At 64.1% G+C, this 57413-nt stretch carries 52 protein-coding genes (1 of these 52 running past the window's edge); 26 read left to right on the forward strand and 26 right to left on the reverse strand.

Annotated elements, in window-relative coordinates; translation table 11 throughout:
* The 5 genes from P9255_RS00005 to P9255_RS00025 form a co-directional block, all read right to left on the reverse strand.
* The coding region (locus tag P9255_RS00005) for an FdhF/YdeP family oxidoreductase (protein ID WP_309788999.1) at positions 1-1893 on the reverse strand (1893 nt) is incomplete at its 3' end.
* A 59-nt stretch (positions 1894-1952) separates the two neighbouring features.
* Positions 1953-4376, reverse strand: coding sequence for a glucose/quinate/shikimate family membrane-bound PQQ-dependent dehydrogenase (locus P9255_RS00010; RefSeq protein WP_309768808.1), 2424 nt, complete (start codon positions 4374-4376; stop codon positions 1953-1955).
* Positions 4377-4510: 134 nt separating this feature from the next.
* Positions 4511-6304 (reverse strand): HAD hydrolase family protein, encoded by a 1794-nt coding sequence (locus P9255_RS00015; protein ID WP_309768809.1) that lies wholly within the window; start codon positions 6302-6304, stop codon positions 4511-4513.
* Positions 6305-6328: 24 nt separating this feature from the next.
* Positions 6329-7402, reverse strand: a complete 1074-nt coding sequence (locus P9255_RS00020) for a glycosyltransferase family 4 protein (RefSeq protein WP_309768810.1) — start codon at positions 7400-7402, stop codon at positions 6329-6331.
* Between the two features lie 4 nt (positions 7403-7406).
* Positions 7407-8501, reverse strand: coding sequence for a glycosyltransferase family 4 protein (locus P9255_RS00025; protein WP_309768811.1), 1095 nt, complete (start codon positions 8499-8501; stop codon positions 7407-7409).
* Between the two features lie 152 nt (positions 8502-8653).
* On the opposite strand from P9255_RS00025, the gene P9255_RS00030 reads away from it, so the two are divergent.
* On the forward strand, positions 8654-9079 hold the full coding sequence (locus P9255_RS00030; protein ID WP_309768813.1) for a CBS domain-containing protein: 426 nt from the start codon (positions 8654-8656) through the stop codon (positions 9077-9079).
* A gap of 9 nt (positions 9080-9088) precedes the next feature.
* On the opposite strand, the gene P9255_RS00035 is transcribed toward P9255_RS00030, so the two are convergent.
* Positions 9089-9292, reverse strand: coding sequence for an MARCKS-like protein (locus tag P9255_RS00035; RefSeq protein WP_309768814.1), 204 nt, complete (start codon positions 9290-9292; stop codon positions 9089-9091).
* 120 nt (positions 9293-9412) lie between these two features.
* On the opposite strand from P9255_RS00035, the gene P9255_RS00040 reads away from it, so the two are divergent.
* Positions 9413-10372: an alpha/beta hydrolase gene (locus tag P9255_RS00040; RefSeq protein ID WP_309768815.1), complete on the forward strand. Its 960-nt coding sequence runs from the start codon at positions 9413-9415 to the stop codon at positions 10370-10372.
* A gap of 12 nt (positions 10373-10384) precedes the next feature.
* Here P9255_RS00040 and P9255_RS00045 read toward each other — a convergent pair whose 3' ends face one another.
* Positions 10385-11119 carry an LrgB family protein gene (locus P9255_RS00045; RefSeq protein ID WP_309789000.1) on the reverse strand — a complete coding sequence of 245 codons (735 nt, stop codon included), beginning with the start codon at positions 11117-11119 and terminating at the stop codon, positions 10385-10387.
* Entirely contained in the window at positions 11116-11472 is a 357-nt protein-coding gene (locus P9255_RS00050; RefSeq protein ID WP_309768942.1) for a CidA/LrgA family protein, read from the reverse strand. The genes P9255_RS00045 and P9255_RS00050 overlap by 4 nt, the downstream gene beginning before the upstream one ends.
* A gap of 150 nt (positions 11473-11622) precedes the next feature.
* On the opposite strand from P9255_RS00050, the gene P9255_RS00055 reads away from it, so the two are divergent.
* The gene (locus P9255_RS00055; protein ID WP_309768817.1) at positions 11623-12735 is read left to right on the forward strand and encodes a nucleoside hydrolase; all 1113 of its coding nucleotides are present in this window, start codon (positions 11623-11625) and stop codon (positions 12733-12735) included.
* A gap of 14 nt (positions 12736-12749) precedes the next feature.
* On the opposite strand, the gene P9255_RS00060 is transcribed toward P9255_RS00055, so the two are convergent.
* The gene (locus P9255_RS00060; RefSeq protein ID WP_309789001.1) at positions 12750-14003 is read right to left on the reverse strand and encodes a glycosyltransferase family 4 protein; all 1254 of its coding nucleotides are present in this window, start codon (positions 14001-14003) and stop codon (positions 12750-12752) included.
* Between the two features lie 925 nt (positions 14004-14928).
* Here P9255_RS00060 and tssE point away from each other — a divergent pair.
* From tssE to P9255_RS00105, 9 genes are all read left to right on the forward strand, one after another.
* Positions 14929-15405, forward strand: a complete 477-nt coding sequence (tssE, locus tag P9255_RS00065; protein WP_404980219.1) for a type VI secretion system baseplate subunit TssE — start codon at positions 14929-14931, stop codon at positions 15403-15405.
* Between the two features lie 30 nt (positions 15406-15435).
* The gene (gene tssF, locus P9255_RS00070; protein ID WP_309789002.1) at positions 15436-17328 is read left to right on the forward strand and encodes a type VI secretion system baseplate subunit TssF; all 1893 of its coding nucleotides are present in this window, start codon (positions 15436-15438) and stop codon (positions 17326-17328) included.
* Positions 17328-18422, forward strand: a complete 1095-nt coding sequence (gene tssG, locus P9255_RS00075) for a type VI secretion system baseplate subunit TssG (protein WP_309768821.1) — start codon at positions 17328-17330, stop codon at positions 18420-18422. Before tssF ends, tssG begins: the two co-directional genes overlap by 1 nt.
* 57 nt (positions 18423-18479) lie before the next feature.
* Positions 18480-18869 (forward strand): DUF3592 domain-containing protein, encoded by a 390-nt coding sequence (locus P9255_RS00080; RefSeq protein ID WP_309768822.1) that lies wholly within the window; start codon positions 18480-18482, stop codon positions 18867-18869.
* A 10-nt stretch (positions 18870-18879) separates the two neighbouring features.
* Positions 18880-19422, forward strand: a complete 543-nt coding sequence (locus P9255_RS00085; protein ID WP_309768823.1) for a hypothetical protein — start codon at positions 18880-18882, stop codon at positions 19420-19422.
* 97 nt (positions 19423-19519) lie between these two features.
* A complete protein-coding gene (locus tag P9255_RS00090; protein WP_309768824.1) occupies positions 19520-21784 on the forward strand; it encodes a type VI secretion system tip protein TssI/VgrG in 2265 nt (754 codons plus the stop codon).
* A 9-nt stretch (positions 21785-21793) separates the two neighbouring features.
* A complete protein-coding gene (locus tag P9255_RS00095; RefSeq protein ID WP_309789003.1) occupies positions 21794-23140 on the forward strand; it encodes a hypothetical protein in 1347 nt (448 codons plus the stop codon).
* Entirely contained in the window at positions 23140-27483 is a 4344-nt protein-coding gene (locus P9255_RS00100; protein WP_309789004.1) for a DUF6531 domain-containing protein, read from the forward strand. Before P9255_RS00095 ends, P9255_RS00100 begins: the two co-directional genes overlap by 1 nt.
* A gap of 13 nt (positions 27484-27496) precedes the next feature.
* The gene (locus tag P9255_RS00105) at positions 27497-27856 is read left to right on the forward strand and encodes an Imm44 family immunity protein (RefSeq protein WP_309768827.1); all 360 of its coding nucleotides are present in this window, start codon (positions 27497-27499) and stop codon (positions 27854-27856) included.
* Positions 27857-27887: 31 nt separating this feature from the next.
* On the opposite strand, the gene P9255_RS00110 is transcribed toward P9255_RS00105, so the two are convergent.
* Positions 27888-27998, reverse strand: coding sequence for a SymE family type I addiction module toxin (locus tag P9255_RS00110; protein WP_404980237.1), 111 nt, complete (start codon positions 27996-27998; stop codon positions 27888-27890).
* An 11-nt stretch (positions 27999-28009) separates the two neighbouring features.
* Between P9255_RS00110 and P9255_RS00115 the strand changes: the two genes are divergently transcribed.
* Positions 28010-28165: a hypothetical protein gene (locus tag P9255_RS00115; protein ID WP_309768951.1), complete on the forward strand. Its 156-nt coding sequence runs from the start codon at positions 28010-28012 to the stop codon at positions 28163-28165.
* Positions 28166-28184: 19 nt separating this feature from the next.
* On the opposite strand, the gene P9255_RS00120 is transcribed toward P9255_RS00115, so the two are convergent.
* The 6 genes from P9255_RS00120 to coxB are packed head-to-tail and all read right to left on the reverse strand — an operon-like array spanning position 28185 to position 34330.
* Positions 28185-29480 (reverse strand): cytochrome c, encoded by a 1296-nt coding sequence (locus tag P9255_RS00120; RefSeq protein WP_309768828.1) that lies wholly within the window; start codon positions 29478-29480, stop codon positions 28185-28187.
* 1 nt (position 29481) lies between these two features.
* Positions 29482-30432 (reverse strand): cytochrome c oxidase assembly protein, encoded by a 951-nt coding sequence (locus P9255_RS00125; RefSeq protein ID WP_404980220.1) that lies wholly within the window; start codon positions 30430-30432, stop codon positions 29482-29484.
* Positions 30411-30737 (reverse strand): hypothetical protein, encoded by a 327-nt coding sequence (locus tag P9255_RS00130; RefSeq protein ID WP_309768830.1) that lies wholly within the window; start codon positions 30735-30737, stop codon positions 30411-30413. The genes P9255_RS00125 and P9255_RS00130 overlap by 22 nt, the downstream gene beginning before the upstream one ends.
* Positions 30738-30750: 13 nt before the next feature.
* Positions 30751-31401 carry a cytochrome c oxidase subunit 3 gene (locus tag P9255_RS00135; protein ID WP_309768831.1) on the reverse strand — a complete coding sequence of 217 codons (651 nt, stop codon included), beginning with the start codon at positions 31399-31401 and terminating at the stop codon, positions 30751-30753.
* Complete coding sequence (gene ctaD, locus P9255_RS00140; RefSeq protein WP_309789005.1) at positions 31398-33362, reverse strand: cytochrome c oxidase subunit I; 1965 nt, start codon at positions 33360-33362, stop codon at positions 31398-31400. The genes P9255_RS00135 and ctaD overlap by 4 nt, the downstream gene beginning before the upstream one ends.
* Positions 33359-34330, reverse strand: a complete 972-nt coding sequence (coxB, locus tag P9255_RS00145; protein WP_309768833.1) for a cytochrome c oxidase subunit II — start codon at positions 34328-34330, stop codon at positions 33359-33361. The genes ctaD and coxB overlap by 4 nt, the downstream gene beginning before the upstream one ends.
* Before the next feature lie 169 nt (positions 34331-34499).
* On the opposite strand from coxB, the gene P9255_RS00150 reads away from it, so the two are divergent.
* The 4 genes from P9255_RS00150 to P9255_RS00165 all read left to right on the forward strand — a co-directional run bounded on the left by P9255_RS00150 (position 34500) and on the right by P9255_RS00165 (position 38915).
* Positions 34500-35000 (forward strand): CinA family protein, encoded by a 501-nt coding sequence (locus tag P9255_RS00150; protein WP_309768834.1) that lies wholly within the window; start codon positions 34500-34502, stop codon positions 34998-35000.
* A 35-nt stretch (positions 35001-35035) separates the two neighbouring features.
* Positions 35036-35881, forward strand: a complete 846-nt coding sequence (gene nadE, locus P9255_RS00155; RefSeq protein ID WP_309768835.1) for an ammonia-dependent NAD(+) synthetase — start codon at positions 35036-35038, stop codon at positions 35879-35881.
* 82 nt (positions 35882-35963) lie between these two features.
* Complete coding sequence (locus P9255_RS00160; protein WP_309768836.1) at positions 35964-36461, forward strand: ferritin-like domain-containing protein; 498 nt, start codon at positions 35964-35966, stop codon at positions 36459-36461.
* A gap of 135 nt (positions 36462-36596) precedes the next feature.
* Positions 36597-38915 (forward strand): FdhF/YdeP family oxidoreductase, encoded by a 2319-nt coding sequence (locus tag P9255_RS00165; RefSeq protein WP_309768837.1) that lies wholly within the window; start codon positions 36597-36599, stop codon positions 38913-38915.
* Between the two features lie 30 nt (positions 38916-38945).
* Here the strand turns inward: P9255_RS00165 and P9255_RS00170 are convergent, their stop codons facing one another.
* Both P9255_RS00170 and P9255_RS00175 read right to left on the reverse strand, forming a co-directional pair.
* The gene (locus tag P9255_RS00170) at positions 38946-39530 is read right to left on the reverse strand and encodes a hemerythrin domain-containing protein (protein WP_309768943.1); all 585 of its coding nucleotides are present in this window, start codon (positions 39528-39530) and stop codon (positions 38946-38948) included.
* 53 nt (positions 39531-39583) lie between these two features.
* Positions 39584-40210, reverse strand: a complete 627-nt coding sequence (locus P9255_RS00175) for a hypothetical protein (RefSeq protein WP_309768838.1) — start codon at positions 40208-40210, stop codon at positions 39584-39586.
* Positions 40211-40353: 143 nt separating this feature from the next.
* Here P9255_RS00175 and P9255_RS00180 point away from each other — a divergent pair, with 143 nt between their 5' ends.
* On the forward strand, positions 40354-41583 hold the full coding sequence (locus P9255_RS00180) for a phosphatidylserine decarboxylase family protein (RefSeq protein WP_309789006.1): 1230 nt from the start codon (positions 40354-40356) through the stop codon (positions 41581-41583).
* 55 nt (positions 41584-41638) lie between these two features.
* On the opposite strand, the gene P9255_RS00185 is transcribed toward P9255_RS00180, so the two are convergent.
* The 3 genes from P9255_RS00185 to P9255_RS00195 all read right to left on the reverse strand — a co-directional run bounded on the left by P9255_RS00185 (position 41639) and on the right by P9255_RS00195 (position 43640).
* Complete coding sequence (locus P9255_RS00185; protein WP_309789007.1) at positions 41639-41893, reverse strand: DUF378 domain-containing protein; 255 nt, start codon at positions 41891-41893, stop codon at positions 41639-41641.
* Positions 41894-41980: 87 nt separating this feature from the next.
* Complete coding sequence (locus P9255_RS00190; protein WP_309789008.1) at positions 41981-42862, reverse strand: manganese catalase family protein; 882 nt, start codon at positions 42860-42862, stop codon at positions 41981-41983.
* A gap of 271 nt (positions 42863-43133) precedes the next feature.
* Positions 43134-43640, reverse strand: a complete 507-nt coding sequence (locus P9255_RS00195) for a ferritin-like domain-containing protein (protein ID WP_309768841.1) — start codon at positions 43638-43640, stop codon at positions 43134-43136.
* A 154-nt stretch (positions 43641-43794) separates the two neighbouring features.
* On the opposite strand from P9255_RS00195, the gene P9255_RS00200 reads away from it, so the two are divergent.
* Entirely contained in the window at positions 43795-44256 is a 462-nt protein-coding gene (locus P9255_RS00200) for a hypothetical protein (RefSeq protein ID WP_309768842.1), read from the forward strand.
* 5 nt (positions 44257-44261) lie between these two features.
* Here the strand turns inward: P9255_RS00200 and glpD are convergent, their stop codons facing one another.
* Positions 44262-45788 (reverse strand): glycerol-3-phosphate dehydrogenase, encoded by a 1527-nt coding sequence (gene glpD, locus P9255_RS00205; protein ID WP_309789009.1) that lies wholly within the window; start codon positions 45786-45788, stop codon positions 44262-44264.
* Positions 45789-45935: 147 nt separating this feature from the next.
* Here glpD and P9255_RS00210 point away from each other — a divergent pair, with 147 nt between their 5' ends.
* The 4 genes from P9255_RS00210 to P9255_RS00225 all read left to right on the forward strand — a co-directional run bounded on the left by P9255_RS00210 (position 45936) and on the right by P9255_RS00225 (position 49661).
* Positions 45936-46910, forward strand: a complete 975-nt coding sequence (locus P9255_RS00210) for a sugar-binding domain-containing protein (RefSeq protein WP_309768844.1) — start codon at positions 45936-45938, stop codon at positions 46908-46910.
* Between the two features lie 69 nt (positions 46911-46979).
* A complete protein-coding gene (locus P9255_RS00215) occupies positions 46980-47393 on the forward strand; it encodes an NUDIX domain-containing protein (RefSeq protein WP_309768845.1) in 414 nt (137 codons plus the stop codon).
* Between the two features lie 74 nt (positions 47394-47467).
* Positions 47468-48493: an SDR family oxidoreductase gene (locus P9255_RS00220; protein ID WP_309768846.1), complete on the forward strand. Its 1026-nt coding sequence runs from the start codon at positions 47468-47470 to the stop codon at positions 48491-48493.
* Positions 48494-48629: 136 nt separating this feature from the next.
* Complete coding sequence (locus tag P9255_RS00225; protein ID WP_404980238.1) at positions 48630-49661, forward strand: SMP-30/gluconolactonase/LRE family protein; 1032 nt, start codon at positions 48630-48632, stop codon at positions 49659-49661.
* 3 nt (positions 49662-49664) lie between these two features.
* Here P9255_RS00225 and P9255_RS00230 read toward each other — a convergent pair whose 3' ends face one another.
* The gene (locus P9255_RS00230; protein ID WP_309789010.1) at positions 49665-51674 is read right to left on the reverse strand and encodes a protein-L-isoaspartate(D-aspartate) O-methyltransferase; all 2010 of its coding nucleotides are present in this window, start codon (positions 51672-51674) and stop codon (positions 49665-49667) included.
* 105 nt (positions 51675-51779) lie between these two features.
* Here P9255_RS00230 and P9255_RS00235 point away from each other — a divergent pair, with 105 nt between their 5' ends.
* The 3 genes from P9255_RS00235 (at position 51780) to P9255_RS00245 (ending at position 55578) form a co-directional block, all read left to right on the forward strand.
* Positions 51780-52487: an MgtC/SapB family protein gene (locus tag P9255_RS00235; protein WP_309768849.1), complete on the forward strand. Its 708-nt coding sequence runs from the start codon at positions 51780-51782 to the stop codon at positions 52485-52487.
* A gap of 69 nt (positions 52488-52556) precedes the next feature.
* Complete coding sequence (locus P9255_RS00240) at positions 52557-54260, forward strand: dihydroxyacetone kinase family protein (RefSeq protein ID WP_309768850.1); 1704 nt, start codon at positions 52557-52559, stop codon at positions 54258-54260.
* Between the two features lie 109 nt (positions 54261-54369).
* A complete protein-coding gene (locus P9255_RS00245) occupies positions 54370-55578 on the forward strand; it encodes a GGDEF domain-containing protein (protein ID WP_309789011.1) in 1209 nt (402 codons plus the stop codon).
* Here P9255_RS00245 and P9255_RS00250 read toward each other — a convergent pair.
* From P9255_RS00250 to P9255_RS00260, 3 genes are all read right to left on the reverse strand, one after another.
* Positions 55575-55826, reverse strand: coding sequence for a DUF2934 domain-containing protein (locus P9255_RS00250; protein ID WP_309768852.1), 252 nt, complete (start codon positions 55824-55826; stop codon positions 55575-55577). The genes P9255_RS00245 and P9255_RS00250 overlap by 4 nt on opposite strands.
* Positions 55827-55899: 73 nt before the next feature.
* A complete protein-coding gene (locus tag P9255_RS00255) occupies positions 55900-56391 on the reverse strand; it encodes a hypothetical protein (RefSeq protein WP_309768853.1) in 492 nt (163 codons plus the stop codon).
* On the reverse strand, positions 56388-57413 hold the 3' portion of the coding sequence (locus P9255_RS00260) for a cytochrome P450 (protein ID WP_309768854.1). It continues 222 nt past the right edge of the window; the window shows 1026 of its 1248 coding nt (coding positions 223-1248); its start codon lies beyond the right edge, outside the window; it ends in the stop codon at positions 56388-56390. Before P9255_RS00260 ends, P9255_RS00255 begins: the two co-directional genes overlap by 4 nt.

Raw genomic sequence — 57413 nt, forward strand, 5'->3', positions numbered from 1 at the left:
GTGCGCGATGAAGCGCGCGCGGCCGCCGGGCGTGTTCCATCGGCGCGCCGCGGCCGCGTTGAATAGCCGAAAGCCGCCGGGGTCCTGAATGCGGTCGTTGTAGCGGTCGAATTGCGGAAAGACTGCCTCGATCAGATCGCGGATACGGCTGTAATCGGCCACCCAGCCGTCCCAGTCGAGCGAGGCGTCGTCGAGCGTGGCCTTCGCCATCCGCGCGACGATGGCCGGCTCGGACAGCAGATGCCCGGACGCGGGCGGCAGCGATCCGCGCGACGCATGCACCATCGACATCGAATCTTCGACCGTCACCGTTTGCGGGCCGCTCGCCTGCACGTCGAGCTCGGTGCGTCCGAGGCACGGCAGGATGAACGTCTCCTTCGCCGTGAGCAGATGCGAGCGATTCAGCTTCGTTGCGATGTGCACCGCGAGATCGAGCTTGCGCATCGCATCGAAACATACCTGCGTGTCCGACATCGCCACGGGCAGATTGCCGCCGAGACAGATCAACGCTTTCGAGCGCCCGTCGCGCATTGCCTCGATCGCGGTGATCGCGCCGTGTCCATGCTCGCGCGGCGGGGCGAACTTGAATACGCGCTCGATCGAATCGAGCATGTCGTCGGGCGGCACTTCCGTGATGCCGACGGTGCGATCGCCCTGCACGTTGGAATGTCCGCGCAACGGGCAGATGCCCGCGCCGTCGCGGCCCATGTTCCCGCGCATCAAGAGCAGGTTGACGATCTGCTGAACGTTCGCCGTGCCGCTATGGTGCTGCGTGATGCCCATGCCATAGCACGCGATCACCGCCTTCGAACCGGCGTACAGCTTCCCGATACGCTCGATCTCCGCGCGCTCGATGCCCGCCGCACCGACGATGTCGCTCCACGCAGTCGCGTCGAGATCGGCGATGACTTCATCGAGCCCCTCCGTGTGTTCGTCGATGAACGCGCGATCGAGCACGCCTTCGCCGCCCTTCGAAAGGCTGTCGCGGTGCAGCGCGAGGACGGTCTTCATCATCCCCTTCATGAAGGCGACGTCGCCGCCGATCCTCACCTGGACGTAATCGGTGGCGATCGCCGTCGAGCGTCCCGTCACCATCTCGACCGGGTCTTGCGGCGATGCGAAGCGTTCGAGGCCGCGCTCCTTCAGCGGATTGAGCACGACGATTTTGGCGCCCCGCCGGGCCGCGCTGCGCAGTGTCGCGAGCATGCGCGGATGATTCGTGCCGGGGTTGTGGCCGATGCAGAAGATCGCATCGCAATGATCGAAGTCCGCGAGCGTCACCGTTCCCTTGCCGACGCCGATGGCCTCCGGCAAGCCGACGCTCGTCGGCTCGTGACACATGTTCGAGCAATCGGGGAAGTTGTTGGTGCCGAAGCGGCGCGCGAACAGTTGATACAGAAATGCCGCTTCATTCGATGCGCGCCCCGACGTATAGAACTCCGCCATGTGCGGATCGGGAAGGGCGCGCAGCGCCGCGCCGATGCGCTCGAATGCTTCGTCCCAGGAAACGGGCACGTAATGCCCGGTCTGCGCGTCGTAACGCATCGGATGCGTGAGGCGGCCTTCGTCCTCGAGCGCGTGATCGTTCCACGCCCACAGTTCGCTCACCTTATGGCGGGCGAAGAACTCGGGCGTGGTCCGCTTGGTCGTGGCCTCCCATGAGACCGCCTTTGCGCCGTTCTCGCAGAACTCGAACGACGACGTGCTGCGGGGGTCCGGCCACGCGCAGCCGGGACAATCGAAGCCGGCCGGCTGATTGACCTTGAGAAGCATCGTCGCTTCACGCGCCACGCCCATCTGATGCTTCAGTGCGCGGGCCACTGCCTGCAACGCGCCCCATCCCCCAGCCGGTCCGCCATACGGGCCGACGCCCGGCACTTCACGCTTGCTCATTGCTGCCCTCCGTTGTCCAGTCCACGGAGGGCAGCAATGCCTATGCCGTCGCGTCGCCCTCAGTGCTTGTCAGGCAATGCATAGGCGATCACATAATCTCCGAGCTTCGTCTTGAACGAGCCGTGCCCGCCCGCCGCGATCAGCACGTATTGCTTGCCGTTCGCCTCGTACGTCATCGGCGTGGCCTGTCCGCCTGCCGGCAGACGCGCCTCCCAGAGCTGCTTGCCGGTATCGGTGCTGAACGCGCGGATATAGTCGTCCGCCGTGGCGCCGATGAAGAACACGCGGCCCGCCGTCGTGATCGGGCCGCCCAGCATCGGCATGCCCATCTTGAACGGAATCGGAATCGGCGATGCATCGCGCGTCGTGCCGATGCGCTTCTTCCAGATCACCTTGTGCGTATCGAGATCGAGCGCGGACACATAGCCCCACGCGGGCTGCTTGCACGGCAGGTTCAACGGCGAGAGGAACGGATTCAGCGTGACGCCGAACGGGACGCCGTACTGCGGCTGAATGCCGACTTCCGTCCCGGTGCCGGCCCGACCTGCCTCGGGCGGATCGATCGGGTTGCCCGGCCCGCGCGGGATGAGCCGCGACACGAACGGCAGCGCGATAGGATTGGCAATCGCGATGCGCCGGTCCGTATCGACCGCAAGCCCGCCCCATTCGAACATGCCGAGGTTGCCCGGAAACACGAGCGTGCCCTGTTCCGACGGCGGCGTGAACGGCCCCTCGTAGCGCAGCCGATGAAAGATCACGCGGCACGCGAGCTGGTCGTACATCGTCGCGCCCCACATGTCGGCGCCCGTCAGGTTCTTTTGCGGCCGGTAGGTCAGTTCGGAGAACGGCTGGGTCGGCGAAAGACGATCCCCCTTCGCCGGCCCCTGCGGCACCGCCTGCTCGGGCGCGGGAACGATCGGCTTGCCGGTGCGGCGGTCGAGCACGAAGATGTTGCCCGTTTTCGCGGGCGCATAGATCGCCGGGACGATGTTGCCGCTCGCATCCTTGATATCCGAGATGGTCGGCTGCGCGGGCAGGTCCATGTCCCACAGATCGTGGTGCACGGTCTGATAGAACCAGGCGAGCTTGCCGGTCGTCGCGTTGAGCGCGAGCAGGCCGCTCGCGTAACGTTCCTGCTCCGGCGTGCGGTTGCCGCCCCAGATATCCGGCGTCGTTACGCCCATCGGCAGATAGACGAGATCCAGTTGCGCATCGTACGCGGCGGGCGCCCAGGAGTTCGGCGAGTTGCGCGTATAGCCGTGCTGGTCGTCGGGAATCGCGTTCGGATTGGCCGCGCCCGGATCGAAGGCCCACAGCAGCTTGCCGGTATCGACATCGAAGCCGCGAATCACGCCCGAAGGCTCGCGCGTGCCGTAGTTGTCCGTCACCGCACCGGCGATGACGATTACCTTCGACGTCACGATCGGCGGCGACGTCGGCTCGTACTGGCCCGGCGTCTTCACCGGCTGCAGATGCTGAAGGTCCAGCACGCCGTTCGTTGCGAAGCCGGCGCAGCGCTGCCCGGTGGCGGCATCGAGTTCGAAAAGGCGGCCATCGTTGACGGGCAGGATGATGCGGCGCGCGCACATCGGCAGCGAAGCGGCATTGTTGGCCTGGCGCGCCTGCGCGGCGGCGGGCGTCTCATAGTAGGACACGCCCCGGCAGGTCACGTGCTGAAAGCTCGGGTCCGGCTTCAGTTCCGGATTGAAGCGCCACTTCTCCTTGCCGGTCGCGCCGTCCAACGCGATGGCGTGCTGATGCGGCGTGCAAAAGAACAGCGTGCCGTCGACGGCGAGCGGCGTCACTTCGTCGGTGATTTCGACGGGATCGTTCGGGCCTTTCATGTCGCCGGTGCGAAAGCTCCATGCTTCCTTCAGATCGCCGACGTTCTTGTCGTTGATCTGCGCGAGCGGCGAATAGCGCGTGCCGCCCTGCGAGTTGCCATAGGCGAGCCAGTCGCCCGGCCGGCCGGCCGTGGCCTTCGCCGCAGGCGTGTCCGATCCCTGACGCGCGAACGAACCGTCGATCTCCTGCGGATCGTTGAGCGCCGCATACACGAGCGCGATGCCCGTCAGCACGAGCGCCACCGCCATCGCGATTCCGCCTCCGCGCACCGGCGTTGCATACAGGCGATAGGTGAACGGCAGCAGCAGCCACACGCCGACGATCACGAGCACGTCGAGACGCGGCGCGAGCGCCCAGAAATCGAAACCGGCTTCGATGACGGCCCATATCAGCGTGCCGAACAGCAGGAGCGCATAGACGAAGAGCGCCGCGGAATTGCGCCGCATGATGAGCCACGCGACCGCCAGCATGAGCAGGCCCGCGATGACGTAATAGGGCGATCCGCCGATCGTCACGAGCCATATGCCGACGCCCGCGAGATAAAGCCCGGATATCGCGAGGAAGACGATGGTGAGCCACTTGACGACGGGCGACGGCGAGCGGGCGGCAGGCCGCGCTGGCGGGGCATTGGTATTCATTCACACACCTCTGTTTGCGACTTGAGTGACGGACGATGCGGTCAGCACGACGCGTCGCATGCGTCTGATGCGCGTGCGACGCTGGCTGGCGATGCGATCAGCGACGCAAGAGATGCGCCGCTGCAGCAAGCGAGTCAAGCACTTGACGTGCCACTGCCGCTTTTCGCGCCCGGCGCGAGGATGTTCGGCAGAACCGGATTTTCAGGCTGCGTATAACGCGCTTCCACGGCCTTTCGGATTCCGTCGAGACTGTCGGCGGCCGAAAGCGCTTCGTCGGCTTCGATCCCGCGCGCTTCGTCGGCGAGCGTGGCATCGCCGATGACGTCGCGGAACCATGTCGAGTAATCGCCCCGTCGCAAGTGGAAGAGCCAGGTGTCCTCATCGACGCCTTCCGCGATTTCGAGGAACAGCACGAGGTTGTGCGCGCGCAGATTCAGCTTGTTGTCGGGACCGCGAAAATAGAAGCTGCGCTCGGGGATCAGCATGCCCTCCGCATACTTCCGCACGTGCCGCCGGCGGTGTGTCTTCGCCGGCTCCGCGCGCACCACGACCGGTGCGCCCCACGTCCCCTCGCGATCGCGACGCCAGACGAGCGCCTCCCCTGTCTCGATCTCTTCGGGAAGCTCGGCCGGTTCGTCGATGCCTGCGGCCTGCGCGAATTCCTGCAGCGTTTCCTGCGCGCCCGGACCCGCGCCGATGAACACCGTCACGCGATCGAGCAGCCGCGCCGAGAGCTGATTCGGATGCACGGTCGCGAACAAGGCGGGCGCGAGCTGGTCGGGCAGCGTTTCATCGGCGGCATTGATGCTCGCGGGAAAGAAGTGATGCGCCTCGTCGAAGATCATCCAGTGCGGACGGCCGGTGAGCGCGCGCGTCTTCTGCATGTGGGCGAGCACGGTCGCGCAATACGTCGGCCGCTCCGCGAACGAGACGCGCATCAGGTTGACGACGACCGACTGGCTCGGCTGGTGAATGAGCCGCGTGACGTCATCGGCTTTCGGGGCGGTCTCCGCGTCGCCGATGGGCAGCGCGCCTTCGAAGTTGTCGAAGTCGCCTTCGGGATCGAGCGCGCAGAACTGATAGCCCGATTCCGACAGCCGCTCCATCAGGCCGGTGATGAGCGTGGACTTGCCGCCGCCGGATTGCCCCGCGACCAGCGCGACCGTGTCCTGCGGCGGGAGCGTTGCGGTTTTGTCGCCGTCCGCGTCGTTTTCTTCGACGCGCTCGCCGAGCACCAGATGACGCCGCGTGAGATGCTCGCTCGCGCCGGCGAGATCGTCTTCGAGGATCGCTTCGATCAGCTCCGTCACGCCGGCGCCGCATTCGCGATCCAGCACGATATCGGCGTGCGCCTTCAGCGCATCGATCGCGTTGCCGACGGCCGCCGATATCTCGCACGCATCGAGCAGCGGGTGATCGTTTTGCGCGTCGCCGACGCCGACCGCATTGCGCGGCGACAGCGCCATCTTGTCGAGCGCCGCGAGCAGGCCGCTCGCCTTGCTGACCCCGGGTGCGAGGACCATCACCGCGTCGCCGTTATAGACGACGTGCAGATCGAGACCGAGATCGCGGATAGCGGCGTGCGCCTGTTCATCGTAAGGCTTCACGGTCGCGACGAGCGTCTGGCTCACGCCGAGATGACGCACGCCGCTTGCCTTCATCGCCTCGACGAATTCGGGCGGCGGCGGGGGCGCGAGCAAGGTGCGCTCGCGCGTCGCCGGCGAGTAGATCACGCCGCCGTTCTCGGCGACGATCAGCGAGAAGCGATCGACGCGATCGCACAGGGTAAGGAGATCGTCGAGTTCGCGTCCCGTCACGAGCACCATATGACGCCCCGACGCACGCAGCCGGTCAACGGCGTCCCATGTTGCATCGCTCACGCGGCCTTCTTCGGCGAGCGTGTTGTCGTAATCGCTGGCAAGCACCATGCATCGCATAGCGGTATCCCTCAGTTAAGCGTCCTCTTCGACGAGATGCGGCGGCATCGCGCATCGGGCGGCGCGCGCGTCGAGCAGGCGCCGATAAACATCGACGTAATCGCGCGCCATGCGTTCGGCCGTGAAGCGCCGCTCGAAACTTTCGCGGCAGCGGCGGCGATCGATTTGCGGCAGACGCGCCACGGCCTCGACCGCTTCGTCCTCGTCGCGCACGACGAAGCCGTTCACGCCATCCTCGATGATCTCCGGCACCGAGCCGCGCCCGAATGCGATCACCGGCGTGCCGCAGGCCAGCGCCTCGATCATCACGAGGCCGAACGGCTCCGGCCAGTCGATCGGAAACAGCAATCCGCGCGCATGGCCGATGAGATGGCTCTTCCCTGCATCGTCCTGCTCGCCGGCATATTCGATCAGCGGGGCCTGCACGAGCGGCGCGACGGCGCTTTCGAAGTACGGGCGATCGGCTTCGTCCACCTTCGCCGCGATGCGAAGCGGCACGTTCGCACGGCGCGCGATGCGGATTGCGGCATCCGGTCCCTTGGCCGGCGCGATCCGGCCGACGAACGCGAGGTGTTCGCCCGCGCGTTCGCGGAACGGGTAGAGCGTGCCGGGCAAGCCGTGATGCACCGTGCCCGCCCACGACAGCCACGGCAGCGGCGCGCGCTGCGCGTCGGAGATGGATACGAGCGGAACGTCCGCGAAGCGTCGATACATCGGCTCGAGGCCGGGCACGTCGAGCCGCCAGTGAAGCGTCGTGACATGCGCGCACTGCATGCGCCGCGCGAACGGAAAACTCTGGTAGTCCGTATGAAAATGCACGATGTCGAACTGCTTCGACGCAGCCACGACATCTTCGAGCATCGCGAAGTGGAAGGCTTGCGGGTCGGCTGTGTCTTCGACGAGCCTCACCGCGCAATCGCTGCCCGCAACGAGCTTCGCGCTCGTGCGGGAATCCGCGCTCGCGAACAGCGTGACATCGTGGCCCGCCTTTACGAGCTCTTCGCTGAGATAGGACACGATCCGTTCGATGCCGCCGTAACGCCGCGGCGGCACGCTCTCATACAACGTCGATACCTGGGCGATGCGCATGACGTTATGCCTGCAACGCGTCGGTGTCGAAATCGGCGGCATCGGCATTGGCGGCCGGCGCAGGCGCGCGCGAGTCCAGCAGATCGCGATAGACCGCGACATAGTCGCGCGCCATGCGATCGGCGGAAAAGCGCTGCTCGAAAGTCCTGCGGCATCGCGCCCGATCGATCTCTCCGAGATCGCGCACAGCGCACACGGCCTCTTCCACATCATCGACGATGAAGCCGCTCACGCCATGCTCGATCACTTCGGGCACCGCGCCGCGCCTGAACGCGATTACCGGCGTGCCGGATGCCATCGCTTCGATCATCACGAGGCCGAACGGCTCTTCCCAGTCGATCGGAAAAACGAGCGCACGTGCATGGGCGAACAACGCGCGCCGTGCTTCGCCGCCCACTTCGCCGAGATATTCGACGAAAGACTGCGAAGCCTCCAGCAGCGGACAAATCTCTTCCTTGAAATAGGCGCGCTCGCCCGGATGCACGGCTGCGGCAATCTTGAGCGGCATCCCCGCGCGGCGCGCAATCTCGATCGCGCGATCGATGCGCTTTTCCGGCATCACGCGTCCGACGAAGAGCAGATAGTCGCCGCCTTCCTGCGAATAGCGCATTTCATCGAGCGCGAGGCCGTGATGAACCGTCGCGCGCCAGTTGGCGTCGGGCATCCCGCTGCGCTGGCTCTCCGAAATGGCGACGAGCGGCGCATCGCGGAACGTATCGAAGAGCGGGCCGTGATCGGCGGGCAAGAGGCGGCCATGCATCGTCGTGATGGACGGACATGCGAAGAGGCGCTGCATCGGCAGATGCAAGGGCTCGGTGTGGAAGTGGATCACGTCGAACTGCGATGAACGTTTGATGACCGCATCCAGCTGGCGCAAGTGATGACTCGTCGTATCCCACACGCGTTCGTCGCGCCACAGCGCGGTGGGCGTGCCGCTGCGAAGGCGGGCGCGCGTGCGGGAATCGCCGGTGGCGAAGAGCGTGACGTCGTGCCCCGCCGCGACGAGTGCTTCGGTCAGGTAAGAGATGATGCGCTCGGTGGCGCCGTATGCGATAGGAGGGACGCTCTCGTAGAGCGGTGCGACCTGTGCGATTTTCATCGATGAGTTCCGGTGTCGGCCACGCGGATGCATGGTTGTTGTCGTTCGTTGCGCTCACTGAGCAATCTGCGGGCCGACGTTCGCCTGCGCGGTGAATCGACGGCATGCCGCATGCTTGACCGATGATCCGCCTCGATCTACCGGAGAACGCCATGACCAAGGTTGCCGAAGTAATGACACGCGGCGTGCAAACCATCGCGCCGACCGACACGATCCGCCGCGCGGCGGAGTTGATGGACGAGCTCAACGTCGGCGCGCTACCGGTATGCGACGGCGAGCGGCTCAAAGCGATGATCACCGACCGCGATATCGTGGTGCGCGCGGTGTCGGCGGGCAAGGACGCGTCATGCACGGTGCAGGAAGTCGCGAGCGAGCCGGTGGAGTGGTGCCGCGAGGATGATGAGATCGAATCCGCCATCCAGAGGATGGAGCAACTGCAGATCCGGCGCATGCCTGTCCTCGACAGCGAGCAGCATGTCGTCGGCATGCTCGCCCTCGGCGATATCGCGATCTACTCGGACGGCGAAGTGTCATCGACGATTCAGGCTATCTCCACGCCTTCCGTGCCCGACCGGTGATCGGATGCATCACACCGGATTGCCGTCTTCCGGCGTCTTCAGACGGTCGCGCTCGCTTTGCGTGCCGGGCGGCGTGCCGGGCTTGTCGTCCGGCGTCGCGTCGGGCGCGCGGTCTTCGTTGGGACCGCGTTGCGGCGCATCGGCCGGATTCGTCGGGATGTTCTCGGTATGGCCGGGTATCGGCTGGCTCTCGATGTGATCTTGCTGGCTCATCGCATGTCTCGCTGGTGGTGAAGAGGATTCCTCAGCCGAGCGAGCAAGCGACGTTCCGATGCGTGGCACGCACGATGCTTGCAATACGCTCCTTGTCCCGTTCGCCTCCTCATCATCGATATGCGTAAATCACGAACAAGCGCTTCTGCGTCGAACACACTTCTTGCCGGCGTCGCCGCCGTATCCGTCGGCATCGCCGCGTGGGCCGCATGGCGCGGGCGACGGGCCGAGCGCGAACATCCGCCCATCGGGCAATTCATCGATGTGGATGGCGTGCGCCTGCATTACATCGACGAAGGCGAAGGCCCCACGGTGCTGCTCGTGCACGGCAACCTCGTCACGCTGCAGGACTACATCGCGAGCGGGCTGGTCGCGCGTCTGTCGAAGCGTCATCGTGTGATTGCGTTCGATCGTCCGGGCTTCGGCTTCAGCACGCGCCCGCGCGATCGCGTGTGGACGCCGCAGGAGCAGGCGGCACTTTTTCAGCGCGCGCTCCGGCAGATGGGATTGACGCGCGCGGTCGTCGTCGGGCAATCGCTCGGCTGCCTCGTCGCGCTGGCAATGGCGATCGAGCCGCGCATCGAGATTCGCGGACTGACGCTCGTGTCGGGCTACTACTATCCGACCGCGCGATTCGACGTGCTCCTCACCGCGCCCGCCGCCGTTCCGGTGCTCGGCGATGTCATTCGCTATACCGTTTCGCCCGTGATGGGACGCCTGCTGCTCAACCAGAACGTGCGGGTCATGTTCGCGCCCTCGGATGTTCCGCCCGAGTTCGGCCATCAGGTGCAACGCCAGATCGTGCTGCGGCCGTGGCAATTACGGGCGATCGGCGAAGACGCGGCGTGCATGGTGCCGGCGGCGAACGAGTTGTCGAAGCACTATCGCGACATCGATATACCGGTGCGAATCTTCGCGGGCGAAGACGATGTCGTGGTGGATGCGCAATCGCATTCCGCACGTCTTGCGCGCGACATTGCGCAGAGCGTGCTGTCGGTGATCCGGCATAGCGGTCACATGGTTCATTACGATGACGCGGGACGCATCGGCGATGCCGTCGAAGCGATGGCAATCGAGTGATGCGCGGACGCTTCAGAGCCGTCGCGTGAGTATCGGCACGACGACCGGTACGAGTATCGACGTCAGTATGCCGTTGAGCCCCATGCCGAGGCCCGCGAACGCGCCCATTTGCTGACTGATCTGGAACGCGCGCGCCGTGCCGATTCCGTGGGACGCCACGCCGAGCGCAAAGCCGCGCGCTTCGGGCTCGGTCACGCGCAGCGTGTTGAGGATGACGCGTGCGAACGCAGCGCCGAAGATGCCGGTCGATATGACGAGCACCGCCGTCAACGATGGAATGCCGCCGATGGACGTGGCCACCGCCATCGCGATGGGCGTCGTCGCGGACTTCGGCGCGAGCGATGCGATGGTCTGCTTCGATGCCCCGAGCCACGATGCGACCGCGACAGCCGACACGATCGCCGTCATCGATCCCGCAACAAGCGCGACCGTCAACGGCGCGGCGAGCCTGCGCAGATTGCCGAGCTGACGATATAGCGGCAAGGCAAGCGCGACCGTTGCCGGCCCCAGCAGAAAGTGCACGAATTGCGCGCCTTCGAAATACGTCGGATACGGCGTGCGGCTGATCTGCAAGACGGCCACGAGAATGGCAACCGCGATGAGCACCGGATTCGCCAGCGGGTTGAAACGGCAACGCGCGTAGATCCACTGCGCGATCAGATACGCGAAGAGCGTGGTGGTCAATCCGAGCAGCGGCGATGCGGCGAGATAGACCCATATCGCATTGATCTGCGGGAACGCGATCATCGCGGCTTCTCTGCGCGATGACCACGCATCAGCGCGCGCATGACGAGCGCGGTCACGGCGATGCCGAGCGTGGTGCTGACGATGATCGCGAGCACGATCGCCAGTACGTTGCCGCTCAGCGCGCTCACGGACACCATGATGCCGACGCCTGCCGGGACGAACAGCAGCGAGAGATGACGAAGCAATTCGTTAGCGGTCGGCTCGATGGCGTCGGCGGCGCGCGGCCGCGCCATCAGGAACACGAGCAGCAGCAACATGCCGACGACCGGGCCCGGCACCGGAAGCCGGAAGACATACGAAAGCCCTTCGCCGAGACATTGAAAGAGCAGCAGCACGGCCAGTGAGAGAAGCATCGCGAATCCTGTGTTCATGGTCCCGAACCGCAAGCGCAAAGCAAGCGATAGTCCAGCCGACGAATGCACGGAATGCTCCTAGAATGAAGAAGCCGCTGACATCCGGCGGTCACTACTCGAACGATGAATCGAACGATTCAGGAGACAGCGATGACGCCTCGCAATGCAGCAGGACTCGTTACGGTAGCCGTCGTGTCCGGTCTGGTGACCGGATGTGGCGGCTCCGATCATCACGATGCTTACAACGATGCCCCGAAGGTCATTATCGATTCCGACTTCAACACGATGGGCGACGACGGTCAGCTCTTCGCGATGACGACGCAACTGATGGGGCAGGGCAAGATCAACCTGCTGGGCTTGTGCGTGGTGACCGGCAACGACTGGCTGCTGCAGGAACAGGCGGATGCGCTGAAAGCCGTCGAGCGCATGGGCGTGCAGGACAAGGTCGGCGTGTATGCGGGCGCGAATTATCCGCTGCAATACGATGTCGCGAGCATTCGTGCGCAGCAGGCCGCGAATCCGAACGGCTACTTCGGCGCGTGGATGCGGCCGGAGCCGACGCAGCCATCGCAACTGACCGCGCCGCCCGATGGCTTCGCGCAATCGACGACGCTGAAAGCGCAGGCCGCCGCGGACTTCATGATCGATACGATCAAGCGCTATCCGAATCAGGTGACCATCATCGAAGTCGGGCCACCGACGAATCTCGCAACGGCCGTGAGGCGAGCGCCGGAGATCGTGCCGCTCATCAAGGAGATCGTCTACATGGGCGGCGCGATGAACGTACCCGGCAATGCCAACGCAGTGGGTGAGCTCAACTGGTGGTTCGATCCGGTGGCGGTGCGTACGCTCTTGCAAACCACCATTCCGCAGCGGGTCATTCCGCTCGACGTCACCAATACCGTTCCCTTGACGCAAACCATCTACAACCAGATTGTCAATCCGCCGACGGGACAGACAGCGGTGACGCAGGCATATGCCATCGCGAACGCAGGCGCATTCGCCGCGAATACGAATATCTACGACACGTTGACCATCGGATACTTTCTCGATCCCACGTATGCGAAAGAGACGCAGAGCGCGTACCTCGACATCGACACGACGCCGGGCGAAGATCAGGGACATGTGCGCGTGTATCCCGACGCGCCGGCGGCTGGCGCGTCGCCGCAGAAGATCACTTACGTGACGCGCTATGACAACGACCGCTTTTTCGATTTCTACGTGGGCTTGCTGACGAGTCCGGTGCCGGTCAAGTTTCGCTGACGGTTGATTCCGGCTCAGTCCATTCTGGCTTTCGGCGTTATCGCGGGCGTGACGGGTTCGACGGTTCTTTTGATGGCGCCCCCGAGCGCGCTGCGATACACGTCGAGATAGGCGTTGACCATCGAGTCGGGACTGAAGGTATCGGCGTGCTTGCGCAGCCTGTCGTGCACGGACGGTTCCTTCAGCAACGCGATGGCCTCGCGGATCTTCTCGATGAGCGTGTGCGGACGCTCCATGTCGAAGACGAGATTCGAACGCGGCTCGATTACTTCGGGAATGCCGCCGCGATTCGCGCCGACGACCGGCAAGCCGTACGAATATGCTTCGACGATCACGCGGCCGAACGGCTCGTGCCAGATCGACGGCACGATCAGGATGTCGATGCTGCGAAGGAAGTCGTCGGGCTTCACGTGACCGAGATACTGCACGCGCGGATCGTCGTATTTCTGCTTGAGGCCCTCGATGTAGCCGGGGTCGCCCTTGCCGCCGAAGACGAGCGTCCAGTCGAGTGTGTTGTCGGCGGCGAGCTGCTCGAGCACGACCTCCGAGCCTTTGTCTCGCGCCACGCGGCCGAGCACGCCGAGACGCACCGGTCCGCCTTTATAGCGTTGCTTCGTGTGCGTGGCGGCGTCCTGGCTCGGAACGTAGCAGTTGTTGATGACGGCCGTGCGTGTGGCTTCAGGAAAATAGCCGCTGTTCAGATGCTTTTGCAGCACGAAGCGGCTGACGCCCACGGCGACCTGAACGCGGGACGATGCGGACTTTTTCGGCGCGGAATACAGCGCGCATGATCCGCATTGGCGCTTGCAGGGCTCGACGTCGGAGAACATCGTCGTGGCCGGACACATGAGGTAGTAGTCGCGTGCCGTGTGAACGATGGGAATGCCGGCGGCGCGGGCAGCGCGCCATACGTCGACGGACAGGCACGCGAGATTACTCGTATGAATGATGTCCGGCTTGTCGCGCGCGATGATGTCGCGCAGCTTGCGTGACATGACGACGTTGACGACATCGATGGCATGCCAGATGAATCGCGCGACGCGGGAGCGCTTCTTGGGCGCATGCGGCCAATACAGGTTGGCCGAGCGCAGACGATAAACCTTGACCCCGTTGAATTCGGTGACGCTGTCGCTGCGTGCTCCCGTTGCACAGGCGACGCTCACGTCCATGCCTGCCCTGACGAGCCCCTCGGCGAGCAGTTGCGTCGATACCTCAGCCCCGCCGATCTTGTCCGGGTAGTACAACGTGTTGACGATGAGTATTTTCACGGCGTTTGAAGTAGTGTCGTCGTCCTGCGATAAGGCACCCGCTCTGTCGGCCCGAAGACAGATCCCGAAAGGCAAGGGGTGCACCGCTGCAGCCTTCTCGGATTAGAAGCACAACGTGAAAACGTAGTTGCGGCATCGCTCCAGCCGGTAAGCAGGAGTTTAGGATAAGCCAAATTGCTTGAGAAGGCGCAAAGCGAAACGTAAGCAATTGCAATGCTAGCTCGTGTAGCGGTTTGATGCGAGTGAGTCTTTTGGTAACGCGATTTGTCTGCAAATATTGCCGGGGGTGGACGCGTGAGGTGAACAACTTACGCGCCATGCCATTGCTTGTGACAATGACCGTTGGAGTGCACGGGCGGCGGAGGGTTCCACTAGCGCTGCTGTCGCCGCGTCGATTAGTCAGTTGTATCGGCCATACGATCGAGACGTGAATTTTCTCCTGAGCAAGCGACTTCGCAGCCTGGTGTCAACTTGTGTCGCTGAAAGATCGAACGTGTTCCTGCGCCGAAACGAGGTAAGCATCATCTGTGAAAGACCATCACCGACTTCTAAACGCCGCTGACATTAAATATTACGACCTACTATCTATATGTAGGCTTTACATGTTTGCTTAAAAGCAATTATTCGGTTCTGGACAAACATTCAAGCGTCGTGCGTTAATCCTCGGACGATTCATTAGCTATCCGAGATACACCACGTATGACCCTATCCCGCATGCGATATTGTCCTGTCCCATGTCGTTCAGAACCTGTGCCGCGCCGAACCGAAGCGAATCGCGGGGAGACGCTGCGCGCGCCGCGCAATGACGGGTCAGGAGCTCCCGGCGAAACCGACCGTCCGCTACGGTGACACGATGACCAGCGCCGCTCAAGACAGCCGGGACGCGCGGGCAGGCAGTGCTTCGCGCCGTGGGAACACGCACCTCATGCCGGCGCTCATCGATCGGCTGCGCGACGATGCGCCGCATCGCCGGACCGAAGCGCCCGGCGAGTATGCCGTCACGCGTGCGCAGCTACGCGAGATCATCCAGCGCGACCTGTCGTATCTGTTGAACGCCACTAATCTCGGCAGTGAGATCGATGCAGGGCGATATCCGCTCGTGGCCGCATCTACCGTCAACTTCGGCGTGCCGCCGCTGGCCGGCGCGTTCATGGCTTCGCGCAAGTGGTCGGATATCGAGCAGACCATCAAGGATGCGATTTTTGCCTTCGAACCGCGCCTCGTGCCGAATTCGCTTCAGGTCGTTCCGTGCAGCGAGGGAGACCGGCACGGCCGTCATAACGAAGTGGCGTTCGAGATTCGCGGAATGATCGACGTGGAGCCGTATCCGCTGGAATTCTTGGTGCAGAGTTCGCTCGATCTCGAAAGCAGCCGCCTGCATGCGGACAGCCGGCGCGCGTGAGCCGGACATTCACGAAGCAAATGCACCGCAATGGACCCGCGACTACTCGATTACTACAACCAGGAACTCATCTACCTTCGTGAGAGCGCGGGCGAGTTCGCGGACGCGAATCCGAAGATCGCGCGCCGATTGGGAATCCACGCGGGGGAAACGAGCGACCCTTACGTCGAGCGGCTGATGCAGTCGTTCTGCTTCATGTCCGCGCGCATGCGATTGAAGCTCGACGCCGACTTCCCGCGCTTTACGCAGCGCCTGCTGGAAGTGACATACCCGAACTACGTCGCCCCGACGCCCTCGATGGCCGTCGTGGAGATGTATCCGGCGCACACGAAAGGCAATCTGAACGATGGCTTTCGCGTGCCGCGCGGCCTCACGATCAAGACGCACGCACCGGACGGCGAGCGCACGGCCTGCATGTTCACGACCAGCCAGGACGTCGTGCTCTATCCGCTGACCATCGTCAGCGCAAGGCTCACAGGCATCCCGCCCGATATTCCCGGACTCGAGCGCTATGTTCCCGCGCACGCGCAGGTTCGCGGCGCTCTGAGGCTGCGTATCCGCACCACGAACAAGGCGAAGATCGCCGCGCTCGAGAACCTCGACCGCCTGCCTGTGTACTTGTCAGGCGATGAAGAAGTCGCGTCCAACCTGTTCGAACTGCTGCACACCGCTGCATTGGCTTCCGTGGTCGGGGAGCCGGGCGCCTTCAGCGCGGCTGACCGCCCGTTCGCGGCAGTCGAATCGAAAGCGGTGGTTCACGAAGGTCTGGGCATCGACCAGGGGCTGCTGCCGCTCGTCTGGCCCAAGTTCCATGGACACAACCTGCTTCATGAATACTTCGCTTGTCCCAGCCGCTTCTACTTCTTCGCGCTGACCGGTCTTCGCGCGGGGCTGAAGAAGACGAAAGGAGAGGAACTCGAGATCGTCGTGCTGCTCGACCGTGCGCCGGATCGGCTCGCGAGTCTGGTCGATGCTTCGCGGTTCGCGCTTTTCTGTACGCCTGTCGTCAATCTGTTTCAGCAGAAGGTCGACCGCATCGAACTGGCCGATGCGACCACGGAATTTCATCTGGTGCCCAAGCGTCAGCATCCGATGGACTACGAAGTATTCGCCGTTCAGGCGCTGGAGGCGCAAGTCGAGAAGAACTCGGAAAAGTGCGAATTCCAGCCGCTCTATCAGACGCTCAACAACGACGAAGCGAGCCACGGCCGATACTTCACCGTGCGTCGTGAGCGACGCCTGTTGTCCGGTTCTTCGCGGCGCTACGGCACCCGCACGTCGTATGTCGGGACGGAGACGTTCGTCTCTCTCGTCGATGCAGACGAAGCGCCTTATCATGAAGGCATGCGCTATCTGTCGGCCTACGCATGGCTCACGAACCGCGACTTGCCGATTCTCGTGCCGCGTAACGGCGTGAACGATTTCCAGAAGGTGAAGAACGATCCGCCGATCGAGAGCATCGGCCTCATTCGACGGCCCAGCGCGCCGCGTCCGCCGTATGCGGAGGGTGCAGCGGCCTGGCGCCTGATCCGGCAACTGAACTTCAACTATCTGGCGCTCGAAGAACTCGATCATCGTCCGGATGGGCAGGGCCTGCGCGACATGCTGCGCCTCTTTCTCGGCAGCGACGACACCGGACTCGCGCAGCAAGTGGACAGCCTGGTTGCCGTGAAGACCAGCGCCGTCACGCGCAAGCTGCCGGGAGGAGGCCCGTTCGTGTTCGGACGCGGCATCGCGTGCGAGTTGACAGTCGATGAAGCAGGTTTCTCCGGCATGAGTCCGTACCTCTTCGGCCTGGTGATCGAACACTATCTCGCACGTCATGTCTCGATGCATTCGTTCACGCAGACCCAACTCAATTCGACTCAGCGTGGCCGCATCATGCGCTGGCCCGTGCGAATGGGCACACGTGGAGTGGCGTGATGGATGACCGATCATCTGGCGCATCGTCCCGCAATACGGGGTTATCGGATTCGCTAACGGAGCGGCTGCGGAACGAGCCATGGCTTTTTGGCTTCCTGTCGCTGATGCGCCGCGTCGGCGCCAACAAGCGCATCGATCCGATCGGGACCGCCGAGCGGCCGGGCGCAGAACCGTTCCGCCTCGGCCAGCGGCCCAGCCTGACGTTCTCGCCGCGGGAGATTGCCGATGTCGACGAACGCAACGGGCGCCTGCATGTGCATCTGTACGGACTCGGCGTGCTCGGTCCCAATGGCCCGTTGCCCATTCACATGACGGAGATCGCGAGAGAGCGCGAAGAGAGCCGGCACGACGCCACGCTAAGCCGCTTCCTCGACCTCTTTCATCACCGATATCTGGGCGTCCTGTATCGGGCGTGGGCGTCGGGACAAGCGGCGGCGGGTCTGGACCGCGCCGACGACGAGAGCTTTTCGTCGCATGCCGCGAGTCTCACCGGGCAGCATCCCGACGAGATAGCGCAACGCGCGTTGCCGGCTCATGCGCAACTGGCGGGGTCGCCGGGTGTCACGCGCGAAGCCCGCGATCCGGATGGCCTCTGCATGACGCTCGAGCATTACTTCGGCGTGCCGGTGAGCATCGACGAGTATGTGTTTCATTGGGTGAGTGTGCCGCGCGAAGAGCAGACGCACCTAGGCGAGCCCGGCGCGGCGTCGATTCTCGGAGATGGCGCGATGCTCGGCGAGCAGGCGCCGGACAGGCAGCATCGGTTTCGACTCATCATCGGGCCAGTCGATCTCGAGCAATATCTGCGGTTCACGCCGCGCGGCGCGGCGCTACCGGAACTTGTCGACTGGGTGCGTGCTTTCGTGGGGCGTGAGTTCCAGTGGGAATTGGAACTGCGGATCCGGGCCGACTGCGCGAGTCCCGCCGTCATTGGAGGACAGCAGCAGTTGGGGTGGTCCGGCTGGCTCGGTCAATCGCCCGATGGCAAGCCGATCACCGGCATGAGGTTCGATCCCGAGGAGTACATCAGGCGAGGCGACCTGAGGTCCGTCCCTGGTGCCGATCGTGCCGACTCGCTGCGAGGTCCGACATAGCGCGACACGTATTTTCGGAGTATTTGAATATCGAGGTCAGTATCATTAGGATAACGTATGTTCAAATCATTGAACGCAATCGCGATTGGTCTCGTGCTGCTTGTCATGGCGTCATTGAACGTCAACTCAACGAGACAGTTCTTGCAGAGCTCGGTCGTTGTGCCGGGACGAGTGGTCGCATTGAACGCCGGCGGGAGTCACCCTCAGGTCGAGTTCGTCACGTTGTCCGGTGAACGAGTCTCCTATCCTCAGGGCGGCCTGGTCTTCGGCATGAAAGTCGGGGAGGCAGTGCGCGTGCGGTATGCGCCGGCGGCGGTGCGTCACAGCGCGACGCTCGACGCGTTCGGGACGGTGTGGTACGCAGCGCTTCTTCTGGCAACGGTCGGACTGGGCTTCGTCGTGGCGGGGGTAGTGAGCGTGTTGCGGCGTGAGGCTAATAACAAGTGAATTCAGATTTATGTTCCTGCTAAGACCAAGCGAGTGGAGCTATAGCACCGGCGCGACCGGAGGTGTCTGCGCCGATGTGGTTGTCGCATCGGGCGGCTCCATCGTGCTCAGCGACCCGGACGCGAAAGACGAAGCGTTCTACTACGGCGGCATCGGCGCCGGCATGGGCGTCGGCATCAAGATTCCTCGTCTCAAGCTCCCGGGGCTTAACGGGAAGGAAGTAGGTGGCGCGGGCTCCGCGAAGTCGTTTCCCAGCGGGGGCGCCATCTTCATGACCGATGCCTTTCGAGGCAGCGAACTCTCACGCCGGGACATTCAAGGCGCCACCGTGTACGTGGACGCAGGAGGGGGTCTCCTGCTCGGTGCAGGTGGTTCGGTCATGTTTCTTGGCATCAACTCGGCCGAGTTGATTCTGGGGCTCTCCTCACCTGGCATGCTCTATCTGGCCGAGCGAGCCATTGCCCAAGCGCCTGCGTTGCTGGTCATGGGCGGCATTACCGCCGGACTTCAGGCGGGGCTGGGCGTCGGATTGCTTGCAGGCTACCTGCATTAGACACGCGCGTTCGATCTCCCGAGCGGCAGCCATCCACCGATGGACTCGCCCGCATAAATTCTGGAATCCGAAGCACGTAACTGGAGAATCTACTGAAGTGCTGACTTCTAAAACCCGTACTGTGACCATCAGCGGCGCCGCGCTTCCGACGGGCCCCGATGGCACACCCTCTCTCCTGCTCAGCGCCCTGCGCGGCGGGGAAACGCTGTCGAGCATCTACAAATACACGCTGGACTGCCGCACGCCGCTCGAATCCGCCATGCCTGAACGGGCGGCCGCGAATCTGGATCTCAAGTCGATGATCGGGAAGGAACTGACGATCACCATCGAACTGGAAGGCATGGGCAGCTTTCTGCCCGGGCTCGTTGGCATGGGCGGCGCGACCAACATCGGCGCGGGCACGCGCGAGATCAGCGGGATCGTCACGCAGGCGCATTACGCAGGCCAGGCCGACCGCCAGAGTCACTATCAGCTCGTACTCAAACCGTGGATCTCGCTCGCGGAGAAGCGTTCGGACTTCAAAATCTATCAGGGTAAGACGGTCGTTGAAATCGTCGAGGCGGTACTCGGCAATTACATGTACTCGTATGAGACGCGCCTGAGCGAAACGTATCCGGTGCTGGATTATCAGGTGCAGTACGGCGAAACGGATTTTCGCTTCATTCAGCGCCTGATGGCCGAGCACGGCATCTACTGGTTCTTCGAGCACAGCAAGGGTTTCCACCGGATGATCCTGGTCGATCAGCTCGGCGCACACAAGCCGGTGGAAAGCGCTGCGTATCAAACGCTATGGTATTTCCCGCCGGGTCATCGAGTGGATCGCGAGCACATCGATGCATTCAATCTCGATGGAAGTCTTCAGTCCGGCCGATGGACCACGAATGACTTCGACTTCAAGAAACCGAGTGCGGCGCTAATCGTTCAGAACGAGTTGCCGCAAGACACCGCGCACAACGACCTTGAGCGCTACGAGTGGCCTGGCGACTTCACCGATCCCTCGCAAGGCGAGCAGTTCGCCCGTTTGCGGATGGAGGAGGAGCGCGCGCAAGGCGAGCGGGCACATGGTTCGGGCAACGTGCGGGACATCGTATGCGGCACGACCTTCCGCCTCGAAGGCTTTCCGCATGAAGCGGCCAATCGCGAGTATCTGGTGATCGCATCGGCGATTGCGGCATCGGAAGCCAGCGAGGCGAGCGGCTCGGGCGAGTATCGCTTCGCGTCGTCGTTCGTCGTGCAGCCTGCGACCTCCGTGTTCCGTCCGCCGCGTGGGGATTATCCGAAGCCGCGCACGAGCGGTCCTCAGACCGCCATCGTCACCGGTCCGGCGGGCCAGGAAATCTGGACCGACCAGTACGGCCGCGTGAAGCTGAGCTTCCATTGGGATCGTTCGGGCGTGAAGGATCAGAGCTCGTCGTGCTGGGTGCGCGTGTCATATCCGTGGGCCGGCGGCGGGTACGGAGGCGTGAACATTCCGCGCGTGGGGAGCGAGGTGATCGTCGATTTCGAGAATGGCGATCCGGACCGTCCTATCGTCGTGGGACGCCTCTATAACGCCGAGACGATGCCTCCGTGGGATCTGCCCGGCAACGCGACGCAAAGCGGCATGCTCTCGCGCTCGATGAAAGGTAGCGCAGAGACCGCCAATGGCTTGCGCTTCGAGGACAAGCAGGGCGCCGAGGAAGTATGGCTGCAGGCTCAGAAGGACATGAATACGACCGTCAAGAACAACGAGTCGCATTCGGTCACGGCGAATCGCACCAAGTCGGTGGGAGGCAGCGAGACCACGACCGTGGGCGGCACGCGCACGGAGACGGTCACGGGTGATGAAACCATCACGCTGCAAGCGAACCGCACGTGCTCGGTAACGCTGAACGATACGCTCAACGTAGGCGTCGATCAGTCGACGACCATCAAGGGAAATCAGACGCACGACGTCATCGTCAATCGGACGAGCACCGTCGGGGGCAATGACACGCTCACCGTGACCGGCTTTCGCGAGGAGACGGTGAATGGCACGAGCACGGAAACCGTTACGCAGGCGAAGACATCGACGCTTCTGGCGGACCATACCGTGGCGGTAACCGGCCAGCAAGTCGTCAACGTCGGCACGAAGCAGGCGGTCACCGTCGGCACGAACGCCACACTTCACGCGGGCGACAAAATCGAGTTCGTGTGCGGCGCGGCGAAAATCGTCATGCATTCGAGCGGCAAGATCGAGATTAACGGAACGGACATTTCGGTCACCGGCAAGAAGATCGTCGCGACCGGGTCTGACAGCCATGCGATCAATGGCGGCACAGTCACGAGCTCGGCGACGAAAACCAATACCGTTCAGGGCTCGGTCCTGAAGTTGAATCCGTAAGGCGGCGTCATGAATAACTGGCAACCGACGAATCCTGTCGATCGTCGTCTCATGGACGCGCACCAGGACTGGCTGCAGTTCGCGCAGGACAAACCCGCGCGGCTCTTGTACTGGTCCGCCAACGAGCCGGACCTCGAACTGATCCACGCATATTTCCAGAGCCAGAAGAGACTGTCCAGCGCGGTCATGCAGTTCACATCGCCGTTCGAGACCGAGAGCCAATATCCGCTTTCGCTCGTTCGCGAGATTTCGGATTACTACGAAAAGACCCGGGACGGATCGGCCGCGAATGGCATCGTCGCAAATTGGTCGATTCCCTCGCGCTCGAACGAGAGCGAGACACATCACCTCATGAATGTGCTGGACAGTCTGATGGCGCATCATCCCGACGTGTTTCCAGGCATGGTGCTCGTGCTCCGTCCGCAGTCAATCAAGAATGAGCAAGCGTTCGAGCGCTGGCTCGATGAGCTCCTGGGCGCCTTCGACAAGGGGCGCTGGAGATCCGAACGCTTACGCCTCGTTCAATACGGCGTTGCGACCGCCCCGTTGGCTTCGTTGCGCCAGAACCGGCCCTCGCAGGTAAAGCTCGTTCGCGGCCGCTATTACATGGAAGCGGTCCCGCGCGAGCTCGTCGCCCAGTCCGGTGAGCGTGGCCCCGGTGGAGAGTTCCGCCGCCTTTTCGTGGAGCTGTCCGAGTCGATTTCGCGCGATGACCCGCAGCACCTTGCGCGACTGCGTGAACGCGCGCTCGCCATCACGTCGCGTGAGCAATGGCCCGATCAAAGTGCGGTCGTGCATCTGATCGCGGGCGCGGCGTATTTGAAGTGGAAATCGAATGATGAAGCGCTGGCCGCTTATCAGGCCGCAACGCAAGCAGGGCGGCAGGCATTGGACGCAGCCCACCCCGGCGGGAACAAGCTGGTTGTCAACGGTCTCTTCGGTGAGGCCAGCGTTCACCTGATGCAATCGGACTTCAAGAGCGCCGCGCGTTGTTACGACGAAGCGGCGCAGTATGCCGCAGCCGAGCAGGACGGAATTCTGACCGTCGAATCGCGCCGCATGCAGGCGTGGTGTCTGGAGAAGACCGGCCGCACCGATCAGGCGTTCGAAGCCGGGATGCAGGCGCTGGCTGCGGGCCAATGGCTGGAGCCTGCGATCCGCTCCAACAGCAATCTCCAGCTGGTTACGGCGTGGATGCTCGGACAAACAGGCTTCTTCGACAAGCATCACAAGCGTCGCGATGACGTGGTTCCCCAATTCAAGTCGCTCTACGGTGAAAACTGGCGCGAAGGGATCAAGCCGCTTGCGCCGGATCAGGTTTCGCGACTCTTCATCGCTGCACAGGAGGGCGCGTAATGGCTCTGCTCGCAGTGAACCATCTGACGCCGGTAGTTGGGATCGACGTTCATCAGGTGACGGGGCCGCCGTTTCCGATCATGCCGCATCCGCATGTGGGGTTCGTGTTTGACGTGCAGGAGTACATTGCGGCGTTCGAGGCGATGATCGGCAGCATCGTGTTCAGCTTCATCGAGGAACAGGTCTCGGACTTCGTGGCATCGCACGAGGCGCAGATCGCCGAGGTGATGAACAGCGGGGTCGTCAAGTCGGCGATGGGTACCGTTGCGGCGGTGAACGACGCCGTCGACAAGGTGATGGACAACGACGTCGTCAAAACCGTCGCGAATCTCCAGAACAGCATAAACGATGCGCTGGGCGGAAACGTCGGTCGTGGCGGCGGCGGCGCGCCGATCTGGATCAACGGCTTCATGCGCGCAACAGCCGGCACGCATAACTACCACATCCCCGGCCTGCACTTTCCGCTTGGCGGGACGTTCACGGGTGCGGACGCGAAAGGCCCGTCGCAGGACTCGGAATCGTTCATGGGCAGCAAGACGGTGCTGGCCAATGGCGATCCGCTCTCGTTCCTCGCGCTGCCTGCGCTGAGCTGCTGGTTCGTCGGCATGGTGCCGATGGACCACAACAGCGCGCACACTGACCGCAAGAGCATGTCGTTGCCGACTGCGGTGATGCTGCCGATTCCGGCAGGGCGTCCGGTGCTGGTGGGTGGCCCGCCGATCATGAACATGATGGCGTTCGCCGCGGGGCTGTTCAAGGCGTTCCGCGGCTCGAAGCTCGCGAAGAAGCTGTTCGAGAAGTTTCCGTCGGGTTTCATCAAGTGCGTCATTTTCGACGCGGAGCCGGTGAATTCCGTCACCGGCGAAGTCGTCGTGCAGCAGAACGACTTCACGATCGAAGGGCGTCTGCCGCTCGTGTGGGATCGCTATTACGCGAGTCACGACCCTCACGCGGGCGCGCTCGGTCATGGCTGGCAGAGTCCCGCCGACGTCCGCCTCGAACTCGTGCGCGACGACACCGGGAACCAGGCGCAGTTCGGCGCAGCGGTTTATTTCCCCGACCACTTCACCGCGTTCGACATGCTGCCCGATCAACCGGGCTGGGACGCGCGCCGATACGATCGTCAGCATGGCCATGCGGTCTACATCGAGGGCGACGCGCTGACCGTGCGTACGCGAGGCGGTCTGGAATACGCCTTTGCATTGCCTGTGCACTGGCGCGAACAGGTTCCGGCGAAGCGGAGCGGCCGGCGTATGCATCTTCCGCTCACGCAGTTGTCGGATCTCAACGGCAACGCGTGGCGAGTCGAGCGATCGGAGCAAGCCGGTGCGGTCCTGCGCTTTGTCGAGCACTCTGCCGGCCGGCCTACCAGTCGCGCGCTGCACGCGGGTGCGGGCGACGTGCGCGGCTGCCTTGGCGAACTCACGCTCGTCGATGCGCGCGGCCAACGGCATCCGCTCGTGCGATACGAGCAGAACCGCACCGGCGACCTCATCGCCGTGCACGACGCGCTGAAAGCGCCGTACACGTTCGAATATCGTGGCGAGCATCTGATGGTGCGCCATACCGACCGCAACGGCCTGTCGTTCTACTACTCTCATCAGCAGCACGCGGACGGCCTGTGGCGCGTCGATCATGCCTGGGGTGACGGGGGCCTGTACGACTATCGCTTCGAATACGACCTGACGTATCTCGAGACGCGCATTGTCGATTCGCTCGGCGGCGTCTCGGTGCTCCAGTACGACGCGCAGCAATTGCCGGTGAGCCGCACGGACCAGTTGGGCGGCGTGCGCAGCTATCGGTACGACGGTGCCGGGCGCACCATCGCCGAGACGGATCCGGCGGGCTACACGACGAGTTGGGAATACGACGAGCACGCGAACCTCATCGAGCAGCGCCTGCCCGATGACACGGCCGTACGCACGCAGTATGACGCGGATCACCGGCCGGTTGCGATCAGCGATCCTGAAGGCGGCGTATGGCAGCAGAAGTGGGATGCGCGCGGCAATTTGATTGCGCAGATCACGCCATCGGGCACGGCTTCGCAGTTCGCATACGATTCACAGGGTCAGTTGGTTCAGGTCACGGACGCCGCGCAGCAGGTGACAACGCTCGCGTACGATCCGCTCGGCTACCTCGCCGAGCTGACCGACCCGGTCGGACGTGCGACGCGTTTCCGGCATGACGCGCGCGGTAATCTGCTGCGTCGAGAATCGCCGGGTGAAGAAGCGACCACTTATACGTGGGACCCGAAAGGGCGGCTCGTGGCGTGCGCCTTGCCAGGGGAGCGCTTCGTGCGTTGCGAGTATGACGCCGAAGACAACCTGACGCGGTACACCGACGAAGCGGGTCATGTCACCACGTTTGGCTACTACGGACAGGGCCAGCTGGCGAGCCGAACCGACGCCGACGGCAGCGTCACGCGTTATCACTACGACACCGAAGAACAACTGACCGGCGTTACCAATCCGCTGGGGCAGACCTGGAAGTTGAGACGCGACGCGGCGGGGAGGCTCGTCGAGGAAGTCGGCTATGACGGGCAATCGCGGCGCTATGCGTACAACCGCGCGGGCCATCTCACGCAGACGATGGACCCGCTCGGCCACGCACTGGCAATCACCTGCGATCCGCTCGGCCGGATCACGAGCCGCATCGCGGGTGAAGCGCAGGAGCACTATCGGTACAACGGGCGCGGGCAGCTCACCGAGGCGCGCAATGCACAAAGCGTCGTGGAGCGCAGCTACGACGACGACGGACGGCTGGTGCGCGAGACGCAGCAGCAGGACGAAGCCACGGCGGTGCTCGAGTATGTCTACGACGCTGCGGGCCGGTTGCAGCTGCACGATCGCACGCTCAGGCTCGCCACTGGCGACACGCGTTTCGCTCAGGCGCTCAAATACGAGTACGACGCGCTCGGGCAGCCGCAAAGTGTCCAGATGGACGACCACGAGCCTATCCGCTTCACGCGCGATCTGGCGGGGCGGTTGTCCGATACGCGCTTTAACAGCGACTTCGGGCATCAATATCGATACGACCGCGCGGGCCGTCTGAGGGAACACGCGACGAAGCGTGCGGGGCATCGCGACGAGATCACCGGTTACGACTACGACGCGAGCGGGAACTTGACGGTGCGGCGCGATAGCCGGCTCGGGGAGGACCGGTATCGCTACGATCCGCTTGGGCGGATCATTGCGCACACCGACCCGGCGGGGCGCTTGCGGCACTTCGCTTATGACGCCCACGGCGACCGGTTCCGCACGCACGAGCGAGCCGATGGTGCGCGCGAACTCCATCACGCGGATGGCGCGAAGTGGCGGCTGGATGCGGCGGGGCAACTGGTTGTGCGGCAGGATGCAGAGCACGGCGTGCAGCGCTTCGAGTGGGATGCGTTCGGGCGGCTGGCGTGCTTCGAGAACACGCGCAACGAGTGCTGGCGGTATCGATACGATGCGCTGGGACGGCGTATCGCGAAGATGGCGGCCGAAGTGCGGTACACGGGACGCGAGCATGCACATAGTCAGCGCGGGGCGCAGACGTGGTTCCTGTGGGACGGGGATGCGCTGGCGGGCGAGGCGCGGGCGCGGGATGCGACGTCGGGTGCAGTGGATGAAGCGCGATTCTATGCGTATCATCTGGATAGCTTCGAGCCGCTAACGATGCAGGTTGCGGCTGCTGCGGATGATGCGGCTGATAGCCGGTTGTACTACTATCAGAACGATGTGAACGGCGCGCCGATGCGGTTACGTGATGGCGCTGGAGCAGTCGTTTGGGAGGCGCATTATGGTGTGACCGGGCGAGTCGATCGGATCGAGGTCGGGGCGGTTGAGCAGGGGTTGCGGTTGCAGGGACAGTATTTCGATCCCGAATCGAACCTGCACTATAACCGGCATCGGTACTTCGATCCAGGCACCGGTCTGTTCGTTTCGCAAGACCCAATTGGCCTTGCAGGTGGAGAGAATCCGTATCAGTTGGGTCCCAACATCCTGGACTGGATTGATCCACTCGGTCTTTGGAAAAAACATAAAAATAACGGTCAATTCGCGAAGAAGCCGGGACGAAAGAGGAAAAAATGCCCTTCGAAGCATGGCAATAGTCTTGACACCGATAAGCCGACTCAAGGTTATACGTTAAGAGATCGCGACAACGGGTCGGTTGCTAAATATGGAGAGACAACAAACGGTAAAAAGAGATATTCTCAAGAATATCTCGATGCGAATAATGTCGATATGATTTTTGAGGAAAAGGGAAGTAAGCGAGAAATGCATACTTGGCAACATGAGATGATTCTTGAACACACAAGAATTCATGGAGCGAGACCACGACTCAACAAATCGGATTACTGATATGAAACTATGGATGGCGACAGAAGCAGACTCCGATGTTGCTGATGCTTTTCGAGAGGCGCGAAAGATTGTTGAGGATAAGATCAATTCAAGGCTTATTAGTCTTTCGCTCCAAAATTCGTTTGAAAAATGGGCGTTCATAGCTATGATTCGGTCCGATAAGGATTGGGCAAACGAAATCGCAAAGAAGAACTCTCAAAAAAAAGTGCTTGAATTCAGACTAAAGATCGATCACGAAAGATTTCTGAATGGAGACTTGGTAGAGCGACAAAGACTGCTACTATCTGCCTTAAGTTGTTCGGTCGATAAGATGGAAAAACTAGGAATCTCAGACAACGACAGAAGTTTGCTGTATTCTATTTTACAATGCTGAGAATTAAGGGCCGCGAAAGCGGCCCGTTGTTTTATTCAGCGGTAATCACCAGCCTTCCGTGTTCCACATTGATCTTGACACGCTGCCCCGGCATGAATCCCGCCTGCTCAATCCACCGTCCGGCGAGCTTGATCCACGGTATTGGAAAGAAACATGGACGCCGAAGAGTACTTGGTAGAGGAAATGCGTTCGTTCTCGCGGGTCGAGGATGCCGTCTTGCACATCGCTTCAAGTACCGGTCTTAATTTCAACGATTTTGAACCATGCAAGGGACAAAAGATATTCAATCCCAATTTGCCGGATTCCTGATATTACAAACCGCTGCATCTCACTTATGCAACTTACTCCGCAACGAAGCGACATCATTCGTCGTCACGGGACGAGCATCGTTCCCCCACGATCCGCGGATATAACTAAGCACTTGCGCGATCTGCAAATCCGACAGCCTGCCCGCAAAACCCGGCATGTTCTGACGCGGCGGTCCGTTCCTCGTCGCGGGACTATTCCCCCCTTCGACCAGCAATCGAATCAGCGAAGTCGTATCTTCGCTGATGACGGCCTGATTCCCCGCCAGCTTCGGAAACACCTTGGGCACACCTTCGCCCGTGTCCAGATGACACTGCGCGCAGAACGTCGCGTAGACGCCCGCGCCCTGACCGGGCGGCACGTCGGGCGCGCGCGTCTTGAGCTGACCGGGCTTCGCCTTCGACGGATCGTACGAGCCATCCGCCGCCCCCGTCGCGGGCAAGCTCTTCAGATACGTCGCCATCGCGAGCAGATCGTCGTCGCGAAGATACTGCAGGCTGTCCTCGATCGTCTGCACCATGCTGCCGATCGCCGCCGTCCCCCCGCCCTGTCCCGTCTTCAGCAGCGTCGCGATATCTTCACGCGACATCCGCCCGAGTCCCGAGCCCGGATCGCCGCGAAGATTCGGCGCGTACCAGTTATCGTTGACGCCGCCCGACAAATACGTCTTCGACGATTCATCGTAGCCACGCTCCTGAAACGCCGGCCCGCGCGGCGAATGACATGCTCCGCAGTGGCCGAGGCCCTGCACGAGATAGGCGCCGCGATTCCACATCGCGTCGCGGTCGGGACGCGGCGTATAGACGTCCTTCGGTGCGAGCGCCGCGCGCCATAAGCGCAACGCCCATCGCTGATTGAACGGAAAGGGCACGTCGTTCGGCGGCGGACGATAACGCACCGGCGGCACGCCATGCATCATGTAAGCGTAAAGCGCGTGCATGTCGTCGTCGGTCATCTTCACGAAGGACGCATAAGGCATCGCCGGATAAAGTCCCTTGCCGCCCGGCGCGACGCCTTCGCGCAGCGCCTTCGCGAAGTCTTCATAGCTGTACTTGCCGATCCCCGTCTCCGGGTCCGGCGTGATGTTGCTGCTGACGATCGTGCCGAACGGGGACGCCATGCCCAGACCGCCCGCGTACGGCGCGCCCTTGTTCGGCGCGGTATGGCAACCCGCGCAGTCTCCGAGTTTCGCGACGTAACCGCCGCGCGCAATCAGATCGGCCGATGGAACGGGCGGCGCAGCCAGCGCCGCGCGCGCGCATATCGATAGAAGCGCGAACGAAATGATGCGGCGGCAGCGTCGTGATATCGAGCGCATGTCAGGACTCCTCGTGCGCCGGCATGGCGGTGCGCACCACGCTCGTCAGCTCGCGCGCCGGACGCCTCGCGAGCCATCGTGCGCCGATCAGCAGCCCGCCGACGAGATACGCCAGACCCCCCGGCACCCACATCACGAGTCCGCCCAGTTGCTGGTCCTGCAGCGGATCGAAGCCGAGCGCGAGCGTGCTCTCGATGCACGACGGATACCACACCGCCGGCGCCAGCGTGAGCAACGCACCGAGCGCGCCGGTGTGGACCATCGTCGTGAAGAGCGACAGCATCGCGTGCGCGCTGTGGGCGCGCGATCCATCGGCGGCGGCGGGACGGAACACGGTCCACCAGAACAGCAGCGCGCTGCCAAGGAAACTCGTGTGCTGGAACGTATGAATCCATTCGCTTGCAAGCGCGGCCTCGAAGAATCGCGGCGCGTGCCAGCACCAGAGCGCGGCGGCATGCAGGCCCCAGGCGACGGCGGGCATGGTCAGCCATCGCCACGGCCATCCGATCCACGCACTGCGCGTCGCCACGCTGATGCGTGCGCGCGCGCGCGGTGGAAACGCCCATATCCATACCGCGAGGGGCCGGCCGATGACGAGCAGCGGCGCGGCCACCAGCATGAATATCTCGTGCTGGAGCATATGCGCCGAAAACAGCGCTTCGCTGAGCGCATGCAACGGCGACACCAGCGCGATGACGAGCGCCACCCATCCCGCGACGAAGGCGGCGAGCCGCATCGCACGGTCCGCGCGTCCCCGCGATCCGCGACGACGCAATCGCGCATAGCCGGCGACGTAAAGCCCGATGCTCAGCGCAAGACACACGACGACCCACGGTTCGAACGTCCAGCCGAACGTCTGCACGTCGCGCGCGGCGGGCGCGACGACATGCGCCGATGCCGTATCGGCGAACAGCACGGCGGCAAGGAGAATCAGCAAGCGGAAAGCAGCCATTGCGGTAGAGAGATGACGAAGATGGCCAGAGACGAAAGCGCGCCCACGCCCGTTGCGACGGCGGCGATGAATCCCGGTCGCGATGTCAGACCCGGCGCCGATGGATCGGCTTCCCGCCGCGCGGCGCGCCAACGGGCGAATGCGAGCGCCGTGCAGACGACGCTGATCGCCAGGCTCGACGCACTGACGCCATTGAGCAGGGCCATGCTCTGCAGATGGCACGAAGGCTCGACGAGCGCGTAGTTCACGCTCAGCAATCCGAGCAGCAGCGACGGAGCGAAGAGAAGCGCAGGCCATGTAAGCATGATCGTGAAGAGGCTAGAAACGCGGTGCCCAGTAGATGACGCCATAAATCGGCAGCCAGCTCAGAACGACGAAGTACCAGTAGATGGCGTTCTCGCTGACATCGACGAAACGCTTGCTCTCGAACGGTCCCGTGAAGAGGAGCACCGTGAGCACGGCGGTATCGATGGTGTCGGTGATCAGATGTGTCGTGTGCAACCCGAGCAGCAGCCACACGACCGATCCATACGCGTTCGCGTACCAGCTCACGTTGAGCGTCGCGAATTCGAAGCCGCGCACGACGAGAAACGCGAAAGACATCAAGAGACAGACGGTCATCCACAGCTTCGCCGCGCCGCGATCGCTGCGTTCCGCCGCGCGCTTCGCAAGCTGGTTCGGCAGCAGGCTCGCCATCAGGATCACCGTGTTCAGCGTGCCCCAGCGCAGTTCGGGCGCTTCGGCGGCCATCGGCCACGCAGGAGCGTGCGTGCGCAGATAGAAGTACATCATCATGCCGATGGCGAACACCGTGCCTTCGATGAGCATCAGCCCGCCCGTCGCCCACCACATGAGGCTGCGATGCCCGAACGCGAAGGTCGGCAACTCGCGAACATCGAGCAGATAGTCCGATGGCCGCGCATCGTCGGGGCGCGTGTGCGGGCTCTTGAGATCGCCGGTCGCGCTCATGGACGCTGCTCCCGTGCGGCCGCGAATGCGTTGCTCGCGCGCTTCGGCCAGAACCAGAGGATCATCGCCACGGCGACGGGCAGCGAGGCATACACGACCGCCCACGGCGTGAAGATCGACCAGATGAAGAGCACCGTCGTCGCGACCGCGCTGATGAACGGCCAGATCGAAGGCGATGGAAACAGCGGCCGATGATCCGGCTTCGCATCGAGCACGCTCGTCACGAGCACTTCGCGCGCGTCGGCGGCAAGACCGCCCACGAAGCGCGGTTGCGCGCCCGCCTCCCATAGCGGATCGCGGCCATGCACGACGGGCACCGCATCGAAGTTATGCGGCGGCGGCGGCGACGGCACGCTCCATTCGAGCGTGCCCGCGCCCCACGGATCGGCGGGCGCCTGTTCGCCGCGTCGAAGCGTCAGCACGACATTGACGATGAACAGCAGCACGCTGACCGCGATGGTCCATGCGCCGACCGTGGCTGCGAAGTTCATGCCGTCCCAGCCCATGCCGCCCGGATACGTCCATACGCGGCGCGGCATGCCGTGCAGGCCGAGCAGGTGCATCGGAAAGAAAGTGACGTTGAAGCCGATGAAGAACAGCCAGAACTGCCAGCGCCCGAGCCGCTCGGAGAGCATGCGGCCCGCGAACTTCGGGAACCAGTAGAAGAACGCGCCGAAGAGCGGAAACACCGCACCGCCGATCAGCACGTAATGCAGGTGCGCCACGACGAAGTACGTATCGTGCACTTGCAGGTCGAGCGGCACCGATGCCACCATGATGCCCGTCATCCCGCCGATCACGAGAATGAAGAAGAAGGCGAGCACGAACAGCAGCGGCGTGCGCAGGTTCAGCCGCCCCGTCCATAGCGTGCCGATCCAGCAGAAAATCTGCAGGCCCGATGGAATCGCGATCATCAGGCTCGCCGCCGTGAAGAAGCTCTTGCCGAGTTCGGGAATGTTCGTCGCGAACATGTGATGCACCCACAAGCCGAACGCGAGGAACGCGGTGCCGATGAGCGCAAGGACCATCGCGGGATAGCCGAACACGGGGCGCCGCGCGAAGGTCGGAATGATCGACGAGATGAAGCCGAGCGGGGGAATGAAGATCAGATAGACCTCGGGATGCCCGAAGAACCAGAAGAGATGCTGCCAGAGCAGCACGTCGCCGCCTTTGGCCGGGTTGTAGAAGTGCGTGCCGACGAGCCGGTCGAGAATGAGCGCGGTGCTGCACAGCATGACCGACGGCATCGCGAAGATGACCATGAACTGCGTGACGAGCGTCGCCCAGACGAAAAGCGGCATGCGGTTGAGCGACATGCCGGGCGCGCGCATCTTGAAGATCGTCGTGATGAGGACGATGGCTTCGAGCAGGCCCGACAACTCCGTGAACGTGATCATCTGCGCCCAGATGTCCGAGCCTTTGCCGGGCGCATAGTCGGGGCCCGCGAGCGGCACATAGCTGAACCAGCCCGCGGCCGGCGCGCTGTTGAGCACGAGCGACCCGAACAGCAGGATGCCGCCGAACAGAAAGACCCAGTACGCATACGCGTTCATGCGCGGAAACGCGATGCTGCGCGCGCCGATCATCAGCGGCACGAGATACGCGGCGACCGCCTGCATCACCGGCACGGCGAAGAGGAACATCATCGTCGTGCCGTGCATCGTGAAGAGTTCGTTATACAGATTCGGGCCGATGAGCCGCGCATCGGGCCGCGCGAGCTGCATGCGCATCACGAGCGCGAGGATGCCCGCCAGCACGAAGAATACGAACGTCGTGACGATGAAGCGCCGCGCGATCGTCTTGTGATTGATCGCCTTCAGCGCGCCGACGAAGCCCGGCGGATCGCTCCATGTCGCGGCGAGCGCGCGGCGCACGGACTCGGGCGCGTGCGGGCCATCGACGGGGCGCGAGCCGCTCGCATCGGATGCGCTGTAGCCGGATGGAGATACGTTGTCGCTCATTTCAGCGTGCCTAGCCAGGTGACGAGAGCCTGAAGGTCAGGAGGGGAAAGACGCGTTGCCGGCATCATGACGCCGGGCTTGTGCGCGGGGGGATCGACGATCCACGCGGACAGGTTCTTCGCATTGTTGACGAGCGTGCCGGCGGCAATCGTCTGCCGGCTCGCGAGATGCGTGAGGTCGGGTCCGAGCGAGCCGTTCGCAGGCGTGCCGCGCACCGTATGGCAACGGGCGCAGTCGTTGTTCAGGAAGACATCGCGTCCGTGACGCGCGAGCGCATCGGGGGGCACCGGCGCGGCCTGACGCTGGCGCGCGGCCCACGCTTCGTATTGCGCGGGGGGATCGGCGATGACCGAGAAGGCCATCAGCGCGTGCTCGTAGCCGCAGAATTCCGCGCATTGACCGCGATACGCCCCGGCGCGATCCGCACGAAACGCGATGGTCGTGGGCTGGCCGGGAATCATGTCCTTCTTCCCGTGTAAATTAGGTACCCAGAATGTATGAATGACATCGCCGCCGACGAGCGATACCACGACCGGCCTTCCGACCGGCACGTGTAGTTCGTTCGCGAGGGTGAATCCTTCGGCGCCGCCCTCGGGCGCATAACGCGCCTGCCACCACCATTGATACCCCGTCACTTCGACATGCAGCGCGTTATCGACCGGCAGGCGCGACAGCGCGCGATCCGTGACGACATCCGCCACGACGAGGCCGACGAGCAGGACCGCCGAGACGATCGTCCCCGCGATCACGGACCGGCTGATTCCCCGTTCGGGCCGTTCGTTGCCGCTCAGGTCCGCCGGCGTCGACTGCGTGCCGCGCGGCGCGCGTATCAGCGCGATCATGCAGGCAAGGAGCACCGCCGCGAACACGATGCAACAGACGGTAAGCGTGAGATGCCAAAGGTCGAGCACGCGGCTCGCCTGAATGCCCGCCGGACTAAGCGCGCTCTGCATGGCTGCCGTATTCATTAAACATTCGCGTTTTGGTTGTACGTCCAGCCTCGCGGGACGGTTCGAGGGCTGTAGAGCAATAGACATTCCATGGACGGGCTGCCCGTGGAGCGCGGCTTGCTCGACCGGTTTGGCTTGCAAGCGGCTTGCAAGCGCATCGCCAGCAACGTGAATGGGGTCGAACAGCATGGATATCGCCAGACAAGTCGTTTCATTTCTCAGCTCCCGTGGCTTGATGCTTGCGACGGCCGAATCGTGCACGGCGGGCTATATCGCATCGCTGGTTTCGTCGGTGCCGGGAAGCGGAAGCTGCCTCGATGTGGGCTTCGTGACGTATTCGCCGACAGGCAAGGCGGGCTTTCTCGGCGTGCGCGAAGAAACCATGAAGCAGTACGGCCTGACGAGCGAGGAAGTCGCGCGCGAGATGTCGGAAGGTGCGCTCAGGCAGGAGGCGTGCTGCGCGAACGTTTCCGTATCGAATACGGGTGTCGCGGACGAGCCGCCGGGCGACGGTCCGCCAGCCGGCACGCAGTGCTTCGGATGGTCGTACAAACTGCGCGACGGGCAAGTCGTGACCTTCAGCGAGACGAAGGTTTTCGACGGCGACCGCAACGACGTGCGAAGCGCCGCCGCGCATTACGCGCTATCGCGCATCGAGCATTACTACGACCGTCTGCCGCGACACTGAACCCAGAGACTGAACGAACGCAACGGGAGGCGAGCATGCAGGACAACGACGTCGATTTGCAGCAGTGGCAGCGGCAGGTCATCGAGGAACTGGGCGTGCGCGATCAGTTCGATGCCGACGGCGAACTCGAGCGGCGCGTCGCTTTTCTGGCGGACTACCTGAAGTCGAGCGGGCTTCGCACCTATGTGCTCGGAATCAGCGGCGGGGTGGACTCGTCGACGGCGGGGCGTCTTGCGCAACTGAGCGTCGAGCGCCTGCGCGCCGATGGATACGAGGCGCATTTCGTCGCGGTGCGGCTGCCGTACGGCACGCAGCGCGACGAAGACGACGCGCAGCTCGCGCTGCAGTTCATCCGTCCCGACGAGAGCTTCACCGTCAACGTCAAAGGTCCATCGGACGAGATGCTCGCCGCGCTCAAGGCAGGCGGCGCGCAATACACCGACGATTTCCAGGAAGACTTCGTGCTCGGCAACATCAAGGCGCGCCAACGGATGATCGCGCAATTCGCGATGGCGGGCGCACGGCGCGGCGTGGTCATCGGCACCGATCACGCGGCCGAATCGCTGATGGGCTTCTTCACGAAGTACGGCGATGGCGGCGCGGACATCCTGCCTTTGTCGGGCCTGACGAAGCGCCGCGTGCGGGCGCTCGCGCGGGCGATGGGCGCGGAGGAACGTCTCGTGATGAAGGTGCCGACGGCGGACCTCGAAACGCTCACGCCGCAGCGCCCGGACGAGGACAGTTACGGCATCTCGTATGAAAACATCGACGACTTTCTGGAAGGCAAGGAAGTCAGCACCGAAGTGCTCACGACGATTCGCCGGTTCTATACGGCAACGCGTCACAAGCGGGCATTACCTGTCGAGCTTCCGCGCGACTGACGCTGGAATGCTGATTGCGAACCGTAAGCCGCACGATGGCTGCAAGCCTGTCTGAACCCACTCACTTTGCAATGGAGGCAACATGGCATCGAAAACTTTGCAGGACCTCTTCATTCATTCGCTATCGGATGTGTACAGCGCGGAGAAGCAACTGACGAAGGCGCTGCCGAAGCTTGCGCGCGCCACCTCGAACGAGCTGCTCAAGCAGGCGTTCCAGCAGCATCTCGAAGAAACGAATGGTCAGATCGAACGGATCGACAAGGTTGTCGAGCTGACCGGCTTCAAGCTCAAGCGCATCAAGTGCGTGGCGATGGAAGGGCTCGTCGAGGAAGGCCAGGAGCAGATCGAGGATTTCGAACAAGGCCCGATCCGCGATGCCGCCTTGATCGGCGCGGCGCAAAAGGTCGAGCACTACGAGATCGCAACGTACGGCACGCTCGCCACGCTCGCAAAGCAGCTCGGCCAGGAAGAGGCGATGAACCTTCTGCTCGAAACGCTGCAAGAAGAAAAGTCCACCGATGAAAAGCTCACGGAACTCGCAAAGGCGCAACTCGCCGAACAGACCAAGACCGCGGGCTGATCTCCCGATGGTCGAATAGCCGAACGACGCGCCGCATCGCCGGCGCGTTTTTTATGGACGATCGAAGGCCGTTAGAAAGGGAATATCCCTTGCTTTCGCGTGTAGAAACATAACCCACAACGCGCGAGGCATGACATGGCCGAGTCAGACAATGGCGCCCGCAAGAGCGAGGCGTATCCCTTTTCGTCGGGCGGCTGGGGCTCGCTCAAGGCAGTGGCGAGCGTGCTTGCTCAAGAGAAAGTCCCGCTCAAGGACGCGACCGTACTGCTCAAGCAGAACAAGCCGGATGGCTTTCAGTGCGTGAGCTGTTCGTGGGCCAAGCCGGCCGATCCCCATGTATTCGAGTTCTGCGAAAGCGGGGCAAAGGCGACCGCCTGGGACCTGACCGCGAAGCGCATGACGCCGCAGTTCTTCGAGTTGCATACGGTCTCGCAACTTCGCGCATGGCACGACCATGACCTCGAAGAAGCAGGACGCATCACGGCGCCGTTGCGCTATGACCCGGCTACCGACAAGTACGTGAGCGTCAGCTGGGAAGAAGCCTTCGAGGACATCGGCCGGGAGCTGCGCGGCTTCGATCCCAATAGCGTCGTGTTCTATGCATCGGGACGCGCATCGCTCGAAACGTCCTACATGTTCCAGCTCTTCGCGCGCATGTACGGCACCAACAATCTTCCCGACAGCTCGAACATGTGCCACGAGAGCACGAGCGTCGGGCTCAAGGCAGCGATCGGCGTGGGCGTCGGCACCATCACGCTCGACGACTTCGAGAAGACCGATCTCATGTTCTTCTTCGGGCAGAACGTCGGCACCAACAGCCCGCGGATGCTGCATCAACTGCAGGAGGCCCGCAAGCGCGATGTGCCGATCATCACGTTCAATCCGCTGCGCGAGCCGGGCTTGCTGCAGTTCGTGAACCCGCAGTCGCCCGTGGAAATGATGACGCCCGCGCATACGGTCATCAGCACGCAATATCATCAGGTGAAGGCGGGCGGGGATACGGCGGCGCTGCTCGGCATCTGCAAGTCCGTCATTCATGCGGACGACCGCGCGAAAGCGAGCGGCGAGCCGCGCATTCTCGATGTCGCGTTCATCGAAGAACATACCGTGGGCTTCGAAGCGTTCGCCGACTATGTGCGCGCCGCATCGTGGGACGACATCGAGCGCTTGTCCGGCCTCTCTCGCGCCGACCTCGAAGCCGCCGCCGACGAATACATGCGTGCTAACGCCGTCATCGCGCATTACGGCATGGGCATCACGCAGCACCGGGAAGGCGTGCAGAACGTGCGCATGCTGTGCAATCTGCTCTTCTTGCGCGGCAATGTGGGCAAGCCGGGCGGGGGGCCGTCGCCGGTGCGCGGTCATTCGAACGTGCAGGGACAACGCACCGTCGGCATCACCGAGAAACCGGAGCTCGCGCCGCTCGACAAGCTCGCGAGCCAGTTCAGTTTCGAACCGCCGCGCGAGAAGGGCATGAATATCGTCGAGGCATTCGAGGCGATGCTCGACGGCAAGGTGAACGCGGTCATCAACCTCGGCGGCAATCTGGTGCGCTCGGTGCCGGACCGCCTGCGCATCGAGCCGGCGTGGCGCGATCTGAAGCTCACCGTGAACGTCGCGACGAAGCTCAACCGCAGTCATCTCGTGCACGGAAAGAAGTCGTATATCCTGCCGTGCCTGAGCCGCATTGAAATCGATACGCAGGCAAGCGGCGCGCAGGCGGTGTCGATGGAAGACAGCACGGGCTGCATTCACGGTTCGCGCGGCATGGCCGAGCCGGCATCGGCGGATGTGCGTTCCGAGCCGTATATCGTCGCGGGGCTGGCGAAGCACACGCTCGGCGAGCGCTCAACCGTTGACTGGGATCGCTGGGTCGGCGACTATGCGCTCGTGCGCGACGAGATCGCGAAGACCTATCCGGAGACGTTCCACGAATTCAACGAACGCATGTGGACGCCCGGCGGCTTTCCCCGCGATCTGCCCGCGCGCGAGCGCAAGTGGAAGACGAAGAGCGGCAAGGCGGAGTTCTTCGTGCCGGAATCCATCGGCGAAGATCCGGACATGCCCGAGCGCGATGAGCAGGCGCTGCGGCTCATGACGCTTCGCAGCGACAGTCAGTTCAACACGACGATCTATAACCTCGACGACCGCTTTCGCGGCATCAGCAACGACCGCATGGTGCTTCTGATGTCCGAAGCCGACATGCAAAGCCACGGTCTCAGGAAGGATGATCGCGTGACCTTGCAGACCATCGCCGATGACGGGTTCGAGCGCCGCGTCGCGGGCTTGCGCATCCAGCCGTATGACATACCGGCCGGCTGCATCGGCGGCTATTACCCGGAATGCAATCCGCTTCTGCCGCTATGGCACCACGCGAAGGAAAGCAAGGTGCCGGCGGCGAAGTCCATTCCGGTGCATATCGTCGAAGTGAACGGGACGCCGCGCGCGGCATGACGCAGGCGCGGCGTCGTGGGGCGTGACGCTTTACGCGTAATGCTTCATGCGCCGCGATGCCGAAGGCTTGAGGCAATGCGCGATGGCAAGCGCGCCGAGCGACATCACCGCGAGCGATGCGAGCGGGAACGTGCCCATCGTGTTCGCCGCGATCGCCGCAGGCCGCTTCTGCCCGACGAGCTGCATCCTTCGCATCGTCATGCGCGCCCCGAGCTCGGAAAGCCGCGATGCCAGTGCGCGTTCGGCGGTCGGCAGGAGCACGGTCTCTTCGTCCGCGACATGATGAATCGTTTCGCGCATGAGTTGCATGAAGCGTGCGTCGTACGCGGCGTCGTCGGGGCCCATCGCTCGCAGCTTCGCGATGTCCTCGCGCATCTTGTCGTGCTCGGGCTTGCTCTTCGCGAGGGTGTCGTCGCCGGGCAAGGCTTCGGCCAGTGCGGGATAGAAGATCTCTTCTTCGAGCTGCGCATGAATTTCCAGCGCCGTGCAGGCAAGTTCGACGATGGCGCGCTTTCTCCACCACGGACTATCCGCATGATAACGATGAAAGGCGGCCATGACGTGCGTGTGATCCATGCGGATCATCGTCGTGATGGAGGGCGAGACGGATTGCATATCCACGGTGACTCCTTCGCTCGGTAGTGGGGATGTATCGATTCTTATGAACGTCAGGCGCCCTGGGCTTCCTTGAACTGCGGATGCGTGTAGGGCAACAGCGCATCCGGCGCGCGCATGTCGCGCGGCGTTTCGAAGGTGCGCAACGCTTCGCCGCGCATCGCGTCCGGCGCGCGCGGAAAGCCGCTGCGGTTCCGATACATCGAGACATAGCGTTGCGTACGGACGTGCGACTCTTCGTCGTCGGCGTTCGATAGCGACAACGCCGTGTGCACGTCGAGCGCCGCGATGCCCGCGACATTGACGATCGCGCCGAGCGCATGCGTGCGGCTGTCATCGCGTCTCATGTCGGATGCGGCAGCGAGCGTGGCGAGATCGAGCACATCGCCGCCGACGCGCGCCCACAGATAAGGCGCAGGATTGCGCGACATCAGAATGCCGACGCCGCACGCAATTTCCCGCAGTCCGTAAAGACGCATGAGCGCGGAGTTCGTGCGCACGCCGGCCGCGCGTGCAACGGCGTTCGGCGCGAGCAATTGCGCAGCGCCGAGGGCGAGACTGAACCAGCCGAGCCCGCGCGCGATCGACGCCGGTTTGCTGCGCGACGTGCTTTGTGCGGTGCGTTGTGTGGTGCGCTCTTTGGGCCGGGACTTCGGAAACGGATACGGGGCGTCGCTCATGGATTCACCTCTTTGCGGGGAAGGCGGAGACGTGATCATCCAAAGCAAAGGGCGTTCCGCTTCGTGCTGGGGAATGCGCGGCAAGGTATGCGTCCTGCTTGCCGGGCCGGATCGACCCGATGCATTCATGGAGGCAATACACGATGGCAACACAAAGGCAGCGACTCGGCGGCTGGCTTCCGGAGAAGGAAGAGCAGGTTGCGCAGTTCCGGAAGCAGTTTGCCGCTCAAGCCAGGGAGCGCGCCGCGACGGCCATGACGAGCAGCGTCATCGACGAGTTCGCATCGTTCATACGCGAAGATCCGGTGATCCGCATGAACTTCGCGCGCGCGATCGATGAAGCGCTCGCAGAAGGGTTCGAGCTGGGTTACGCGAATATCGACGAATGCCTGCAAATGCTCGATGCAATCCTCACCTACGCGCCGCCGTTCAGCGAGTCGAGCCTCATCCACTGTCCCGTCAACGCGATACTCGACTGGCCGATGGTCATGCCATCGGGCTATGCGCTCTTTCGCGATCCCGCGTTCAACAGGCACATGAAGCGCGTGCTGAACGTGTGGTCCGGCTATCTGAGCGGTCCGTATTCGCGCGTGCATCTGAACACGGACGCGCCGAACGGCTGGTTCAGTCCGGAAGCGGACAGCAAGATCGGCTTGTCGCAGTTTCTATGCGATCCGGAGAAGCCGTACTGGGGCTTCTCTTCGTGGAATCACTTCTTCACGCGCGAGTTCAGGCCGGGAGCGCGGCCCGTCGCGCAGCCGGCGAACGACAAGATCATCGTCAGTGCCTGCGAGGCCTCGCCGTATAACATCAAGCACGATGTGAAGCTCAAAGACGAATTCTGGATCAAGTCGCAGCCGTATTCGCTGAAGGAGATTTTCACGGCGAAGGAAACGGCGCTCGCGGAACGTTTCGTCGGCGGCTCCATCTACCAGGCGTTCTTGAGCGCGTTCTACTACCATCGCTGGCACGCGCCGGTCAGCGGGACCGTCGTAAAAGCGTATCTGGTGGATGGCACGTATTACTCGGACGCGGAATCGGAAGGCGAAGACCCCGGCGGCCTCAACGATTCGCAAGGCTATATCAGCGCGGTCGCGGCGCGTGCGGTCATCGTCATCCAGTGCGACGATCCGGCCATCGGCGAAGTGGGGTGCGTGTTCATCGGCATGGCGGAAGTGTCGTCATGCATGATCGAGGCGCTGCCGGGACAACGCGTGCGGAAGGGGGATGAGCTGGGTTACTTCCAGTACGGCGGTTCATCCATGTGCCTTATTTTCAGGCCCGGCGTGATCGACAGCTTCGTCGTGCAGCCGCCGTTCAGCAAGGACGAATCACCGGTGAAGGTCAACGCGCATCTGGCGACGGCGCGCTGAAGAAGTCGAGCGCCGCGCGTTTTTTTCGAAGCAAGTAAAACGCGCGGCGCCGCCATCAGCGATGGGCAAGACCATGCTCGCGCGCCGGCATGAACGCCCGGACGAGTGAGTAGATGCCTGCGAGTCCAACGAGGATATAAACGATACGCGCTCCCGGCGATCCCGCGCCGAAAATGGCGGCGACGAGATCGAAGTTCAGGAGACCCACGAGGCCCCAGTTCAGCGCGCCGATGATGACGAGCGCACCGGCGATCCAGTTGACCGGGCTGCGGCGAACCGCGACGGTCCCATTCGATGAAACAGTTGGCATGACTAAACTCCGTATAGACGATTGTTGAACAGCTTCCACATGGCCGATGCCGCTTGTTGAAGCAGCATCGACCTTCGAACGACTACCTTACTTCGGCTGAGTCACCGCCTGGCCCGAGCCGAGATCGGCTCCCGTGGTCGGATCGGCCGTCGGGTCGGATGCGGTGCGCGTCGCCAGCGCCTGAAGCGCTTCGACTTCGGTCTGCGTCACCTGGACGCTCGCGGTGCCGTCGCCGCCGTTGACTGCCGGCTGCGGGTCCGCGACGAACTCCCAGTCGCCGCCCTCGTTCCACGGGCCGCGCATGTCTTCGCCCTTCGACATGTTGAAGTACACGCTCGTAAATTCCGGCTTGCCCGGCAGCTTGCCCTGCGGGAAGTTCGGCTGAATCGAGTGCAACGCCTTTTCGAACGACTTCTGATGCGCGATTTCGCGCGTCATCAGGAAGCCGAGCGCATCCTTGATGCCGGGGTCGTCGGTCACGTTGATGAGACGTTCGTAGACGATCTTCGCCCGCGACTCGGCCGCGATGTTCGAACGCAGGTCGGCTGTCGGATCGCCGATGGTGTCGATGTACGCAGCGGTCCACGGCACGCCCGCGGAATTCGTGAGCGGTGCGCCCGCGCCGTACAGGATGGACGTCGTGTGCGAGTCGTTGCCGTTGTTGGTGATCGTGCGATACAGCTCCGCCTCTTCTTCGACGGCTTCCGCCAGCGTGCCCTTCGCCCCCTTGTTCAGCATCGCGACAATGCTGCCGATGACTTCCAGGTGGCTCAGTTCTTCGGTGGCGATATCAAACAGCAAGTCCTTGCGGCCTGCATCGTCTTCGGTGACTGCCTGCGTGAAGTAACGCATCGCAGCGGCAAGCTCACCTTGCGGACCGCCGAATTGCTCCAGCATCAGATTGGCAAGGCCAGGGTTCGGTGCAGCCACGCGGACGGTGTATTGCAGGCGTTTGTTATGTACGAACATATCAACGGCTCCTTGTTTTTAGGGACGAACGCTTCCATTGCGGCGGTTAGGCTCACAGTGGGGCTTGAGTCAATCTCTTGGTGCTCGCAGCGGCGCGTGCCTCGCACATGCGTGGCACACGCCGGTTTTGCCGCGAGCCTCAGCGCATGCGGATCGCGCTGGCGTGATGCGGCCGACAGCGCCGCTCGGTGGACTGGAGCCTTCCCGTCGTTGCCTCGGAGCGTGGACGGGCAGGCGTTTCTCTATCAGCAACGCACGTGCCAACGTGCGCTTACTTCTTTGCTTCCTGACCCGCCGCAGACCGTTCGAGATACTGCGTGGTGATGAGCGGGATATGCTCGAGCAGCCACTGTGCCATCGCGTGTTCCTGCGGCAGAATGCGTTCGCAGGCGGCCTTGGTCTGCGTATCGCCGCAGCGTTCGGCGGCAGCGATGAGCGCCGTGTAAGACGCGATTTCGAGGTTCTCGAACACGTAGCTCATGTTCGCGCCCTTCACGACTTCGTCGGTCTGCGTCATGCCGCCGGCCGCCTGGCCGAACGCCATCATCTTTGCAGTGAGATCCTTCACGATCGACGTCGAGCCGCCGAGCCGTTCGATGCATTCCGCGACGATCTTCTGCTGGCCGAGCGTTTCTTCCAGATGCTGGTCGATGCGTGCCTTGAGTTCGGGGTAGTGTTCCAGCCGGCCCGACTGCGCGCGAAGCATCTGCTCCGCTTGCTGCTCCATCGCGTGAGCGTCGCGCAGCCAGTCGAGAAGGTGTTCAGCAGGGTCGGTCATGATGTGCTCCTGACGAGGGGTGAAGCGCGAAGAGACGCGCGTAGTTCTCATTTCGCAATACTCGTGCCGCGAGCGTCGTCCGAAGAAGCGTCGCATTCCGTACTAAATGCGGAATAGCGCTTGCTGGCGGAGATGAGGCAAAGGAGGCACGAAGATGAAATCGAACAGTGCATTGATGCGCGCCATCTGTTCCGGCGGCATGGCGGGGCTTTTCTCGGCGGCGGCGGCAGGGGCGGGCGCATCGGCGTCGGGCCGTCGTCCTTATGCGGCGATCAACGCGGTCGCGCACTGCCTGTGGCCCGACACCGCGCCGCGCGAAGAGGACCTGAGCGCGAAATACACGGCGACGGGCGCGGGCATCCACATGGGCAGCGCCGTATTCTGGGGCGTGTTGTTCGAAGCGCTGTGCGGGCGGCGTGCGCGTGCGGACAAGGTCGTCGCCGCTGCCGCGACGACAGCGGCGGTGGCCTATGTCGTCGATTATCACGTCGTGCCGAAGCGTCTCACGCCGGGCTTCGAAGCGCACTTGTCGAAGCAGTCGCTCGCGATGACTTACCTTGCGCTGGCAGCAGGCTTCGCAGTGGCCGGCCTGTTGCGTACCGAAACTTCGCGCTAACAGGTCTACGCGGACAGCGGCGCGAAAGGCGCATGACCGCGCCGGCGAGCGGACAGCCATGCTTCGAGCGTCCCGATGTCGGCTGCGCTCGCTTCGAGCCCGAGCTTCGTGCGACGCCAGAGAATATCGTCGGCGGTGTGTGCCCACTCGTGGTCGACGAGATAGCGCGCTTCCGCTTCGTATAAGTCGGGCGCCAGCCGCGCGCCGAGCGCCTGCATCGAGCCGATACCGTCGAGCATGACATCGGCGCGAGTGCCGTAGGCGCGTGCGTAACGCGTTGCCAGCTCGCGCGGCAAGAACGGATATCGCTGTTCGAAGCCGTGCAGGAAGCGCGCGAAATCGGCATCGGGCATCTCGCCGCCGGGTAGCGGCGCGGCATGTGTCCATGCGGGGACGGTGATCGCAAGCGGTCCTGCAAGCTGCTCGACCGCTTCTTCCGCGAGCCGCCGATACGTCGTGATCTTGCCGCCGAAAATCGTGAGCAGCGGTGCGCGCGTCGTATCGAGCTGAAGCTCGTAATCGCGCGTGGCCGATGCCGCATTGTCCGCGCCGTCCGCAAGCAGAGGTCGCACGCCGGCGTAAGACCACACGACATCGCTCGCCGCCACCGGCTTCCGAAAATAGCGATTCACCGCCGCGCAAAGATAATCGATCTCTTCCGGCGCGATGCGTACGTCCGCGAGCGGCCCTTCGTAATCGACATCCGTCGTGCCGATCAGCGTGTAGCCGCGTTGCCACGGAATCGCGAAGATGATGCGGCGGTCGTCGTTCTGAAGAATGTACGCGTGATCGTGATCGAACAGCTTGCGCGTGACGATATGACTGCCCTTCACGAGCCGCATCGCCCGCGTGCCGTTGTCTCCGGCGGCCAGCGCATTGACCCACGGCCCCGCCGCATTGACGAGCGCGCGCGCGCTGATTTCCCGCTGATGCCCGGCCGCATCGGCGATCAGCACGCGCCACTCGTCCTCACCGCGCGATGCCGAAACGAAGCGCGTGCGCGTTGCGATCCGCGCACCGCGTTCGTGCGCGCCGAGCGCGTTGAGCACGACGAGACGCGCGTCGTTGACGGCGGCATCGGAATAAATGAAGCCGCGCGTGATCGAATCGACGAGCGGCGCGCCCGCGACATGGCGACGCAAATTCACGCTGCGCGAACCTTCGAGCACGGCGCGGCGGCTCAGATGATCGTAGAGAAAAAGGCCCGCGCGAATCATCCATGCGGGACGCAGCGCAGGCACATGCGGCATGACGAAACGCAGCGGCGCGATGAGATGAGGCGCGACGGACAGCAGCACTTCACGCTCTCGAAGCGCCTTGCGGACGAGGCCGAACTCGCCGTATTCCAGGTACCGCAACCCGCCGTGTATGAGTTTCGTGCTCGCCGATGACGTGTGCTGCGCGAGATCGTCCCGTTCGACCAGCATCACGCGCACGCCGCGCCCCGACAGGTCTCGCGCGATGCCCGCACCGTTGATGCCGCCGCCCACTACGAGAACGTCGAAATCGACGTGTGCGCCCCGTTCAGCCATGCGTTCCCCCGTTTTCCCCAGTCTTGACTGCGTTATAGGCCGGACTGCACGTTTTTGCAACGCGTCTGCAATTTCGTGCAACCGTCACTATAAGACGATCAGGCGACGTGATGTAATGACGGCATCGATGCATATGCAGAGCGACCCATGCCGAACCCCGTGTTCAAGGACGAAGCCAGCCAGTTCGCCGCCGCCGTGCAAGTGGCGAAGATGTACTACTACCAGAGCATGACGACCGATGCGATCGCGCAGGACATGAAGCTGTCGCGTTCGAAGGTGTCGCGGCTGCTCGGCGTCGCGCATGCGAACGGTCTGGTCGAAATCCGCATCAACGATCCGAGCGAGCGGCAAAGAAGCGTCGAACTGGAACTCACGGAACGGTTCCGGCTGGCAGCCGCGCGCGTGGTGCCGGTGCCCGAAGCGGCGGGCGAAGCGGAGTGGCTGCGTCGCGTGGCGATGTTCACCGCGAGCTATCTGAACACCGTCGTCGATTCAAACATGGTCGTCGGGGTGGCGTGGGGCACGACGATGGCGGCGGTATCGGACCATCTGATTCCGAAATCCACCGCGAACGTGGACATCGTGCAACTGAACGGGGCGGGCAACGCGCAGGGCGTGACGAGCACGTTCAGCAGCAATCTCATCATGCGCTTTGCCGTCAACTTCGACGCGCGGCCGCATCCGTTCCATGTGCCCGCGTTTTTCGACTACGCACAGACGAGGCGCGCATTATGGCGCGAGCGCAGCGTCCGGCAGATACTCGACTTGCAAAGCCGCGCCGACATCATGCTGTGCAGCGTCGGCGTGATGTCGCCGCACATGACGAGCCATGTCTATAGCGGCGGCTTTCTCGAGAAGAGCGAGCTGGAATCGCTGCGCAAGGACGAAGTCGTCGGCGATATCGCTACCGTGTTCTTTCGCGCGGACGGGACGTATCGGGACATTGCGCTCAATCGACGCGCGAGCGGGCCGGACCTCGGCCTGTTGCGGCGCGCGAAGCATACGCTCTGCGTCGTGTCGGGGCAGCGCAAGGTCGAAGGCTTGCGTGGCGCGCTGCGAGGCGGCTTCATCCGGGAGCTGATCATCGACGAGCCGACCGCGCGTGCGTTGCTCGCAGGGTAATCGCATGGAACGCGGCACGACGCTCGCTAGCGCCAGCATGGACGAATCTGCTTTGATCTTCATAGAGCGATGAGAGAAAGGGCCACCATCATTTGCTACCGCGACGGGAAAATATTGCTCGTCGGACGGAAGCGCTCGCGCTGGGCGCTGCCCGGCGGAACCATCCGCAGAAAGGAGTCGCCACAGGACGCGGCGCGCCGCGAACTGGAGGAAGAGACGGGCCTCGTCGTCGGCGAACTCGCGTATCTGTTCCTCTTCGGCGGCGTGAACAAGCATCATCACGTGTTCAGCGTGAGCATCGCGCCGCAAGCAAGGCCGGAGCCGCGCAACGAGATTGCGCGCTGCGAATGGTTCGCGGCATCGCAGATCGCGACGCTCGCGACGAGCGTGCCGACGCGGGAGATCGTCGCGCTGACGCGAAGCCGCGCGGCGGGCGCGGAGCACGTCGAAGTCACATGGGGCGCGATAGACGCACTCGCATGACGCGCCGAACGAGCAGGGGAAAGAGGAACGGCAGATGCTGAACCGTCTGCTTACCCTCTCACTTCGGAACCGCCATGCGAAACAGACTGAAGCCTCTGCGTGAACAGACCATCGTGCTGACCGGCGCGACGAGCGGCATCGGACTCGCCACCGCGCGTCGCGCCGCGAAGGCCGGCGCGCGCCTCATGCTCATTTCCCGCGACGAGACCGCGCTCAAGTCGCTTGCGGAAGAATTGTCGAAGGAGGGCGGCCCGGATGTCGCCTACACGGCAGCGGACGTCGGCGACGAAAGCCAGCTTCAGGCCGCCGCCGATGCCGCCGTCCAGCGCTTCGGCGGCTTCGATACGTGGATCAACAACGCGGGCGTGTCCATTTATGGGCGCTGCGTTGACGTCACGCTGGAAGATCAGCGCAAGCTGTTCGACACCAACTACTGGGGCGTCGTGAACGGATCGCGCATCGCCGTGAAGTCGCTGCGCGAACGCGGCGGCGCGCTCATCAACGTCGGCAGCGAATTGTCGGATGTAGCCGTGCCGTTGCAAGGTCCATACGTCGCATCCAAGCATGCGGTGAAGGGCTTCACCGATTCGCTGCGCATCGAACTCAAGGACGACGGCGCGCCGGTCTCGGTGACGCTGATCAAGCCTGCGGGCATCGATACGATGTTCGTCGAGCATGCGAAGAACTATCTCGATCAGGAGCCGAAGCTGCCGCCGCCCGTGTATGCGCCGGACATCGTCGCAAAGGCGATTCTTCATGCGGCCGTCCATCCGGAGCGCGATATCTATGTCGGCGGGGCGTCGCGCATGATGGCCGGCTTCGGTCAGCGCGCCCCGCGTCTTTACGATGCGATCACGAGCAAGCTCGGCATCAGGAGCCAGTTGAAGGATGAGCCGCGCAGCAGCGGCGATGCGCTCCACGAAGGTTCCGGCACGCTTCGGGAACGCTCGGGCCGCAACGGCCGCGTGCGCGAGACGAGCCTGTACACCAGCGCGCGTCTGCAGCCGGCGGGCGCGCGCGCCGCGCTGACCGGCGTGGCCGCGGTGATGCTCGTGATGGCCGCGCGGCGCTATGTGCGGATCGTGCGCGATGCGTATTGAATCCCAACGCTCCGATCCATACCAGGAATCCGCCATGCATCGACTGAACCGCTGTCTTGCTGCCCTGAGTGTCGCCATGCTGACGCAGGCGACTGTCGCCCAGACCCTGCCGAACGACACAGCGGCGTACGCGCGCATGGGCGGCGCGAAGTTGCAACTGATCGCCCGTTTCGAGCATCAGGTCACGGGCGTGACGGTATCGCCCGATGGCCGCACCTTCGTCAATTTTCCGCGCTGGACCGAGGACGCGCCGATATCGGTTGCGGAACTCGGCCCGAACGGCGATCTTCGCCCGTTCCCCGATGCCGAATGGAACGCCTGGCGCAATGCCCGCCGCGATGAACTGTCGCCGGCGGATCATTGGGTGTGCGTGCAATCGGTCGTCGCGGACAAAGCGGGCAATCTGTGGGTGCTCGATCCCGGCGCGCCGGCGCAATCGCTCGTCGTGCCGGGCGCGCCGAAGCTCGCGCAGATCGACCTGCGGACGAACCAGATCGCGCATGTGTTCGCGTTCGACGAATCCATCGCGCCGCAAGGCAGTTATCTGAACGATCTGCGCCTGAGCCCGGACGGCCGCTTCATCTACATGACCGATTCGGGCGTGCGCGGGGCGATCGTCGTGATCGACAGGACGACGGGCGTCGCGCGGCGCGTGCTCGACGGCGATCCGAGCACGCAGGCGGACAAGACCGTGACCGTGAAAGTCGACGGCAAGCCGCTGCGCCAGACCGATGGCCGGGGCGTGAACTTCTCGGCGGACGGCATCGCGCTCACGCCGGACGGACGCTATCTGTACTGGCAGGCGGTGAAGGGCAAGACGCTTTACCGCATTCCGGTCGATGCGCTGCAGAACGCGCAACTGAGCCCGCAGCAAGTGTCGTCGCGCGTGGAGACGGTCGGCATCGACGGCCCCGCCGATGGCCTGCTCTTCGACGAGCGTGGCCGGCTCTACATATCGGCGGTGGAGCATCATGCGGTGCGCGTGCGGGACGGCGAGCGGCTCTGGACGCTGCTGCGCGATCCGCAGCTTCGCTGGCCCGACACGTTCACGCAGGGTCCGGACGGCACTGTTTATGTGACGGACTCGCGCATTCCGGACATGAGCTGGTTCAAGCCCGACAATCCGGCCGCGCTGCCGACGTCCCTTTACGCGATCCGGCGCAGATAGCGCTTACAAGCCGAACGGAAAGGTCTCCGGCGCATCGGGCGATGCCTGCGGCGCGGGCATCGCCTGGACGGCGCGCGTCGTGTCGAACCAGACGAACGCGTCGAACTGCGCGGGCAGTTCGGCCTGCGCGTAGTGACTATAAAGCTCCGTGTCCGGCCGATAAATTACGCCGATGAACCGTTCCAGCCGCTCCTCCGAGAGCGCCTCGCGCAGCGCATCGGCGACGCCGGGGCGCAGATCGACCATGCAGCGGTTCACGCCCGCGAGATGAAACTGCTGCTCGTAGCTGTCCGCGCGCGAGGGCCGCACGTTCATCACCTGCATCGGCTCGTCCCAGTCCGATGCCGCCGCGACCGTCCCCCCATGCGTGCCGAAGCCGATGAGCGCGGCGGCGTCGCCGAAGCGTTCGCGGCACAACTGGCCGACGTTCAGCTCGTCGCGCACGCGGCCCATTTCGGTGGCGGAGGCATCGCCGAGATGCGAGTTATGCGCCCACACGACGGCGCGGGAATCCGGACCCCATGCGTCGAGCAGGCTCGTCAGCGTGTCGAACATGTGGGTGTCGCGCAGGTTCCAGCTTTCGGCAGAGCCGCTATACATCGCGCGATAGTACTGCTCCGCCGATGCCACGAGCCGCGCGTTGTGCGTGGCGTCGAGCAGGCCGGGATCGGCGGCGGGCGATGCGAGGCGCTTGTCGAGCAGATCGCGCAACTGGGCGATGACCGCCTTCTCGCACTTGCCGAAGCCCGCCTGCCACGCGGCGCGGCCATACACGGCGGGGTTTTTCTGCCACGGCGTGAGACAGCCGTAGCGCTCGCGAGCGATGCGCGCCGCTTCGGGGTCCTCGCGGTCGAGATAGGCGAGCACGGCGGTGATGGACTCGGACAGGCTGTAGAGATCGAGGCCATAGAACGCGGCGCGGCGATCGGGCGGCAGCGCGACGTTGTGCTCGCGCATCCACGCGACGAACGCGCCGAATTCGGCGTTGCGCCACATCCATTGCGGAAAGCGCTGGAAGGGCTTCGCATCGGGCCGCGCGCGCGGCCTATGACGCACGTGTTCGTCGACGGTCGCCGCGTCCGGCCAGTCCGCCTCCACCGCGACGAAGCGAAAACCGTGTTTCTCGATGAGCCGCCTCGTGATGGCGGCGCGCGCCTCGTAGAACTCAGCAGTGCCGTGGCTCGCTTCGCCGAGCAGCACGACGCGCTTGTCAGCGAAGCGGTCAAAGGCTTGCGCGAACTCCGGCGCGGCCGGCGCGGGCAGCGGCACCGCCGAAGCGCGGATCAGGTCGGGCAGCGAACGTGCGGCGCTCGCGCGTTGCGCCTGCGGCGGCATCGACGGGGCCGTGTGGCGAAGGTCCGGTTCGTCGGCCCAGCCCGCCGCGCCGATCAGCGGGACGAACATCACGGAGCCGAGGTCTTCCTGCTCGAAGTCGTGCTCGCCGACGCGCACGAACCTGACGAGCCGCTGCGCCTCGCGGGCATCGCCGACCGGCATCACGAGCCGTCCGCCCATCTTCAATTGCTCGCGCCACGCCGCCGGCACGTACGGGCCGCCCGCCGACGCGAGGATCGCATCGAACGGCGCGTGCTGCGCAAGCCCTTCGGTGCCGTCCGCATGATGCACGGCCACGTTCGCGACGCCGAGCGCATCGAGGGTGGAGCGGGCGGCGTCGGCGAGTTCACGAAGACGCTCGACCGATTCCACCTGCGCGCCGATGCACGCCATCACCGCCGCTGCGTACCCCGAACCGGTGCCGATGTCGAGCACGCGGTCGCCCGGCTGGAGGCCGGCGGCTTCGAGCATCAGCGCGACGATATACGGCTGCGAGATGGTCTGATTCGCGGCGATGGGCAGCGGGTTGTCGTCGTAGGCGAATTCGGCGAGGGCGGCATCCACGAACGCATGACGCGGCACCTTCGCCATGCAGTCGAGCACGCGCGGGTTCGCGATGCCGCGTCGTTTGAGCTGCCGCTCGATCATGCGGCTCTGCGCAGCCTCGATGCTGTCCATCGGTGCTCCCTGAGAAAACGCCGGGGTTCGTTCCGGCAAGCAAGCGACGGACCCAGGTTCGAGGTTTGCTCGACGATTCGGGTCGAAGCTCCGGAGGGACGCAACATGTCGCCGATGCCGCTCGTCCTCCAATGGCCGGATGTGTGCATCCGCATCGCGCTGGCGGCGCTGGCCGGCATTCTGATCGGCCTGAACCGCGGCGAATCGGGCAAGGTGGCGGGCCTGCGCACGACGCTGCTCGTCTGCCTCGCAGCGTGTCTTGCGATGCTGCAAGTGAATGCGCTTCTCGCGCAGTCCGGCAAGAACGAACAGTCGATGATCGAACTCGATCTGATGCGTCTGCCCCTCGGGATACTGTCGGGCGTCGGCTTCATCGGCGCGGGCGCGATCTTGCGCAAGGACGGGCTCGTGCTCGGCGTGACGACGGCGGCGACGCTGTGGTTCGTCACCGTCGTCGGGCTGTGCTTCGGCGGCGGGCAGCTCGCGCTCGGGGCCGTCGGGCTCGTGCTGGGCATCGTCGTGCTGTGGTTCATGAAGGTGGTCGAGATGCGGATTCCGCGCGATCAGCAGGCGGAACTGAAGATCGTCTACGAACGCGGACGGTTCACGAGCGAATCGCTCGTCCAGTCGATGCGCGCGTGCGGCTGCCGGCTGACGGCGGTTGCCGGATCGGCGGGCGCGACAGGGGATCGCGTGGAGGAGCGCTTCGAGGTCCGCTGGCGGCAAGCGCCGGGTTCGGTGGACATGCCGCCGTTCGTCGAGGCGGCATCGGTGGCGGGCGTGGAGCACGTCGAGTGGTCGGTCATGCGCTGAAAGCGTACCGCTTCGCTGCGATGAAATGCTTTACCCTTGAGGCGGACCATCGCCCAGGAGACCGCCCCCGTGAAGAAGCTCATCAACAGTCCGGCCCGCGTCGTGCGCGACATGCTCGAAGGGATCGCGCGTCAAGCGCCGCACGTCGCCATTCTCGGCGATGAAAACGTGCTCGTGCGGCGGCCCGAACCGGACGCGGCGGATCGCCCCGTCGCGATCATCTCCGGCGGCGGCAGCGGACACGAACCGGCGCACGGCGGCTATGTGGGCCACGGCATGTTGAGCGCAGCGGTATGCGGCGAAGTCTTCACGTCGCCATCGACGGATGCGGTGCTCGCCGCTATCCGCGCGACAGCCGGCCCGCGCGGGGCCGTGCTCATCGTCAAGAATTACACGGGCGATCGCCTGAACTTCGGGCTCGCGGCGGAGATCGCGCGGGCGGAAGGCATCCCGGTCGAAGTGGTCGTCGTCGCGGACGATGTCGCGCTGCGCAGGCAGGCGGATCGCAGCCAGCGGCGCGGCATCGCGGGCACCGTGCTGGTTCACAAGATCACGGGCGCGGCGGCGGCGCGCGGTCTCGCGCTGGACGACGTTGCGCGCATCGCGCGGCAGGCGGCGGCGAAGCTCGGCACGATGGGCGTCGCGCTCGACGGCTGCACGCTGCCCGGCGCGGACCGTTCGGGCTTCACGCTCGCGGACGATGAAATCGAGCTCGGCCTCGGCATCCACGGAGAAAAGGGCGTCGAGCGCACCGCGCCCAAGCCCGCCGATGCGCTCTCCGACGTGCTGATAACGAACATCGTCGACGACATGGCGCTCGATGCGGGCGAACGCGTCGCGCTGCTCGTGAACGGCCTCGGCGCGACGCCGCAAATGGAACTCGACATCGTGCTGCGCGCGGCCTTCGACACTCTTGCGCGCCGCGACATTCACGTGGTCCGCGCGTGGTCCGGCACGCTGCTCTCGGCGCTGAACATGCCCGGCTGTTCGATCTCCCTGCTGCGTGTGGACGACGCCACGCTCGACTTGCTCGACGCGCCGACCGACGCCCGCGCGTGGCCCGGCGGCGGCGCGGTGAACGGCGACATTCGACTCGACGTGCCGATGCCGCCGCCCGTCGCGGGCGCGGTCGTCCAGAGCATGCCGGGAGGCGGCTGGGCGCGGCGCATCGCGCCCGCGTTGCACGCCGTCGCGGATGCGCTCATCGCCAACGAGCCTACGCTGACGGATCTGGATTCGCAGGCCGGCGACGGCGATCTCGGCGTCAGCATGACGCGCGCGGCTCACGCAATCCGCGATGTCCCCGACGCTGCGCTCGAAACGCCCGACGGCGCGCTCGCCGCGCTCGGGGCGGCGTTACGCCGGGCGATCGCGGGCAGCTCCGGCCCGTTCTATGCGACGGCGCTGATGCGCGCATCGCGGCATCTCGCGGGCATCGAACGTCCCGCGGCGAAGGACTGGGCGGCGGCGTTCGCCCATGCGGTGGACGCGATCGGTGAACTCGGTGGCGCGAAGGCCGGCGATCGCACGATGCTCGATGCCTTGCTGCCCGCCGTATCCGCGTTCGACAACGCGCTGAACGCAGGCCGTGGCGCCGGCGACGCCTGGTCCGCCGCCGTCGCCGCCGCGGAAGAAGGCGCGCAGGCAACGGCGGCAATGACGCCGCGGGCCGGCCGCGCGAGCTATCTGGGCGCGCGGGCGGTCGGCATTCCGGATGGCGGCGCGGTGGCGGTCGCGTGCTGGCTCGCCGCGCTGACGCCGCATGTGCGGTAGGCCGGTTTGCGACATGCGCGGCGGTTCAAGACTTTCGCGTATTAGCCGTTAACTGGCCATATGCGTGGCCATATGCGAAGCGTCAATTCAGAATGAAGCAGGCAAGCGAGTGCATGTCAACCTTATTACCCTCTATTTCCTTGCTATCGGAACGCTTCTCGCCAGTTCGGCGATGACGTTCTGGGAGCATCGGACGCATCCCGCGCGCAGCAGGCAACTCAGGATTCTGGCGGCGGGCTATGCGACGCTCGCGCTCGGCTGCGCGGCGGCGTCCTTTCGCCGCGATTTGCCCGGCGCGTGGGGCGCGGCGACGAGCAACCTCATCATCGTCAGCGGCTATCTGCTGATACTGCACGGCGTCGCATCGTTGAACGGACGGCAGCACGGGCGCGCGTCCGCCGGCATTCTCGTCGCGCTCGCGCTCACGTGGGCGCTCGGCGGCGGCCGATGGCTCGAACTCATCTGGAGCTATGCGAGCGCGGTTCCCATTGCGATTGCCTGCGCGCTGACGTCGCGCGAACTGCTGATCAGGAGCGGCGGCACGGGGCTGCAGGCGAGGCGCATCGCGGCGCTCGTCTCCGGCGCTCACGCGTTGTTCTATGCCGCGCGCGCCTTCGTTCTGCCGTGGCTCGTCACGTCGTTCGGGCATGGCGTGCTGCTCGTCGTCGGCAAGATCACGATGTACGAGGGCGTTCTCTATTCCGTCGTGCTGCCGATGACGCTCCTGCGCCTCGTGCGCGATGAATCGCACGGCCAGCTCGTGCACGAATCGAATACGGACTATCTGACGGGCGTCGGCAACCGCCGATGGTTCTTCGAGGAAGGCGCGCGAATCGTTCGCGATGTCGGCGCTTCGCGGCCTGTCGCGGTCCTCGCGGTCGACCTCGACCACTTCAAGGCGATCAACGACCGGCACGGGCATCAGGCCGGCGACGATGTGCTCAAATCATTCGCGACGATCGCCCGCAACGTGCTGGGACCGCACGCCACGCTCGCGCGCATCGGCGGTGAGGAGTTTGCCGCTGTCCTGCACGACCATGACGGCGTCAGGGGGCAGGCAGCGGGCGAATCCGTCGTTCGCCGTTTCGCGGAGGCCGCCGTGCAGGGCGCGGATGGCGCCGTCATTCGCGCGACGGCGAGCATCGGGCTCGCGGTGTCCGACACGCACGCGCCGTCGCTCGGCGTATTGCTCGCCTCGGCGGATCAGGCGCTGTATCGCGCGAAATCGCTGGGCGGCAACCGGCTCGAACGTGCGATGCCGGCGCATCGAGACGAAGTGGCGGCGCATCCGTCGCCGACGCACGAGGCGCACCGCTAGAGCGCCCGCTTTTTCCGGCGCTTAGCGCCGTCCGAACGTTCGTCGGACGCATTGTCGTTCGCGTCGGCGAGGCCCGATTCCGCGATCAACTGCTGGCGCGCGCGATGGTAATACTCGTCCGCGCGGTCCGGCTGCCTGCCTTCCGCTTCCCACATGTAATACGCAAGCGTGCGAATCCGTTGTTCGAGCAGTTCGCCCTCCATCGGGACTTCCGCCTGAGCGTCGGGCTTGCTGGGGGTGTCTGACATTCTCTGTCGTCCTCAGGATGAGTGGAGCAGGCGCAACCGGTGCATTCGTCATGCCACGCCGCAGGTTCTGACGCTACGGCGCATCGTCGTCGAACTCGCTTGCAACGACGATTCTGCCGCAATAGTTGAGCGCGTGATCGTGTGCGTCGATGACCCGAAACGACAAGTCCGGGTAACTCAGTCTTCGATAGAACGCAGTCTCGAAGAGTTCGCCCCGCGCTCGCCGATAAAGCACACGGCCGGCGAGATACGACTGCGCGCCATCAGGAGCCGGGGCCTCGGCTGAAATGCCGCCGCCGAACGTCGTGTGGATGTCGCCGTCGAACGAAGACCACAGCTCCGCGCGGGCGTCGAGCACCGTGCCTTCGACGATGACGGATGTCACCGGATAGCCCCAGCTCGCTCGCGGCAACGCGTGCGGCGAACCGGGGTATGCGCGCTTCAGCTCGAAGATGCTGCGGACGATTTCGGCGCGCGCATCGCCCTGATTGCCGATGACGAGCACCACGCGGCCAGGCGTGCCGGGAATGGCCGTCGCCCTGAGCAGAACGATCGACGGATTCACGGCGTCCGCCGCACGCGCTCCATCACGAAGCCGCTCGCGGGTATCGCCGGCATGCGCGACAGGTCGATCGACAAGTCCTGTTCCGGCACCGCGTACTCCATTTCGCCCGCCAGTATCTGCGCGGCGCGCCTGAGCAGTGCGATGGTGGCCCATTCGCCCGCGCAGCGATGGCCGGTATCGAAGACGCCGCCGCCTTGCGGGACGAGCGCGAAGCCGTCGTCGCGCCAGTTGCGGAACCGCGCCGGATCGAAGTCGTCGGGGCGCTCCCAGGCGTGGGGATCGCGATTGGTGCCGTAGAGATCGAGCAACACCCATTCGCCCGGCGCGAACGCTCGGCCCTGCCATTCGAACGGCGTGAGCGCGCGCCCGCCGACCGCCGGAAAGAACGGGAAGTAGCGCCGCACTTCCTGCACGAATTGCAACGCGGCATCGGCGTTCGTGGCGACGGCTGCCCGGTGCGCCGGCCATCGATACAGCGCGAGCGCCGCATAGACGATGAAGCGCTCGATCGCCACGGTCGGGCGCAGCAGGTTGATGAGCTCGTTCGCCGCGACTTTCGCCGGCAGCAACGCACCGTCCGCGTCGAGATGCGAAGCGATGATCGCGACGGGGCTTTGCGCGTCCACCGCGAGCGTGCCGGAGCGCACGTCATCGAAAATGCGCCGCGCCCAGCGCTCCGTCCTCGCGCGCAGCAATTGAGCGCGCCAGTTCTTCGGGCCGACCGAGCCGGAGGAATCGAACATGGCGGTCAGCTCGTGCGTCAGCGAATCGAAATCGCAGCGGGCGCGCGGCACGCCGGTCCACTCGCACGCGGCCTCGCACAGCACGCGAGGCACTTCGCGAGCGAGCACGATGCGGCCCGCGCCCTGCCAGCGGTGCATGCTCCGGTGCCACGCGTCGGTCATGCAGGCGTCGTATCGGGCGATGGCCTCGCGCGTCATCATCGCCATGAACATTGCCTTGCGCCGATGATGCGCCGCGCCGTCGAGCGTCTGCACGCTGCCGATGTCCTGCAGCAGCGT

The organism is Caballeronia sp. LZ019, assembly GCF_031450825.1.
Lineage (GTDB): Bacteria > Pseudomonadota > Gammaproteobacteria > Burkholderiales > Burkholderiaceae > Caballeronia.

What these genes read in the sequence shown, in the direction of transcription:
- P9255_RS00010 (WP_309768808.1), bottom strand. Translation starts at nt 4,376, where the DNA reads ATGAATACCAATGCCCCGCCAGCGCGGCCTGCCGCCCGCTCGCCGTCG.
- P9255_RS00015 (WP_309768809.1), bottom strand. Translation starts at nt 6,304, where the DNA reads ATGGTGCTTGCCAGCGATTACGACAACACGCTCGCCGAAGAAGGCCGC.
- P9255_RS00020 (WP_309768810.1), bottom strand. Translation starts at nt 7,402, where the DNA reads ATGCGCATCGCCCAGGTATCGACGTTGTATGAGAGCGTGCCGCCGCGG.
- P9255_RS00025 (WP_309768811.1), bottom strand. Translation starts at nt 8,501, where the DNA reads ATGAAAATCGCACAGGTCGCACCGCTCTACGAGAGCGTCCCTCCTATC.
- P9255_RS00030 (WP_309768813.1), top strand. Translation starts at nt 8,654, where the DNA reads ATGACCAAGGTTGCCGAAGTAATGACACGCGGCGTGCAAACCATCGCG.
- P9255_RS00035 (WP_309768814.1), bottom strand. Translation starts at nt 9,292, where the DNA reads ATGAGCCAGCAAGATCACATCGAGAGCCAGCCGATACCCGGCCATACC.
- P9255_RS00040 (WP_309768815.1), top strand. Translation starts at nt 9,413, where the DNA reads ATGCGTAAATCACGAACAAGCGCTTCTGCGTCGAACACACTTCTTGCC.
- P9255_RS00045 (WP_309789000.1), bottom strand. Translation starts at nt 11,119, where the DNA reads ATGATCGCGTTCCCGCAGATCAATGCGATATGGGTCTATCTCGCCGCA.
- P9255_RS00050 (WP_309768942.1), bottom strand. Translation starts at nt 11,472, where the DNA reads ATGCTTCTCTCACTGGCCGTGCTGCTGCTCTTTCAATGTCTCGGCGAA.
- P9255_RS00055 (WP_309768817.1), top strand. Translation starts at nt 11,623, where the DNA reads ATGACGCCTCGCAATGCAGCAGGACTCGTTACGGTAGCCGTCGTGTCC.
- tssE (WP_404980219.1), top strand. Translation starts at nt 14,929, where the DNA reads ATGCCGGCGCTCATCGATCGGCTGCGCGACGATGCGCCGCATCGCCGG.
- tssF (WP_309789002.1), top strand. Translation starts at nt 15,436, where the DNA reads ATGGACCCGCGACTACTCGATTACTACAACCAGGAACTCATCTACCTT.
- tssG (WP_309768821.1), top strand. Translation starts at nt 17,328, where the DNA reads ATGGATGACCGATCATCTGGCGCATCGTCCCGCAATACGGGGTTATCG.
- P9255_RS00080 (WP_309768822.1), top strand. Translation starts at nt 18,480, where the DNA reads ATGTTCAAATCATTGAACGCAATCGCGATTGGTCTCGTGCTGCTTGTC.
- P9255_RS00085 (WP_309768823.1), top strand. Translation starts at nt 18,880, where the DNA reads ATGTTCCTGCTAAGACCAAGCGAGTGGAGCTATAGCACCGGCGCGACC.
- P9255_RS00095 (WP_309789003.1), top strand. Translation starts at nt 21,794, where the DNA reads ATGAATAACTGGCAACCGACGAATCCTGTCGATCGTCGTCTCATGGAC.
- P9255_RS00100 (WP_309789004.1), top strand. Translation starts at nt 23,140, where the DNA reads ATGGCTCTGCTCGCAGTGAACCATCTGACGCCGGTAGTTGGGATCGAC.
- P9255_RS00105 (WP_309768827.1), top strand. Translation starts at nt 27,497, where the DNA reads ATGGCGACAGAAGCAGACTCCGATGTTGCTGATGCTTTTCGAGAGGCG.
- P9255_RS00115 (WP_309768951.1), top strand. Translation starts at nt 28,010, where the DNA reads ATGGACGCCGAAGAGTACTTGGTAGAGGAAATGCGTTCGTTCTCGCGG.
- P9255_RS00120 (WP_309768828.1), bottom strand. Translation starts at nt 29,480, where the DNA reads ATGCGCTCGATATCACGACGCTGCCGCCGCATCATTTCGTTCGCGCTT.
- P9255_RS00125 (WP_404980220.1), bottom strand. Translation starts at nt 30,432, where the DNA reads ATGGCTGCTTTCCGCTTGCTGATTCTCCTTGCCGCCGTGCTGTTCGCC.
- P9255_RS00130 (WP_309768830.1), bottom strand. Translation starts at nt 30,737, where the DNA reads ATGCTTACATGGCCTGCGCTTCTCTTCGCTCCGTCGCTGCTGCTCGGA.
- P9255_RS00135 (WP_309768831.1), bottom strand. Translation starts at nt 31,401, where the DNA reads ATGAGCGCGACCGGCGATCTCAAGAGCCCGCACACGCGCCCCGACGAT.
- ctaD (WP_309789005.1), bottom strand. Translation starts at nt 33,362, where the DNA reads ATGAGCGACAACGTATCTCCATCCGGCTACAGCGCATCCGATGCGAGC.
- coxB (WP_309768833.1), bottom strand. Translation starts at nt 34,330, where the DNA reads ATGAATACGGCAGCCATGCAGAGCGCGCTTAGTCCGGCGGGCATTCAG.
- P9255_RS00150 (WP_309768834.1), top strand. Translation starts at nt 34,500, where the DNA reads ATGGATATCGCCAGACAAGTCGTTTCATTTCTCAGCTCCCGTGGCTTG.
- nadE (WP_309768835.1), top strand. Translation starts at nt 35,036, where the DNA reads ATGCAGGACAACGACGTCGATTTGCAGCAGTGGCAGCGGCAGGTCATC.
- P9255_RS00160 (WP_309768836.1), top strand. Translation starts at nt 35,964, where the DNA reads ATGGCATCGAAAACTTTGCAGGACCTCTTCATTCATTCGCTATCGGAT.
- P9255_RS00165 (WP_309768837.1), top strand. Translation starts at nt 36,597, where the DNA reads ATGGCCGAGTCAGACAATGGCGCCCGCAAGAGCGAGGCGTATCCCTTT.
- P9255_RS00170 (WP_309768943.1), bottom strand. Translation starts at nt 39,530, where the DNA reads ATGCAATCCGTCTCGCCCTCCATCACGACGATGATCCGCATGGATCAC.
- P9255_RS00175 (WP_309768838.1), bottom strand. Translation starts at nt 40,210, where the DNA reads ATGAGCGACGCCCCGTATCCGTTTCCGAAGTCCCGGCCCAAAGAGCGC.
- P9255_RS00180 (WP_309789006.1), top strand. Translation starts at nt 40,354, where the DNA reads ATGGCAACACAAAGGCAGCGACTCGGCGGCTGGCTTCCGGAGAAGGAA.
- P9255_RS00185 (WP_309789007.1), bottom strand. Translation starts at nt 41,893, where the DNA reads ATGCCAACTGTTTCATCGAATGGGACCGTCGCGGTTCGCCGCAGCCCG.
- P9255_RS00190 (WP_309789008.1), bottom strand. Translation starts at nt 42,862, where the DNA reads ATGTTCGTACATAACAAACGCCTGCAATACACCGTCCGCGTGGCTGCA.
- P9255_RS00195 (WP_309768841.1), bottom strand. Translation starts at nt 43,640, where the DNA reads ATGACCGACCCTGCTGAACACCTTCTCGACTGGCTGCGCGACGCTCAC.
- P9255_RS00200 (WP_309768842.1), top strand. Translation starts at nt 43,795, where the DNA reads ATGAAATCGAACAGTGCATTGATGCGCGCCATCTGTTCCGGCGGCATG.
- glpD (WP_309789009.1), bottom strand. Translation starts at nt 45,788, where the DNA reads ATGGCTGAACGGGGCGCACACGTCGATTTCGACGTTCTCGTAGTGGGC.
- P9255_RS00210 (WP_309768844.1), top strand. Translation starts at nt 45,936, where the DNA reads ATGCCGAACCCCGTGTTCAAGGACGAAGCCAGCCAGTTCGCCGCCGCC.
- P9255_RS00215 (WP_309768845.1), top strand. Translation starts at nt 46,980, where the DNA reads ATGAGAGAAAGGGCCACCATCATTTGCTACCGCGACGGGAAAATATTG.
- P9255_RS00220 (WP_309768846.1), top strand. Translation starts at nt 47,468, where the DNA reads ATGCGAAACAGACTGAAGCCTCTGCGTGAACAGACCATCGTGCTGACC.
- P9255_RS00225 (WP_404980238.1), top strand. Translation starts at nt 48,630, where the DNA reads ATGGGCGGCGCGAAGTTGCAACTGATCGCCCGTTTCGAGCATCAGGTC.
- P9255_RS00230 (WP_309789010.1), bottom strand. Translation starts at nt 51,674, where the DNA reads ATGGACAGCATCGAGGCTGCGCAGAGCCGCATGATCGAGCGGCAGCTC.
- P9255_RS00235 (WP_309768849.1), top strand. Translation starts at nt 51,780, where the DNA reads ATGTCGCCGATGCCGCTCGTCCTCCAATGGCCGGATGTGTGCATCCGC.
- P9255_RS00250 (WP_309768852.1), bottom strand. Translation starts at nt 55,826, where the DNA reads ATGTCAGACACCCCCAGCAAGCCCGACGCTCAGGCGGAAGTCCCGATG.